The sequence below is a fragment of the Lentzea tibetensis genome, from assembly GCF_007845675.1.
GTDB lineage: Bacteria > Actinomycetota > Actinomycetes > Mycobacteriales > Pseudonocardiaceae > Lentzea > Lentzea tibetensis.
Window position 1 is genome coordinate 57672 of sequence record NZ_VOBR01000032.1, and the last position, 54952, is coordinate 112623.

The 54952-nt window shown below is 68.4% G+C and carries 62 protein-coding genes, 1 pseudogene and 1 riboswitch (1 of these 64 running past the window's edge); of the genes and pseudogenes, 26 read left to right on the forward strand and 37 right to left on the reverse strand.

What is annotated here, in order from left to right; genetic code table 11:
- The first annotated feature begins 5 nt into the window (after positions 1-5).
- Positions 6-683: an MBL fold metallo-hydrolase gene (locus tag FKR81_RS35530; RefSeq protein ID WP_146358608.1), complete on the forward strand. Its 678-nt coding sequence runs from the start codon at positions 6-8 to the stop codon at positions 681-683.
- 9 nt (positions 684-692) lie between these two features.
- Here FKR81_RS35530 and FKR81_RS35535 read toward each other — a convergent pair whose 3' ends face one another.
- Genes FKR81_RS35535 through FKR81_RS35545 form a run of 3 tightly spaced genes read right to left on the reverse strand, consistent with a single transcriptional unit; the run spans position 693 to position 4758 of the window.
- Positions 693-2087, reverse strand: coding sequence for a P-loop NTPase (locus FKR81_RS35535; RefSeq protein ID WP_456319427.1), 1395 nt, complete (start codon positions 2085-2087; stop codon positions 693-695).
- Complete coding sequence (locus FKR81_RS35540) at positions 2087-4069, reverse strand: hypothetical protein (RefSeq protein WP_146358610.1); 1983 nt, start codon at positions 4067-4069, stop codon at positions 2087-2089. The genes FKR81_RS35535 and FKR81_RS35540 overlap by 1 nt, the downstream gene beginning before the upstream one ends.
- A 2-nt stretch (positions 4070-4071) precedes the next feature.
- Positions 4072-4758 (reverse strand): hypothetical protein, encoded by a 687-nt coding sequence (locus FKR81_RS35545; RefSeq protein WP_146358611.1) that lies wholly within the window; start codon positions 4756-4758, stop codon positions 4072-4074.
- 402 nt (positions 4759-5160) lie between these two features.
- On the opposite strand from FKR81_RS35545, the gene FKR81_RS35550 reads away from it, so the two are divergent.
- A complete protein-coding gene (locus FKR81_RS35550) occupies positions 5161-5487 on the forward strand; it encodes a hypothetical protein (protein ID WP_146358612.1) in 327 nt (108 codons plus the stop codon).
- Here FKR81_RS35550 and FKR81_RS35555 read toward each other — a convergent pair whose 3' ends face one another.
- From FKR81_RS35555 to FKR81_RS35565, 3 genes are all read right to left on the reverse strand, one after another.
- On the reverse strand, positions 5488-6387 hold the full coding sequence (locus FKR81_RS35555) for an RCC1 domain-containing protein (RefSeq protein ID WP_186763369.1): 900 nt from the start codon (positions 6385-6387) through the stop codon (positions 5488-5490).
- 66 nt (positions 6388-6453) lie between these two features.
- Complete coding sequence (locus FKR81_RS35560; protein WP_146358614.1) at positions 6454-7050, reverse strand: DUF7711 family protein; 597 nt, start codon at positions 7048-7050, stop codon at positions 6454-6456.
- Positions 7051-7087: 37 nt separating this feature from the next.
- Complete coding sequence (locus FKR81_RS35565) at positions 7088-7450, reverse strand: VOC family protein (protein WP_146358615.1); 363 nt, start codon at positions 7448-7450, stop codon at positions 7088-7090.
- 88 nt (positions 7451-7538) lie between these two features.
- Between FKR81_RS35565 and FKR81_RS35570 the strand changes: the two genes are divergently transcribed.
- From FKR81_RS35570 to FKR81_RS35580, 3 genes are all read left to right on the forward strand, one after another.
- Complete coding sequence (locus FKR81_RS35570) at positions 7539-8030, forward strand: Lrp/AsnC family transcriptional regulator (protein WP_235922045.1); 492 nt, start codon at positions 7539-7541, stop codon at positions 8028-8030.
- An 11-nt stretch (positions 8031-8041) separates the two neighbouring features.
- Positions 8042-9178 carry an amidase gene (locus FKR81_RS35575; RefSeq protein ID WP_328593180.1) on the forward strand — a complete coding sequence of 379 codons (1137 nt, stop codon included), beginning with the start codon at positions 8042-8044 and terminating at the stop codon, positions 9176-9178.
- A 105-nt stretch (positions 9179-9283) separates the two neighbouring features.
- A complete protein-coding gene (locus FKR81_RS35580) occupies positions 9284-9679 on the forward strand; it encodes a DUF1801 domain-containing protein (protein ID WP_146358618.1) in 396 nt (131 codons plus the stop codon).
- A gap of 25 nt (positions 9680-9704) precedes the next feature.
- Here FKR81_RS35580 and metH read toward each other — a convergent pair whose 3' ends face one another.
- From metH to FKR81_RS35595, 3 genes are all read right to left on the reverse strand, one after another.
- Positions 9705-13250 (reverse strand): methionine synthase, encoded by a 3546-nt coding sequence (gene metH / locus FKR81_RS35585; protein WP_146358619.1) that lies wholly within the window; start codon positions 13248-13250, stop codon positions 9705-9707.
- Between the two features lie 13 nt (positions 13251-13263).
- Positions 13264-13345, reverse strand: a riboswitch (S-adenosyl-L-homocysteine riboswitch).
- 18 nt (positions 13346-13363) lie between these two features.
- Complete coding sequence (locus tag FKR81_RS35590; protein ID WP_146358620.1) at positions 13364-16162, reverse strand: AAA domain-containing protein; 2799 nt, start codon at positions 16160-16162, stop codon at positions 13364-13366.
- A gap of 11 nt (positions 16163-16173) precedes the next feature.
- Positions 16174-18411: a PEP/pyruvate-binding domain-containing protein gene (locus FKR81_RS35595; protein WP_146358621.1), complete on the reverse strand. Its 2238-nt coding sequence runs from the start codon at positions 18409-18411 to the stop codon at positions 16174-16176.
- Between the two features lie 163 nt (positions 18412-18574).
- On the opposite strand from FKR81_RS35595, the gene FKR81_RS35600 reads away from it, so the two are divergent.
- Positions 18575-19360 (forward strand): DUF4262 domain-containing protein, encoded by a 786-nt coding sequence (locus FKR81_RS35600; RefSeq protein ID WP_186763370.1) that lies wholly within the window; start codon positions 18575-18577, stop codon positions 19358-19360.
- Positions 19357-19599 (forward strand): annotated as a pseudogene (locus FKR81_RS45880) (DUF6817 domain-containing protein); the annotation flags it as partial. The gene FKR81_RS35600 and the pseudogene FKR81_RS45880, both read left to right, overlap by 4 nt.
- Before the next feature lie 179 nt (positions 19600-19778).
- On the opposite strand, the gene FKR81_RS35610 reads toward FKR81_RS45880, so the two are convergent.
- The 3 genes from FKR81_RS35610 to FKR81_RS35620 form a co-directional block, all read right to left on the reverse strand.
- A complete protein-coding gene (locus FKR81_RS35610; protein WP_146358623.1) occupies positions 19779-20624 on the reverse strand; it encodes a helix-turn-helix transcriptional regulator in 846 nt (281 codons plus the stop codon).
- A 4-nt stretch (positions 20625-20628) separates the two neighbouring features.
- On the reverse strand, positions 20629-21318 hold the full coding sequence (locus tag FKR81_RS35615; RefSeq protein ID WP_146358624.1) for an SDR family NAD(P)-dependent oxidoreductase: 690 nt from the start codon (positions 21316-21318) through the stop codon (positions 20629-20631).
- Positions 21319-21382: 64 nt separating this feature from the next.
- Complete coding sequence (locus FKR81_RS35620; RefSeq protein WP_146358625.1) at positions 21383-21619, reverse strand: hypothetical protein; 237 nt, start codon at positions 21617-21619, stop codon at positions 21383-21385.
- 82 nt (positions 21620-21701) lie between these two features.
- On the opposite strand from FKR81_RS35620, the gene FKR81_RS35625 reads away from it, so the two are divergent.
- Genes FKR81_RS35625 through FKR81_RS35635 form a run of 3 tightly spaced genes read left to right on the forward strand, consistent with a single transcriptional unit; the run spans position 21702 to position 23200 of the window.
- On the forward strand, positions 21702-22583 hold the full coding sequence (locus FKR81_RS35625; RefSeq protein ID WP_146358626.1) for a DUF5753 domain-containing protein: 882 nt from the start codon (positions 21702-21704) through the stop codon (positions 22581-22583).
- Positions 22584-22593: 10 nt separating this feature from the next.
- On the forward strand, positions 22594-22767 hold the full coding sequence (locus tag FKR81_RS35630) for a DUF397 domain-containing protein (protein ID WP_146358627.1): 174 nt from the start codon (positions 22594-22596) through the stop codon (positions 22765-22767).
- Positions 22768-22777: 10 nt separating this feature from the next.
- Complete coding sequence (locus FKR81_RS35635; protein ID WP_146358628.1) at positions 22778-23200, forward strand: PPOX class F420-dependent oxidoreductase; 423 nt, start codon at positions 22778-22780, stop codon at positions 23198-23200.
- On the opposite strand, the gene FKR81_RS35640 is transcribed toward FKR81_RS35635, so the two are convergent.
- The 5 genes from FKR81_RS35640 to FKR81_RS35660 are packed head-to-tail and all read right to left on the reverse strand — an operon-like array spanning position 23191 to position 26009.
- Positions 23191-23817, reverse strand: a complete 627-nt coding sequence (locus FKR81_RS35640) for a class I SAM-dependent methyltransferase (RefSeq protein ID WP_235922047.1) — start codon at positions 23815-23817, stop codon at positions 23191-23193. The two genes, FKR81_RS35635 and FKR81_RS35640, sit on opposite strands and share 10 nt — an antisense overlap.
- On the reverse strand, positions 23798-24496 hold the full coding sequence (locus tag FKR81_RS35645) for a hypothetical protein (protein WP_146358629.1): 699 nt from the start codon (positions 24494-24496) through the stop codon (positions 23798-23800). Before FKR81_RS35645 ends, FKR81_RS35640 begins: the two co-directional genes overlap by 20 nt.
- A 55-nt stretch (positions 24497-24551) precedes the next feature.
- Entirely contained in the window at positions 24552-25025 is a 474-nt protein-coding gene (locus FKR81_RS35650) for a macro domain-containing protein (protein ID WP_146358630.1), read from the reverse strand.
- 43 nt (positions 25026-25068) lie between these two features.
- Positions 25069-25677, reverse strand: coding sequence for a histone deacetylase (locus FKR81_RS35655; protein ID WP_146358631.1), 609 nt, complete (start codon positions 25675-25677; stop codon positions 25069-25071).
- Complete coding sequence (locus FKR81_RS35660) at positions 25674-26009, reverse strand: DUF1905 domain-containing protein (RefSeq protein WP_407936572.1); 336 nt, start codon at positions 26007-26009, stop codon at positions 25674-25676. Before FKR81_RS35660 ends, FKR81_RS35655 begins: the two co-directional genes overlap by 4 nt.
- On the opposite strand from FKR81_RS35660, the gene FKR81_RS35665 reads away from it, so the two are divergent.
- The 4 genes from FKR81_RS35665 to FKR81_RS35680 are packed head-to-tail and all read left to right on the forward strand — an operon-like array spanning position 26008 to position 28611.
- Positions 26008-26901, forward strand: a complete 894-nt coding sequence (locus FKR81_RS35665) for a sigma-70 family RNA polymerase sigma factor (RefSeq protein WP_235922056.1) — start codon at positions 26008-26010, stop codon at positions 26899-26901. The genes FKR81_RS35660 and FKR81_RS35665 overlap by 2 nt on opposite strands.
- A 22-nt stretch (positions 26902-26923) precedes the next feature.
- Positions 26924-27385, forward strand: coding sequence for a GyrI-like domain-containing protein (locus tag FKR81_RS35670; RefSeq protein ID WP_146358634.1), 462 nt, complete (start codon positions 26924-26926; stop codon positions 27383-27385).
- A gap of 16 nt (positions 27386-27401) precedes the next feature.
- Complete coding sequence (locus FKR81_RS35675) at positions 27402-27707, forward strand: ArsR/SmtB family transcription factor (RefSeq protein ID WP_146358635.1); 306 nt, start codon at positions 27402-27404, stop codon at positions 27705-27707.
- A 1-nt stretch (position 27708) separates the two neighbouring features.
- Positions 27709-28611, forward strand: coding sequence for an SRPBCC family protein (locus FKR81_RS35680; protein ID WP_146358636.1), 903 nt, complete (start codon positions 27709-27711; stop codon positions 28609-28611).
- Here FKR81_RS35680 and FKR81_RS35685 read toward each other — a convergent pair.
- Positions 28585-29427, reverse strand: coding sequence for a hypothetical protein (locus FKR81_RS35685; protein WP_146358637.1), 843 nt, complete (start codon positions 29425-29427; stop codon positions 28585-28587). The genes FKR81_RS35680 and FKR81_RS35685 overlap by 27 nt on opposite strands.
- Positions 29428-29498: 71 nt before the next feature.
- On the opposite strand from FKR81_RS35685, the gene FKR81_RS35690 reads away from it, so the two are divergent.
- Positions 29499-30296, forward strand: a complete 798-nt coding sequence (locus FKR81_RS35690) for an NmrA/HSCARG family protein (RefSeq protein WP_146358638.1) — start codon at positions 29499-29501, stop codon at positions 30294-30296.
- Positions 30293-31075, forward strand: a complete 783-nt coding sequence (locus FKR81_RS35695) for a class I SAM-dependent methyltransferase (protein WP_146358639.1) — start codon at positions 30293-30295, stop codon at positions 31073-31075. The genes FKR81_RS35690 and FKR81_RS35695 overlap by 4 nt, the downstream gene beginning before the upstream one ends.
- Positions 31076-31509: 434 nt before the next feature.
- Here FKR81_RS35695 and FKR81_RS35700 read toward each other — a convergent pair whose 3' ends face one another.
- Together FKR81_RS35700 and FKR81_RS35705 are read right to left on the reverse strand one after the other, a co-directional pair.
- On the reverse strand, positions 31510-31728 hold the full coding sequence (locus tag FKR81_RS35700) for a hypothetical protein (RefSeq protein ID WP_235922058.1): 219 nt from the start codon (positions 31726-31728) through the stop codon (positions 31510-31512).
- Positions 31729-31761: 33 nt separating this feature from the next.
- A complete protein-coding gene (locus FKR81_RS35705) occupies positions 31762-32820 on the reverse strand; it encodes a DNA polymerase IV (RefSeq protein WP_146358640.1) in 1059 nt (352 codons plus the stop codon).
- A 9-nt stretch (positions 32821-32829) separates the two neighbouring features.
- Between FKR81_RS35705 and FKR81_RS35710 the strand changes: the two genes are divergently transcribed.
- A complete protein-coding gene (locus FKR81_RS35710) occupies positions 32830-33276 on the forward strand; it encodes an NUDIX domain-containing protein (protein ID WP_146358641.1) in 447 nt (148 codons plus the stop codon).
- Here FKR81_RS35710 and FKR81_RS46100 read toward each other — a convergent pair.
- Positions 33263-34405: an endonuclease gene (locus tag FKR81_RS46100; RefSeq protein WP_146358642.1), complete on the reverse strand. Its 1143-nt coding sequence runs from the start codon at positions 34403-34405 to the stop codon at positions 33263-33265. The genes FKR81_RS35710 and FKR81_RS46100 overlap by 14 nt on opposite strands.
- Before the next feature lie 58 nt (positions 34406-34463).
- On the reverse strand, positions 34464-35375 hold the full coding sequence (locus FKR81_RS35720; RefSeq protein ID WP_146358643.1) for an NADP-dependent oxidoreductase: 912 nt from the start codon (positions 35373-35375) through the stop codon (positions 34464-34466).
- Between the two features lie 91 nt (positions 35376-35466).
- Here FKR81_RS35720 and FKR81_RS35725 point away from each other — a divergent pair, with 91 nt between their 5' ends.
- Positions 35467-35856 carry a winged helix-turn-helix transcriptional regulator gene (locus FKR81_RS35725; protein ID WP_235922060.1) on the forward strand — a complete coding sequence of 130 codons (390 nt, stop codon included), beginning with the start codon at positions 35467-35469 and terminating at the stop codon, positions 35854-35856.
- Here FKR81_RS35725 and FKR81_RS35730 read toward each other — a convergent pair.
- Positions 35820-36356: a DinB family protein gene (locus FKR81_RS35730; RefSeq protein WP_146358644.1), complete on the reverse strand. Its 537-nt coding sequence runs from the start codon at positions 36354-36356 to the stop codon at positions 35820-35822. The two genes, FKR81_RS35725 and FKR81_RS35730, sit on opposite strands and share 37 nt — an antisense overlap.
- Positions 36357-36411: 55 nt before the next feature.
- Here FKR81_RS35730 and FKR81_RS35735 point away from each other — a divergent pair, with 55 nt between their 5' ends.
- Entirely contained in the window at positions 36412-37533 is a 1122-nt protein-coding gene (locus FKR81_RS35735; protein ID WP_235922062.1) for a GNAT family N-acetyltransferase, read from the forward strand.
- On the opposite strand, the gene FKR81_RS35740 is transcribed toward FKR81_RS35735, so the two are convergent.
- Complete coding sequence (locus FKR81_RS35740; RefSeq protein WP_222598511.1) at positions 37530-39602, reverse strand: glycosyl hydrolase family 95 catalytic domain-containing protein; 2073 nt, start codon at positions 39600-39602, stop codon at positions 37530-37532. The genes FKR81_RS35735 and FKR81_RS35740 overlap by 4 nt on opposite strands.
- 268 nt (positions 39603-39870) lie before the next feature.
- On the opposite strand from FKR81_RS35740, the gene FKR81_RS35745 reads away from it, so the two are divergent.
- Positions 39871-40278 (forward strand): hypothetical protein, encoded by a 408-nt coding sequence (locus FKR81_RS35745; protein ID WP_146358647.1) that lies wholly within the window; start codon positions 39871-39873, stop codon positions 40276-40278.
- A gap of 20 nt (positions 40279-40298) precedes the next feature.
- On the opposite strand, the gene FKR81_RS35750 is transcribed toward FKR81_RS35745, so the two are convergent.
- The 3 genes from FKR81_RS35750 to FKR81_RS35760 all read right to left on the reverse strand — a co-directional run bounded on the left by FKR81_RS35750 (position 40299) and on the right by FKR81_RS35760 (position 42245).
- Complete coding sequence (locus FKR81_RS35750) at positions 40299-40835, reverse strand: hypothetical protein (protein WP_146358648.1); 537 nt, start codon at positions 40833-40835, stop codon at positions 40299-40301.
- Between the two features lie 182 nt (positions 40836-41017).
- Positions 41018-41857, reverse strand: coding sequence for a helix-turn-helix domain-containing protein (locus tag FKR81_RS35755; protein WP_186763371.1), 840 nt, complete (start codon positions 41855-41857; stop codon positions 41018-41020).
- A gap of 157 nt (positions 41858-42014) precedes the next feature.
- The gene (locus FKR81_RS35760; protein WP_328593181.1) at positions 42015-42245 is read right to left on the reverse strand and encodes a DUF397 domain-containing protein; all 231 of its coding nucleotides are present in this window, start codon (positions 42243-42245) and stop codon (positions 42015-42017) included.
- Between the two features lie 81 nt (positions 42246-42326).
- On the opposite strand from FKR81_RS35760, the gene FKR81_RS35765 reads away from it, so the two are divergent.
- Positions 42327-43478, forward strand: a complete 1152-nt coding sequence (locus tag FKR81_RS35765; protein WP_146358651.1) for a cysteine desulfurase-like protein — start codon at positions 42327-42329, stop codon at positions 43476-43478.
- Here FKR81_RS35765 and FKR81_RS35770 read toward each other — a convergent pair.
- Both FKR81_RS35770 and FKR81_RS35775 read right to left on the reverse strand, forming a co-directional pair.
- The gene (locus FKR81_RS35770) at positions 43469-43675 is read right to left on the reverse strand and encodes a hypothetical protein (RefSeq protein WP_235922064.1); all 207 of its coding nucleotides are present in this window, start codon (positions 43673-43675) and stop codon (positions 43469-43471) included. The genes FKR81_RS35765 and FKR81_RS35770 overlap by 10 nt on opposite strands.
- On the reverse strand, positions 43672-45225 hold the full coding sequence (locus tag FKR81_RS35775; RefSeq protein WP_146358653.1) for a hypothetical protein: 1554 nt from the start codon (positions 45223-45225) through the stop codon (positions 43672-43674). The genes FKR81_RS35770 and FKR81_RS35775 overlap by 4 nt, the downstream gene beginning before the upstream one ends.
- Before the next feature lie 89 nt (positions 45226-45314).
- Between FKR81_RS35775 and FKR81_RS35780 the strand changes: the two genes are divergently transcribed.
- Positions 45315-45497 carry a hypothetical protein gene (locus FKR81_RS35780; RefSeq protein ID WP_146358671.1) on the forward strand — a complete coding sequence of 61 codons (183 nt, stop codon included), beginning with the start codon at positions 45315-45317 and terminating at the stop codon, positions 45495-45497.
- Complete coding sequence (locus FKR81_RS35785) at positions 45494-46360, forward strand: YihY/virulence factor BrkB family protein (RefSeq protein WP_235922066.1); 867 nt, start codon at positions 45494-45496, stop codon at positions 46358-46360. Before FKR81_RS35780 ends, FKR81_RS35785 begins: the two co-directional genes overlap by 4 nt.
- Here FKR81_RS35785 and FKR81_RS35790 read toward each other — a convergent pair.
- Together FKR81_RS35790 and FKR81_RS35795 are read right to left on the reverse strand one after the other, a co-directional pair.
- The gene (locus FKR81_RS35790; RefSeq protein WP_146358654.1) at positions 46344-46712 is read right to left on the reverse strand and encodes a hypothetical protein; all 369 of its coding nucleotides are present in this window, start codon (positions 46710-46712) and stop codon (positions 46344-46346) included. The genes FKR81_RS35785 and FKR81_RS35790 overlap by 17 nt on opposite strands.
- A 15-nt stretch (positions 46713-46727) precedes the next feature.
- Positions 46728-47552, reverse strand: a complete 825-nt coding sequence (locus tag FKR81_RS35795) for a macrolide 2'-phosphotransferase (protein WP_146358655.1) — start codon at positions 47550-47552, stop codon at positions 46728-46730.
- Between the two features lie 36 nt (positions 47553-47588).
- On the opposite strand from FKR81_RS35795, the gene FKR81_RS35800 reads away from it, so the two are divergent.
- Positions 47589-48341: a GNAT family N-acetyltransferase gene (locus FKR81_RS35800; RefSeq protein WP_146358656.1), complete on the forward strand. Its 753-nt coding sequence runs from the start codon at positions 47589-47591 to the stop codon at positions 48339-48341.
- A 49-nt stretch (positions 48342-48390) separates the two neighbouring features.
- On the opposite strand, the gene FKR81_RS35805 is transcribed toward FKR81_RS35800, so the two are convergent.
- The 4 genes from FKR81_RS35805 to FKR81_RS35815 form a co-directional block, all read right to left on the reverse strand.
- A complete protein-coding gene (locus FKR81_RS35805) occupies positions 48391-48813 on the reverse strand; it encodes an OsmC family protein (RefSeq protein ID WP_146358657.1) in 423 nt (140 codons plus the stop codon).
- A gap of 36 nt (positions 48814-48849) precedes the next feature.
- Positions 48850-49125 carry a hypothetical protein gene (locus tag FKR81_RS35810; protein WP_186763373.1) on the reverse strand — a complete coding sequence of 92 codons (276 nt, stop codon included), beginning with the start codon at positions 49123-49125 and terminating at the stop codon, positions 48850-48852.
- On the reverse strand, positions 49122-49298 hold the full coding sequence (locus FKR81_RS44010; protein WP_186763374.1) for a hypothetical protein: 177 nt from the start codon (positions 49296-49298) through the stop codon (positions 49122-49124). Before FKR81_RS44010 ends, FKR81_RS35810 begins: the two co-directional genes overlap by 4 nt.
- 83 nt (positions 49299-49381) lie before the next feature.
- Positions 49382-50725 carry a helix-turn-helix domain-containing protein gene (locus FKR81_RS35815; RefSeq protein WP_235922079.1) on the reverse strand — a complete coding sequence of 448 codons (1344 nt, stop codon included), beginning with the start codon at positions 50723-50725 and terminating at the stop codon, positions 49382-49384.
- A gap of 163 nt (positions 50726-50888) precedes the next feature.
- Here FKR81_RS35815 and FKR81_RS35820 point away from each other — a divergent pair, with 163 nt between their 5' ends.
- A complete protein-coding gene (locus tag FKR81_RS35820) occupies positions 50889-51659 on the forward strand; it encodes an EI24 domain-containing protein (RefSeq protein ID WP_235922088.1) in 771 nt (256 codons plus the stop codon).
- Here the strand turns inward: FKR81_RS35820 and FKR81_RS35825 are convergent.
- Complete coding sequence (locus tag FKR81_RS35825; RefSeq protein ID WP_146358660.1) at positions 51652-53604, reverse strand: beta-propeller domain-containing protein; 1953 nt, start codon at positions 53602-53604, stop codon at positions 51652-51654. The genes FKR81_RS35820 and FKR81_RS35825 overlap by 8 nt on opposite strands.
- Before the next feature lie 65 nt (positions 53605-53669).
- Entirely contained in the window at positions 53670-54473 is an 804-nt protein-coding gene (locus FKR81_RS35830) for a S1 family peptidase (RefSeq protein ID WP_146358661.1), read from the reverse strand.
- A gap of 163 nt (positions 54474-54636) precedes the next feature.
- On the opposite strand from FKR81_RS35830, the gene FKR81_RS35835 reads away from it, so the two are divergent.
- Positions 54637-54952 carry the 5' portion of an FKBP-type peptidyl-prolyl cis-trans isomerase gene (locus tag FKR81_RS35835; protein WP_146358662.1) on the forward strand. It continues 59 nt past the right edge of the window, so only the first 316 of its 375 coding nucleotides appear in the window; the start codon lies at positions 54637-54639; the stop codon falls past the right edge of the window.

Below are 54952 nucleotides of genomic sequence, written 5' to 3' on the forward strand. Positions count from 1 at the left end.
CCACCGTGGACGTACTCGAGGACTACACCGGTCACGTGGATCCAGGCGGCCCCGCCGCCCGCCGTGTTCTGGACGCGCTGACCATCACGAAGATCTCCGTCGGTCCGATGGACAACAACGCCTACCTGCTCGTTTGCCGTACGACCAACGAGGCGTTGCTCATCGACGCGGCCAACGACCCGGAGCGGATCGGCGATCTGCTCGGCTTCGAGCCGCAGCGCCCGCGACTGCGCACGATCGTGACCACCCACCAGCACGCCGATCACTGGCAGGCGTTGGGCGCGGTGGCCGGAGCACACGGTTCGAACACCGCCGCACACCCGCTCGACGCCCCCGTCCTGCCCGTTCCGCCGGACTTCCTCGTGGAGCACGGCGACACCGTTGACGTGGGCGAAGCCCAGTTGTCGATCATCCACCTGCGCGGGCACACGCCGGGGTCGATCGCGCTGCTCTACCGGGACCCGGCCGGGCACCCGCACCTGTTCACCGGAGATTCACTCTTTCCGGGGGGTGTGGGCAAGACCACGTCGGCCGACAACTTCGCGTCGCTCATCAACGACGTGGAGGACCGGATCTTCGGCACGCTGCCCGACGACACGTGGTTCTACCCCGGTCACGGGGACGACTCGACGCTCGGCAAGGAGCGGTCGAACCTCGCGGAGTGGCGCACCCGCGGCTGGTGACGAATCGAACTAGGTGGGTACGCCCCGGTTGCGCTCAATCAGCCTGCTTAGCCGGGGCTCGTACTCGCGAACAGCTCGATCGAACTGGAAGCTGTCGAGACTGATCTTACGACCGAGTTCAATCACCCCCTTGATAGTACTGACAGAAACAGAGAAGTCGCGCTCAAGCAGGAATTTGTATACAGTCTCCAACCATTCTGTACCGGCTCTAGCCATCACCACAAAACTATGCTCAGAAGAGGTTCCCCGCGTTCGGCAGACATCGTCGAGCGCCTTCAATGCAGCTATCGCGGCTTGACGTTTATCCGAATCGCTCGAATCCTCTGCCGACCTCCTCAAGGTCACGGACGCCCAACCGGTTTCAACTTTATAATCACCTTCACCACCGCACCCACGCGCGGACTGGAAATAGTTTGCAGCAATTCCAAGATGGTTGCGCTGAAGTTCAAACTCACCGCGCTGCAACCAGTAGTGGAAGTCGTAGTCCAAGAATTCTTGCACCGAATCATATATTTCCCTGACCGTGTCATCCGGTAGTCGAAATTCGATCATCAGGGCATGATTGAGAAGACGCACCATAGTTCGCCGATAGGGATTGTTACTGTCATCTATATGCCCCGCATAGCCCGCGTAAAAACGGATCAGCGACTTCATGACTTCACCCAACAATGACGTGCGCTTTTTGAGTACCACTTTGATCACAGTGTCGGCGATCGTCCGCTGCCTGCAGCGGATCATGCCATTGGAGCCCCGTACAACCAAGCGCATATGAATCAGTGAGGCTATAGCGCGTTCCATTCGAGCGCTCGGAGCTCCGGGCGACACGATCTGCAACAGATCCACAGAATCGACGCCACGCCTTTTGAACACCTCGGCTGACTCAAGAACACAAATCGTCGCATAGACCAATGCCTGACCATCATCTAGTTGCTCGAACTCGCTGCGAACCTTATCCTCAAATAATTGCCCTGTCACCACCTGAATCATGGCAACGAGCAGACTATGTTCACACATGCGGCGCAATTCTTCGAGACGCCTGAAAGGCCATCGATGCTGCTTGAGCACACCAAGAAGGCCATGCGTCTTGAGCACCTTGATGAGCGATCTCAGGTCGTCGTCGGATAGAGGGTCATCAGCAGAAACATCGGCCGCCCGAAGGGTGCTGGGCACAAAATCGAGCTTTGTATTGCGTACTGCGGCAACCACCACCGTCTTGCCACCTCTGGTCAACTCCCGCAGTAGAGATGCGGCACGGCTACCGAAGATGTCAACATCATCGACGAATATCGCGTCGAGCTCGAGTTCGAGGGCTTCAGCAAGGATCATCTCCAATGATTTAGTAGCCGATCGATCCACCCAGCCGACGACGCTCCCCTCCTGATGGAGGCGATATGCACATTGCATCAATGTCGTCGTCTTGCTGAGCCAGCGGCTCCGCGCAGGATGACGATGCTTCGACTTTCTCCGCCGAACTTGCGCGTCTCGTCGAGCACACGGTCCGACACCGAGAGCCGGGCAGCGTAATTCCCGGTGATGTCTCCCCACTCGGGCTCACTGCCTTTAAGGAATCCTTTTGACCCCTTAGCCAACTTGTCGATCATGGTCGATACCAGGGACATTCCTGTCGCCGCGTCGCGAACAGCCAGTGACTCGGCTAGCCGTCTTTTGCCCTGCTCAAGTCTCTGGTTGCCCGGCCGAAGCCGCGCATCTGCAAAGGAGGTGGGCGACTCACAGATGTGACGTAATCCGCTGTGGTGGATGCGGGCGCGCTCGGAGGAACCCGCTTCGGGAGCAACGATAAAGCGAGGGTAACTGCCTGAGCCTGACGGGAGGTTCAACGACGATAGGACTCGCCACAATGCGACGCTGTGGGCCGACTCGGCGAAGAACACCACCGGGTGGTAAACGATCTCCGCTCGCAAGCGGTTGAACCACAGCGCTCGCGCCGATGGCGTATCTGCGGCAGGCACGCTGAAGTCAACAGAGATCGAGCTGCCATCGAAGCAGCCGTTCATCGCGGTGACCTCGCAGGCATTTTGCCGGTCTCCCGGCTTCTTCGTCAGCGCGCTCGTCAGTATCACGGGCGTCAGCTTGCCCTCGGCGAGCACTTTGATAGCGCCAGACGCGGAGAAGTCGTAGACCCGCCACCACGGGCTGCTCAGTACCCGGTGAAGGTCGGGATAGAGTGAGTCCACATCACCCCGCAAACCGTTGAGCGTATTCTCCAAGCGGTTGGCGGGCAGGTGGGCCTGCGCTGCGGACCAAATCTCGTCCATACTCGGCTCCGGCTGTGGAACCTGGCCGAACACGTCCACCGCGAGCTGTCTACTGAGCGTGTCAAGGTCGACCACCGCCCCACCTCCGGGGAGGCCGGATACCAAGACAGCGATCATCTGACCGGACTCAACCTGGCGATAGAAGTCCGACAACACCTGCGCAGCGTCGCAATCCTCCACGAGGGCATCAACGGGCGCGGGCGCAATAGCCAAGGAATTGTGAAAGGAAAGCGACGACAGCGGGATGGCAGACTTTCCAGCCCGTTTAGCCGAGTCCTGCACCACCGGTACACCCTTGTGATCGAAGCCGATCTTCATGCAAACAGGCTTTTTAGGATCAGCTACAAACCAGCCTCTCCGTTTAGGCGATGGTTCGAGCCTCGCATTCCCACCTGAGATCAGTAGAGTCGACGACCGGGCATCCAACAGCCTCGGAGGAGGAGCTGATAAACCCGAGACAATCAAAGTGAGTGCGTTGGAGTTGGCCCACTCCTTCCAAGACTCGCCAACAGCGTGCTGCAGTTGTTCGCCGGCCAGCACGACGTGGTCGAGGCTTAGTTCCGGGCCAACTCCGCGGAAGATCGAGTTGACCACCACGAGCCCGATCTGATGGTTTCCCGTCTTGACCGTGAGCGACCCTTCTCCCGGTAACACTCCCTGGTGCCAGTCCGGCAACTCCGCGACGACTGGTCGTTGCCACGCGAGGTAGTCGGGGAAAATCTTGTGCTCGAGAGCCTCGATGACATCTTCCTGTTCTCCGGCCCACACACCCTGATCTACCTCGTGCCATCTTCGCACGAGAGTATCGACGAGCATGTGGCGTGACGGAATCGAGCGCATGTCTCCTAGCCCAGGCACTGGCACTACAAGCGGAAAGTCGGCGGCCCCAGCATCAAGACACCCCTCCTGGACGGCGTCTATCAACTGGTTGCCAGCGATGTAAATGCTGGAGTCAGGGGTACTCCCACCGATGAGAACAACCAGGTCGAGTTCACCACCTACCTGACGAGCACTTTCGACAGAACGAGCAGTGAACCTCTGTAGCTCCTCGCACCACCCCTCATCCACCTTGTCGATGACAAGCGGCAGGACGTGCACAACCGGATCCACTTCTATTCACCTTCTAAGCTGACAGCTAGGATTTCACCCTTCGGAATGTGCAGCGCAAACTTCTCGGCTGCGCACCCAGACTGGGTCAACTCGATCTCCACAAATTGAGTGACGAGAGATTCCTTGTTGATGTCGCCCACCAGTCTCTCGGTCAACAACGGACACAGCTTTTGCAACTCCACTACGTACTTCGCACTGACGAGCACATCACCGCGACCAGTCCGGCCAGATGAGCTAAATAGAAACAGCGCGAAGGTAAGCATCGTCAGTAAGACGGCGCCTACAACTGCAATATTCGCCCACTTCTGCCGGCTATCGATCTGCTCAGCCTCGTTTTGCGCCTTCTTGAGGACCAGATTAATTAGGTCGAGACGGTTCTTTACATGGCTGGTATCTGTCCAGGCGCGCACTGGGACCGCTACCGCTCTCAAGTAGAGGATGCCCGCGCATAGCCACAACACAACCGCAGCGAGACCTGCTACACGGATAAGTGGCGGCCTTTCCGCCAATGCGGTGAAGGTGAACGCTGCCACAAGGCCACCCGAAAAAACTGTGATGGTCGACTGCGCAGCCTGCGCTCGCACGCGAGCAGCACTACTCGAGCGCACACGATCGGAGTAATACGCCTCACTAGCAGGTCCGATCACCGCATCGATGAGGAGTTCTTGTTCAGAGTTCTCCGACGTCACCCGAACACCACCTTCGAACCAAGGTCTACCCAGATCAACCAACCAGGCGAATCTGAAGCGGTGGCGTTCCGGGAGCTGGCGCACGCTAAATCGACCGCGAAGGCATATGCGTTACACGGTTATGAATTCGAGACCATCTTGAGGAGAGTTCGGCACGGTTTCACATCGCCGCCCAAGCTAGGTTTGACGCAGGGTGGGCAATCGGTCACGCACTGGGTATCACATGAAGACCTGACTGTATTCAAGCGACTCTGTACGCAACCGCCCATGAACCACTCTCCCGCATTTGCTGATCCACACCGAGGCCTCAAGGTCAAAACCGTCGACCCACTGACAATCGAGCTCGCACAGGCCAGCTGCAGGACTTGACCTCCAGCGCGGTGGAGACCGCACGATCGGGTCATGTCGACGAACCTGGTGTTACGCGCGGACCAACAGTCGCTCTGGCTGTGCTTCGAGCCGTGGGCGACGGAGTACACCGCCCTGCCCGGCACAACGATCGTCATCCGCTTCCACAACGAGACACCGGTCGAGGTGGCCCACCACCGCGACGGGATGACGTTCTTCACCCTCGGCCGGCACCCGGACCTCTACGCCGAGGACGGCACACCGGTGGAGATCTACAGCGAGTACCTGCCCGAGACGCCGAAAGGGGTCCCGATCAGCGGGTTCCGGTTCATCATGGAGGCGGTCCCGCCCGTCAGGAGCGAGCCGGACCGCCTGAACTAGCTACTTGAGAACGGCGTTGAAGTACCCGCCCGCGGAAATGGCCGTCACGCCGGACTTCGCGGTGACCGGTACGTCGCTCTGCCCGGAGTGGTTGTGCCACCAGGCGATGACCTCGCCGTTGTCCTTGAGCGCCAGGCTGTGTTGCGAGCCCGCGCTCACCGCGACCACGTGGTCGTCGACCTCGATGGGCATGTCGAGCTGGTGGTAGGCGTTGTTGCCCCAGCCGATGACCCGCCCGTTCTTGACGGCGACCGTGAACGACGCGCCCGCCGACACGGACGTGACGCCGGACTTCGCTTCCTCCGGGACGTCGCACTCACCGAAGTTGTTCGGCCCCCAGCACAGCACCTCGCCGTCCTTCAGCGCCACGCTGAAGTACATGCCGGCGGAGATCGCGTCCACACCCGACTGCGCCTCGAGCGGAACCTTGAGCTCGCCGTGGTTCCCCATGCCCCACGCGATGACCTTGCCGTCGGTGTCGAGCGCGAGGTTGTGCAGGTAGCCCGCGGCGACGTGGGTGATGCCGGACTGCGTCTCGGGCGGCGGCGCCAGCACCTGGCCGGGCCCGGTGTACCGGCCCCACGACCAGACCTTGCCGTTCTTGATCGCGAGGCTCTGGTGGTTGCCCGCGGCGACCTCGGTGACGCCGCCGCGGCGCAGGTCGATCGGCACGAACGCCTTGTCCTCGGACGAGTCGCCCCAGTGGATCGGCACGCCGTTCTTGAGCGCCAGACCGTGTGCGAGGCCCGCGGAGACCATGGTGACGCCGTCCGCCGTGGTGGCGGGCGGCGTGGACTGACCGTAGTAGTTGCTGCCCCACGCGACGACCTGTCCGGTCGCCGGGGCAGCGGACGCTCCTGTAGCTGTCGAGGCCGCAGTCGCGATCAGAGCGATGCTCAATGCCAGTAATCGCATTCGGGCGATCTTGGCGGTGCCGCGCGGATCCTGTCAAAGATTTTCCAGGATTCAACCTTTATTGGTAGTTGCTACCACGTCCAGCAGGTCGAGGTACCCGGTGGTGGTGCGCCAGAGCGCGTCGGAGTACGGGGTGAGCTTGCCGGGGCTCCAGCGGTGGTCGGTGTAGGCCTGGTTCTCCCGGCGCAGCGCGGCGAGGCTCACCGCGAACTCGTCCTCGACGCGCTTGTGCAGCTCCTCGGGTGACGGCGCGGCCTGGCGGACCAGTTCACCCGCGCCGTCGGACAGCGCGACCAGCGCTTCCTCGGCGATGCCGTCGGCCGCGCTCCAGACCAGCGCGGGGCGTTCGATGCGGTGGTTCCACACCGGTGCGCCCGCCGACCGCCAGAACGGCGTGATCGGGTTGCGCGACAAGCGGGTGGCGTTCGCCCAGTGCTCCGCGCCGACGGGCTCGGTGAGCCACGGCACCTCGTCGACCGGCAGGTCGGTCACCAGCGCGACCTCGATGCCGTCGAGGTCGCGCGGAACGTCGAGCAGGTCGCCGACGGCCCACAGTTCGACCACCTGGAAGCGGAAGAACGAACCGTCCAGCCCGGCGCACTTCTCCGTGAGCTCCGTCAGGTGGTGCACCGCGCGTGTCCATTTCACGTGCCCATTCTGGGACCGCGAGCAGCCACGACGTTCGTCAGGGGTCGACCCTGGCGCGGCACAGGCAGAACTCGTTGCCCTCCGGATCCGCGAGCACGTGCCAGCTGACGTCGCCCTGGCCGACGTCGACGGGCACGGCGCCGAGCGCCCGCAACCGCGTCAGCTCGGCTTCCTGGTCGCGGTCGGTGGGGTTGATGTCCAGGTGCAGCCGGTTCTTCACCACCTTCCCGGCGTCCGGCACGACCCGAAAGTCGATCTCGAACGGGCCTGCCGACGGCCCGATGGTGACCCCGTAACCACCGCGTTTGGTGATCGGCCAGCCGAGCACCTGGGCCCAGAACGCCGCCAGCAACTCCGGGTCGGCGCAGTCGATGGGAAGCGAGACGATGCGACTTGCCATGCGAGTTTCCTCTCTCCGAATGTTCTGGTGTCATGCTTGTAGGAGCAGAGAGCGAAGTACATGGCCATCTGAAGGTAGGAGCATCGAGTTGCCTGCAGAACAACGACAGAACGGCACTTCCGCCTTCAGCGGTGCGAACGCGCTGCTCGACGAGGTCAACCGGCGGCTGCTCAGCGAGTTGCACGCCGATCCGCGCATCACGATGTCCGCGCTCGCCCGCCGCGTGGGCATGAGCGCACCGGCGGTCACCGAACGGGTCCAACGGCTCGAACGGGCAGGCGTCATCACCGGCTACCGGATGGAGGTCGATCCCGTCGCGCTCGGCCTGCCGGTGACCGCGTTCGCCAGGGTCCGCCCGGCCCCCGGACAGCTGCCCAAGATCGCGGAGCTCGCCGCGGCACTCCCCCAGGTCAGCGAATGTCACCGCATCACGGGTGAGGACTGCTTCCTGATCAAGGTGCACGCGGCGGCCGTCGACAAGCTCGAAGAGGTGCTCGACCGGTTCCTCATGTACGGGCAGACCACCACGTCCATCGTGGTCGCCACCCCGGTGCCGCCCCGGCCGCTGCCGGTGGGCTGACGGGCACCACCTTGCGCATTCGGGCGGGAGTCCGCGATCTGAACGCGGTGGACATCGCCGCGACGGTCAACAGCGGCGCCACGACAGCGGTCGAGGTAACGCGAAAAGCGTTGGAGCGCCTGCAGAAGGTCGAACCGGAGCTGCGCGCGTTCCACCACGTCGACCGCGAAAGCGCGCTGCACCAAGCGAATGAGATCGACCGCCGGATCGCCCGAGGCGAGCACCTGCCACTGGCCGGAGTGCCGATCGGGGTCAAGCAGGGCGAACGAAAGCTCCAGCGCGAACGACTCGTGCGAGCGGGATGCGTCCCGCTCGGCACGACAACGGTGCCCGGCCCGTCGACGCCGTGGCAGACCTGGGGACGCAACGACCAGGGCCCCACCCGCAACCCCTGGTGCCCCGACCGCACACCCGGCGGTTCCTCGGCTGGCTCGGCGGCAGCGGTCGCGGCGGGCGTGGTGCCGCTCGCGACGGGTGTCGACGGCGCGGGATCGCTGCGCATCCCGGCCGCGTGGTGCGGAGTCCTCGGACTGAAGGTGACCGCTGGCGCACTGCCCGATCGGGCGGAGAACGACCTCGCCGCGGCAGGCCCGCTGGCTCGGCACCCGGACGACGCGGCCCGCTACCTGGAGGTCGTGCTCGGCCGCGACCTCGGTGAGCCGACGAGCAGCCCCAAGGCCGTCTGGTCCGCGGACCTCGGCTTCGCGGACACCGACCCGGTACAAGCGGCCACAGCGAGAGCCCGTGCGCGAGCACTGGCGCCAGAAGACACGGATTTCAGCCTGCTCGACCCGGAACCGGCGTGGTTCGCCGCACGCGCCCACGAGCCGACGACCGTGCGCGACGAGAACAACCGGCGCCTGGCCGAGCTCTTCGCGGACGCGGACCTGCTCCTCACGCCGACGACGCCCTGCCCGCCGCACGGCCACGAAGGGCCGGGGCAGCGGATGAGCACGAGCCTGACGTGGGCGTTCAACCTCAGCGGCCACCCCGCGATCAGCATCCCGGCGGGGTTCGACGAGCACGGCTGCCCGGTCGGCCTGCAGGTGGTGGCGAGGCACGGCCGCGAGACCGACCTGCTGGCCGCCGCTCGAGCCGTTTCGGCTGTTCCACCCCCATGCGACCGAGTACCCGCCATACGGTCGTGATCGCCTTCAACATGCACGTGGTCGCCGCCGCCGGGGTGATGTCGAGATCCGGTGGCCGGCTTCTACGTACCGGTGCAGAGTGAACCGAGCCGTGGAGGACCAGCCATGACGTACACCGCCGACCCGCGCGTAGACGCCTACATCGACGCGCTCCCGCAGTGGCAGCAGGCCATCTGCCGGGAGGTCCGCGACCTGGTCCACGCCGCAGACCCCGAGGTCGAGGAGACCATCAAGTTCACGAACCGCCCGTACTTCGTGCTCCAGGGCAACATCTGCGCCCTGCTCGCGGCGAAGACCCACGTCAACGTGTTCCTGTACGACGGCGCGATCATCCCCGACCCCGAGGGCATCATCACCGCGGGCCACGACAACAAGACGGCGCGCACGGTGGCGTTCAGGCAGGGCGAGACGATCAACGCCGGCGCCCTCCAGGCCATGTTCCAGCACATCATCGCGAACAACCGCGCGGGCGGCTGGCGCAAGCTCAAGGAGAAGAGCTAGCCACGGTCTGGAGGGCCCGCCGCGATCAGCTCGGCTCGTAGGCCAGGTTCGGCCGCAGCCAGCGCTCGACCTCGTCCAGCGGCATCCCGCGCCGCTCGGCGTAGTCGGTGACCTGGTCGCGGCCGATCCGCCCCACGGTGAAGTACCGCGAAGCCGGATGCGCGAAGATCAGCCCGCTCACGCTCGCGGCGGGTGTCATCGCGAAGGACGTCGTCAGCGCCATGCCCAGCCGTTCGGCGTCCAGCAGGTCGAACAGCTCCCGCTTCTCGCTGTGGTCGGGCGACGCCGGGTAGCCGAGCGCGGGGCGGATGCCGCGGAACCGTTCCGCGTGCAGGTCTGCCAGGTCGGGCGTCGCGCCGGGCTCGAACCACGCCCGCCGCGCCTCCAGGTGGATGTACTCGGCGAACGCCTCGGCGAGCCGGTCGGCCAGTGCCTTCACCATGATCGACCGGTACGGGTCGTTGTCGGCGTCGTAAGCAGCCGCAAGCGTTTCCGCGCCGTGGATCGCGACGGCGAAGCCGCCCAGGAAGTCGTCGGCCGGCGCGATGTAGTCCGACAGGCAGCGGTTCGGGCGCTCCAGCGGCTTCGACGTCTGCTGGCGCAGCATCGGCAACCGCCTGCCGTCCACGATGATGTCGTCGCCTTCGGAGTGCGCGGGCCAGAAGCCGTACGCGCCGACGGCCGACAGCGACGGCATGATCTGGTCGAACAACGTCTGCGCGTCGTCGAACAGCTCGCGCGCGGCGGGCTGCTGCAGGATCGCCGGGTACTTGCCCTTCAGCTCCCACGCCAGGAAGAAGAACTGCCAGTCGATCATCGCGCGCAGCTCGGCCAGGTCCGGGTGCAGCACGCGCACTCCGGTGAAGTCCGGCGTCGGCAGGGCGTCGAACGAGACGACCTCGCGGTTCGCGCGCGCGGCTTCCACGGCGAGCAACGGCCGTTGCTGACGTGAGGAGTGCTGCTCCCGCAACGTCTCCTGCTCGACGCGGTTGCGCGAGTCGAGGTCCGGGCCGCGGGTGGGATCCAGCAGATCGGACACCACGCCGACGACGCGGGACGCGTCCAGCACGTGCACGATCGACCCGTCGTAGGCCGGAGCGATGCGGACGGCGGTGTGCTGGCGCGACGTCGTGGCGCCACCGATCAGCAGCGGCAGCTTCAGGCCGCGCCGCTGCATCTCCCCCGCCACCGACACCATCTCGTCCAGCGACGGCGTGATCAGGCCGGAAAGCCCCACGGCGTCAGCACCTTCGGCGACCGCCGTGTCCAGCACGACGGACGCGGGCACCATCACGCCGAGGTCGATCACCTCGTAGTTGTTGCAGCCCAGTACAACGCCGACGATGTTCTTGCCGATGTCGTGCACGTCGCCCTTGACGGTCGCGAGCACGACCTTGCCGTTGCGGTGCCCCTCGGCCTTCGACATGTACTGCTCGAGGTGCGCCACCGCGCGCTTCATCACGCGGGCGCTCTTCACCACCTGCGGCAGGAACATCTTGCCCGCGCCGAACAGGTCGCCGACGATCTTCATGCCGTCCATCAGCGGACCCTCGATCACGTCGAGCGGGCGCGCCATCTCCAGCCGCGCCTCCTCGGCGTCGGCCTCGATGAAGTCCACGATGCCGTGCACCAGTGCGTGTGCGAGCCGCGACGAGACGTCCCCCTCGCGCCACGAGAGGTCGATCTCGCGCTTCTTGCCGCGGCCGCTGACCCTCGACGCGAACTCGACGAGACGCTCGGTCGCGTCCGGGCGGCGGTCGAACAGCACGTCCTCGACGAGCTCCAGCAGGTCTGCGGGGATGTCCTGGTAGACCGCGAGCTGGCCGGCGTTGACGATGCCCATGTCCAGGCCCGCGCGCACCGCGTACAGCAGGAACGCGGAGTGCATCGCCTCGCGGACGATGTCGTTGCCGCGGAAGGAGAACGACAGGTTCGAGATGCCGCCGCTGATCCGCACGCCGGGACATCGCTGCTTGATCAGCGGGATCGCGTCGATGAACGCCTTGGCGTACCCGTTGTGCTCGTCGATGCCGGTGGCGACGGCGAGCACGTTGGGGTCGAAGATGATGTCCTCGGCGGGGAATCCCGCCTGCGAGGTGAGCAGGTCGTAGGCGCGCGCGCAGATCTCGACCTTGCGCTCGCAGGTGTCGGCCTGGCCCTTCTCGTCGAACGCCATCACGACGACGCCAGCGCCGTACGAGCGGATGCGCCGCGCCTGCTCCAGGAACGGCTCCGGCCCCTCCTTGAGGCTGATCGAGTTGACGACTCCCTTGCCCTGCACGCACTTCAGCCCGGCCTCGAGCACGCTCCACCGGGAGCTGTCGACCATGATCGGGATGCGCGCGATCTCGGGCTCGGTCGCGATCAGGTTGAGGAACGTGGTCATCGCCCGCACGCTGTCGAGCAGGTCGGCGTCCATGTTGACGTCCAGCAGGTTCGCGCCGCCGCGCACCTGCTCCAGCGCGACGTCCGCCGCGGTCTGGTAGTCGTCGGACTCGATCAGCCTGCGGAACTTCGCCGAGCCCGTGACGTTCGTGCGCTCGCCGATCATCACGAAGCCGGTGTCCGGGCCGATCTCGAACGGCTCCAGCCCGCTGAACCTGGTGCGCGCCAGCGGTTCTGCCACCACACGAGGCGTGTAGTCCTTGGCGGCCAGCGCGATCTGCTCGATGTGCGCGGGCGTCGTGCCGCAGCAGCCACCGACGATGTTGACCATGCCCTGGCCCGCGAAGTCCGCGAGCAGCTTCGCGGTCTCGTCCGGGGTCTCGTCGTAGCCGCCGAACGCGTTGGGCAGGCCGGCGTTGGGGTGGCAGGCGACGTAGGTGTCGGCCAGCCGCGCGAGGTCGGCGACGTGCGGGCGCATCTCCTCGGCACCCAGCGAGCAGTTCACGCCCACGACCAGCGGCTTCGCGTGCTCGATGGACCGCCAGAACGCCTCGACGGTCTGGCCGGAGAGCGTCCGGCCGCTCAGGTCGACGATCGTCACCGAGATCCACAGCGGCAGCTCGGGTGCCACTTCGCGCGCGGCGGCGATGGCGGCCTTGCAGTTCAGCGTGTCGAAGATCGTCTCGATCAGGAGCAGGTCGACGCCGCCCTCGGCGAGCGCCGAGATCTGCTCCGCGTACGAGTCGAAGACCTGCTCGAACGTCACGGCGCGGTAGGCCGGGTCCTCGACGCGCGGCGACAGCGACAGCGTGACGTTCAGCGGTCCGATGGAGCCCGCGACGAACCGGTCGCCGAACTCGTCGGCGGCCTGCCTGGCGAGCTGCGCGCCGCGCAGGTTCATCTCGCGGACGCGCGACTCGAGGCCGTAGTCGGCCTGGCCGATCGACGTCGCGGTGAACGTGTTCGTCGTGGTGATGTCCGCGCCCGCGGCGAGGTACTGGCGGTGCACGTCGAGGATGACGTCCGGCCGCGTGATGTTCAGCAGGTCCGGATCACCGGCGGTGTCGTGCGTGTGGTCCGGCACGTGGTAGTCGTCCGGGCTGAGCCCGGCGCCCTGCAGCATCGTGCCCCATGCACCGTCCAGCACGGCGATCCGCTGGTCGAGCAGTTCCCGAAGCTTGCGCATCCGTCACCTCCCGTTGTGGGAGGCGCCCTTGCAGCTGGAAAGACCCAGGTCGAGCGTGGCGGACCACCCGGTCCGTTGCAGCGCCTCTCGACCTCGGCCGCCCAGTTTACCGGTCATCTCCCTAGCTGGACAGGGTTCCCACTGCTTGGGAGCTCCTGAGCCAGTTGCACCGCAGCCTTGACGGGATCATGTCCGAACCTGCTGGCGAACGCGTCGTGCACCAGCCAACCCGCTCCGCGCAACGCCCGCCACCTGGCCAGATGCGCACGCGAGCCGTCCACGTGCGGCCTGGTCTCCAGCGCGACGGCCGCCTCGCGCTCGCCCACGACCAGGTCGACGCGCCACTGCCCGACCGGGTAACCCGTCCGCACGGTGAGGCCCGCGGTGGTCAGTTCGGCGGCAAGCCGTGTGGTCCACTCGTCCGACGGTTCGGTGCCCGCGGTCTCGGTCGGTGGGACGGCCGCGTGCCGCAGGTACTCACCCACCAGCCCAGGCGGCTCCGTCGCCGAGGTGATCACGTGCACCAGCCTGCGGGCGCGCGTGGTGAGCACGGCCAGCAGGTTGCGGTCGTTGGCGAAGCGCCACACGTTCGGCCGGTCCGCGTCGGCCAGCGCGAGGCTGATCACGACCTCGTCGAACTCCGAGCCCTGCACGCCGTGCACGGTGCCGACGCGCACGCCACCGGTCGTGATCTCGTCGAGGCTGAGCTGGTCGAGCAGCGCCTCCTCCAGCGCGTCGGCCTGCGCGCGGAACGGCGTGACCACGCCGATCGAGCGCACGCCGCTGGAGATGCGCTTCTTCAGGTGGGCGAGCACGGCATCGACCTCGACCGCGTTGACGCCCTTCTTGTCGCGGCTGCCCTCGACGCGCTCGGTGTCGATGCAGTCGACGTCCGCGATCGACGGGTGCGTGGTGAGCAGCGCGATCCTGCCCTCGTAGAACCGGGTCGCGGCGAAGCCGATCAGGTGCGGCGCGCAGCGGTGGTGCTCGGTCAGCCAGTGCACGCCCGCGGTCGTCGCCGCGGCGTCGAAGAGGCTCACCTTCGGCACGTCCAGGCGGTCGGAAAGCGCTTGCGTGCCTTCGGCTTTCAGCGCGTCGCGCACGGCGTCGTCGCTGACGAACGACACGTGCCGCAGCTGCCGCGGGTCACCACCGATCACGGCGCGTTTGCCGCGCAGCAGCGCGGGCGCGGCCAGCGGCTGGTCGACGTGGCTCGCCTCGTCGATGATCACGAGGTCGAACATGCCGGGCACCGGGGGCAGGATGTCCTCGACGTCCGCCAGCGTGCCCACCCACAGCGGCAGCGCCTCCAGCAGGTCCTCGGGTTTGATGTCCGCGAGCGCGCGGCGGCGGGCGGCGCGGCCGGACCGCAGCGCCGTCGCGAGTGCCGCGACCGCCCGGCGCGGACCCGCACCACGCCTGCTCACCGCGAGCGTCCTCAGCCACGCGGCCGTCTCCCGGTGGCTGCCGGCGTCCTCCTCGGCCAGCAGGTCTCTGAGCTCCGTGAGCTTCGTCCCGTCGTTGGCCGCGATCCGGACGTGCGCGGCGGACTGCTCAGCCGCCTTGATCGCGGCTTCGAGGTCCTCGCGGCTGACGTCCTTGCCCGCGTCGGTGAGTGAGCGCGCTCGGGAGAGCGCCCAGCGGGTCCGCAGGTTCGCGAGCAGGCCGGTGCGCGTGCACAGCAGCTCGTGCAGCCGCTCGAAGTCCGTGTCGGCGCCGAACGCACCCGGCGCCACCTCGCGGTGCGCGGGCATCAGCGTCTGCTGCTTGCGCGCCTGTTCGGCGAGCTCCTCGTCGCGCAGTGCCTTCCCCGCGGCGCGTTCGACCCTGGTGACCGCGGCGTTCGCCGCCGTCCGCACGCGGTCGAGCTCGTCCAGCTCGCCGCGCTTGGTCGTCGCGCTGAGCCCGTCGCTGAGCTCCCGCGCCATCTCCTGCCGCAGCTCGGAGTCACCGAACAGGATCGGCACCGGTCCGCCCGCCTTGCGCAGCGCGGCGCCGAGCACGTCCGCCGCGTTGCGGGTGCGGCTCGCCAGCAGCACCGAACGTCCGGCGGCGACGGCGTCCAGCGCGAGCGCGGCGAGGGTGTGCGTCTTGCCGCTGCCGGGAGGCCCACCGACCACGGTGATCTTCGCCGCGCGCGCCGTCCGCACCGCGGCCTGCTGGCTGGGGCTCAGCGGCAGCGCCGCGTTGAGCTCGGCGTCGTCCTCCTCGACGGGCTCCAGCGTGTCGTACAGCGCTCCCAGCGCGGTCTTGTCGATGTGCTGCTTCGTCGCCCAGGTGTACAGGGCTGCTCCGTGCTCCGTGCTGACCACGGGCTCACCCGCGTGCACGCCGCAGCCCATCACGGCGACCAGCCGGTCACCGAAGATCAGGCTCCTCGGGTCCATCTCCTCCACGACGGGCACGTCCCCGAACCCGGAGGCGTGCAGCACCCTGCTGACCCACTCGCGGGTGGACGACAGCGATGCCTCCAGCTCGGCGGACTTCGCCCAGTCCTCCAGCAGCGGGAACATCGCGACGTCACCGGCGACGTGGTAGGCGTAGCTCCGCCCGCCCGCGTGGTGCAGCCGGATCGGCCGCGAGACCAGCGGCAGGCACACCCGCCGCCGCTGCCCGCCGATCTGCGCAGGCCCGGCGAGGAACGCGAAACCCAGCCGCAGCAACCGGTCTTCCTGGTGCAGCGCGTCGAAGCTCGCCAGCCGGTCGACGGCGTCCCGCTGGCCGGGCCGCGCCGTCCACGGCACGGGCGTCCACCGCGGCAGCTCCTGCGACAGCGTCAACGCGCGCCACGACGGCTCGTGTTCGCCGAGCCACACGAGCCCCGCGGTCTTGGTGAGGTCGAGCTGGACGCGCTGCGGTTGCTCGGACGCGCTCAGGCGCGCCAGCGTCCGCAGAACCCCGGAAACTGTCACGGCAGTGGATCCTAGGTGAGGATCGTGACCGTTCCACGCGATCCGTCAACCCGAACCCGATCGCCGGTGGACAGCCTGCTCGTGGCGTTGCCGCAACCCACAACGGCCGGTATGCCCAGCTCCCGCGCGACGATCGCCGCGTGGCTCAGCGGTGCGCCGACGTCCGTGACGACCGCCGCCGCCCGCGGGAACAGCGGCGTCCAGCCGACGTTGGTCACCGCGGTCACCAGGATCTCACCCGGTTCCAACCCTTCGTCCACTGTGGACAGAACACGGACCGTGCCCTCGACGACGCCGGACATGCCGGGGAAACCCTTGATGACGTCGCTTTCCGGTTGCTGCTCCGCGGACTCGTCGTAGAAGTCCTTCCGGCTCGCGGGATCGTTCGCCCAGGCCTCGGGATCGAATCGGCCGCGGATGAAAGTCGGGTAGACCGGCAGCGCCTGGTACCGCTCGTACGCGGCTTTCCGGGACCTGGTGTCAGGCTTGCGGTTGGTTGTGAGGAAGTCGACCAGCTCGTCGATCGTGAGGAAGAACAGGTCGTCGTTGTTCGTCAGCTCCATCGCCCTGCGAACGAAGTCGCGGAACACCCAGAACGTGCGGACCATCTCGGACCGCGCGCCTTCCCTGGCCCTGGCCGTCTCCGCCGCCTTGTCGAGCTGCTTGGCGATCTTGTCAGCCTTGCCGGGATGCGCTGCCTTCAGCCGCTGCCAGGCTTCGTCGCGCGTCTTGCCCTGCCGTCGCAGCAGTTCTTCGGGGTCCGCGGCGAGCTGACGGTCGACCCACCGCGGGTCCTCGCCTGGTCGCGGCGCGGACACCTCGAACTCGTCCGGACCGCGATGTCCCCAGGTGCGCAGGAACGCGTCCCGGTCCAGCTCACCGCGCCGCAGCTCGGCGAGCCCGATCAGCGGGCCGAGGCTGGCCAGCTCACCGAGTCCGGTGAGCAGCGTGATCGCGTCCTCTTCGCCGACCAGCTCCTTCAGCTGGTCCGCGACCTTGGGGTGCGCGACCGTCCGGGCGCCTGCGTCCAACGTCCTGGCCGTGGTGAGGAGCAGGTCCTCCACGTCGGACCGCCAGAGCTGCTCCAGTTGGCCCTCGCTCGTCGCCTCTTTGATCTTCTTTCGCAGCGCGTCGCACTTCTTCGGCGTCTCGGCGAGCATGTCGTCGAGGTGCCTGCGGTAGGCGATGGCCTGCTTGGCGAGCGGCGGCGCGGACTTCAGCAGCGACGTGATGACGCTGACCTTGCTCACCGGCAGCTTCGGCGGCGTGATCTGCTCGGGAACCCGGCCGAGCAGCTCGGTGTTGCTGGTCCCGAGCGAGGACGACACGGTGAGGTTGAGGTAGAAGCGTCCGCCGATGTTGCCGGTGACCGGGAACCCGCCGATCTTCACCTGCTGCGACAACACCCTGACCAGCGACCACGTCATCGGTGTCATGACGCTCGGCACGGCTTCGCCGAGGTTGACGCTGGTCCACAGGAAGTCACCCAGGGTGGTGTCGTTCCACCGCTCCTGGAAGTTCGTGATGGGCCTGGCCTGGACGATCTGGAACCGTCCGTTGTGGAGGGTCCACTCGATGTCCATGTGCGTCCCGTGGAGACGCTCGATGCGCTCGCCCAGCTCGGCGAGCTCAGCCGTTCGCGCTCGGGTGAGCACCGGCCTGTCGTTGACCTGACGACGGACTTCCTCGCCGTTCCTGACGACGTAGACGTCCGGGGTCACGTGTCCGCTGACCAGGCTCTCGCCGAGCCCCCACCCGGCGTTGACCACCGTCTCGCCGGTGGCTCCGGTGTCCGGGTTGGCGGTGAACACGACACCCGCCGCGTCGGCCGGGACCATCTCCTGCACCACGACCGCCATGTGCGCGTCGTCGATGCCGTTGCGCTCGCGGTACTCGACGGCCCGCTCGGTGTGCAGCGAAGCCCAGCAGCGCTTGACCGCTGCCACGACCTCGTCCGCGCCGGTGACGTTCAGGTAGCTGTCGTGCTGGCCCGCGAAGCTCAGGTCGGGGAGGTCTTCCGCCGTTGCCGACGAGCGGACGGCCACCGGGCCGCCCTGGTAGGCGTCTCTGATCGCGTGCTCCACCGCTGCCGGGTTCGTCTCGCGGTCGCGGTAGGCGTGCGTGGTGATGTGGAAGCCGGGTGGGACCGGGAGGCCCGCTCGCGTGAGCTTGGCCAGCGACGCGCCCTTGCCCCCTGCGGTGGCCAGGTCGGCTTCTTCGGCGTCGAGCGGTAGTACGTACTCCCCCATGCGGTCAGCCTAATGGCGGTTCCGCGGACCTTCCCTCACCTTTTGGTGGTTGTTCCACCTCGGCCCGTTCAAGGGACGCGAACGTGGTCAACGCCATGGCCGAAGTCGCAGCGCAACCGCCCAGACCCTGACTAAGGTCCGAACTGTGCCGCCCTGTACGTGCGTGATCTGCGAAGACCTGCCCCCTGGCCGGGACGCCGCCATCGTGGGCCACATCCGCGAGCACGGCTGGAGCGTTCTGCGCGTCGGTGGCGGCGAGTTCGAGTTCGCGTACACGGTCGGCCTGTGGCACACGTTCCGCAGGCCCGAGATCGTGATGTTCGGGCTCGACGGGCAGCACATGCAGCAGTGGCTCAACGCGTCCGTCGAGGTGGGACAGCCCGCCGACGACGAACCGTTCCGCGGCGTGATCGACGGCTTCGAGACGCGGTTTCGCCCGGTTCACCCGGACTGGCACGACCCGCTGTTCGGCACGCTCTACCGCGTCTACCACCAGGAAGTGCCTGTGCGGCAACTGGTCTGGCCGGACAAGAACGGCCAGTGGCCGTGGGAGGCCGAGAGCAGGCGCCAGGCCAGGGCGTGGCTGCCGGTCGCCGAGCACCCCGCCGACGGCTGGCGGCTCGTCGGCGAGCTCGAACCGGGTTTTCCGTTCCCGGTCGGGCCGGACAGCTGGGCGCTCACCACCGCGGCGATCGTCGACGGGACCAGGAAACCGTTGTGGGTCCTGCACGACGAGGGCGTGTTCGACGTGCTGGACGAGCGCCGCTACGAGGCGGACGACCTGCGGCTCGCCTACCTCGGCGAGATCGTCCGGCAGCACCCGCACCTCGAGGACTGCGCGAGCGTCCCGGACGGGCACACCGCGACCCGGCAGGACAGGTGGACCACCGCGCCCGCGGGCGACCTGGATCGGCACCGCAGCAAGAAGGCATGGGAGACCACGACATGACGGCATGGCTCGAAGCCCACGGCGCCAAGGACATCGACCACCCCGGCGGCACGCTCCACGCGCACCTGGTCCGCATCCGCGACCGGCTGAAGGAACTGGGCTGCGCCGAGCACGTCCAGCAAGCGGGTCTCCTGCACGCCGTCTACGGCACCGCCGGGTTCGACGTGAAGCTGGCGGAGCGCGACGAGATCCGCGACCTGGTCGGCGAAACCGCGGAGACCCTCATCTACCGCTACTGCGCGTGCGACCGCGACGTGACGTGGCCGGAGCTGGCGACGACCCGCGTCCTCACGAACCGGTTCACCGGTGGCACCGAACTGCTCGGCGAAGCCGACACCAGGGACCTCATCGACCTCAGCATCGTCAACGAGCTGGACGTGTACGAGCACTCGCAGGAGATCGCCGACAAGTACGGCGACTACTTCGTCGAGCTGTTCCGGTCCTGGGCTCCGGCGGCGTCGCCGAGCGTCATCGAGGAAGCGGACAGGGTCCTCAGCAACCGCAGGGCGTCGGCCGACGGCGAACCCGGCTCGGGCGTGTAGGTCACCAGCACCGCGCCGTCCGGCAGGGTCATCGTCTCGGTCGCCACCTCCAGCTCGCCGAGCATCGGGTGGCTGACGCGCTTGAACCCCGGTGCCTTGCGCCGCACCGGGTGCTCGGCCCACCAGCGCCGGAAGTCGGCGCTCTTGATGGACAGCTCACCCACGAGCGCCATCAGCGCGGGGTCGTCCGGGTGGTGCCCGGCGTCCAGCCGCAGGTACGCGACGTTCTCGCGAGCGCACTCCTCCCACGGCGAGAACAGGCTGCGCGCCAACGGGTCCAGGAACATGAAGCGCATCAGGTTGCCGTGCGCCAGCGCGTCCGGCAGCAACGCGCCCGCCAGGCTGTTCCACGCCAGCAGGTCCATCCGCCTGCCGAGCACGAACGCGGGCACGTTCTCCAGCGAGTCCAGCAGCCAGCGCAACGCCGGGCGCACCTTCACCTGCGGCACCGGTCCGCGGGCGGGGTGAGCGAGCCGCGTCAGGTGCGCGCGCTCGTCCGCGTCCAGGCCCAGCACCCGGCCGAGCGCGTCGAGTATCGACGGTGACGCGTTCGTCGCGCGGCCCTGTTCGAGGCGCGTGTAGTAGTCCGCGCTGATACCCGCCAGCTGGGCGAGCTCCTCGCGCCGCAGGCCGGGCACCCTGCGACGGGCGCCGGGCAGGCCGAAGTCCGCCGGGTTCAGCTTGGCCCTGCGTGCGCGGAGGAACTCACCCAGTTCGGTCATCACTTCATACTGCCGGAACGGCGCCGAGCATTCCGCCGTCGACGACGAGATCCTGCGCGGTCACGTAGGAAGCACCTGGTGACAGCAGGAAAGCCACGACCGCCGCGACCTCCTCAGGCGTGCCCAGCCGCCGCACCGGAACCTGCGCGCGCAACGCCTCGGCGAACTCCTCGGTCGGCACGTTGGCGCGGAACATGTCCGTCACGATGAAGCCCGGACTGACCGAGTTCACCCGGACCGGCGCCAGCTCTGCCGCCAGCGTGCGCGCCATGCCCGCCACCGCGGCCTTGCTCGCCGCGTACAGCGGCGCGATCGCCATCCCCCGGTGCCCCAGCCACGACGCGTTCAGCACGATCGAGGCATCGGACTCCAGCAGCGGCACCGCTTTCCGCACGGTGTGGTAGACGCCGAACACGTTCGTCTCGAACACGGCGCCGTCGAAGACACCGGCGTTCGCGAACACCCCGGCCAGCTTGCCGGGCACCTGCGCCATCAGGTTGTCGAGGTCATCTTCCCGCGCCACGTCCGTAGGCACGGTCAGCACGCGGTCGCCCGCGTCGAGCGTCTTGGCGGCGGACGACAGGCGTTCCGCGTCGCGTCCGGCGAGCACGACGCGGTCGCCGTTGTCGAGCAGAAGGCGGGCGGTGGCCAGTCCCATGCCGCTGCCGCCACCGGTGATCAGCACTGTTCTCATGGCACTGAGCCTGCAAGAACTCCGTGCGCGCAACCAGATCCGGCGAAACCCGGGTCTGGCAGTCCTACCCTTCCTCGAGCAGGTTCGCGCGCTCCGCCAGGTAGAGGTTGCCGAGATCGAGGAGGAACTGGCCGAGCTCGGCGTAGCGCTCGGCACGTTCGTGCGCCGGGATCAGCCCGCACGTGCCGAGCATGTGCCTGGCGAGCGCCGGCCCCAGCTCGGGAACGTCCTTGCGGACCTCTTGGGACAGTCGCTGCAGCGACAGTCGCAACAGGTCGTCGGTCAGCACGTCACCGGCCACGGCTGCAACACCTTCCGCTCGGAGTCATGCACTCAATGCTGGAACACGGAAGCCTTCCAAACAGACGCCTGTTCGGGTTGTCTTGGGCCCGAACGATGGAGCGGAGGTGAAGCCACGCCCTAGCTTTTCCACCATGCCAAGGCGAATCTCCACGGTGCGCGGACGGGAGTTCGGTGACGGTGTCCGCGCGACTCTGGCGGCGGCCGGGTTGACCTCGCGCGCCGCCTGCCAGTTGCTGGACTGGGACGAGGCCAAGCTCTCCGACCTCGTGAACGGCAAGGGCGGCTCGACCGAGCTCGAACTCGGTTTCCTGCTGGGCATCTGCCGAACTCCCCCACTGGAGCGCGACCACCTGGTCACGATCTTCCGCGAACTGAACGTGCGAGGGTGGTGGCAACAGCACGGCGCCAGCCTCCCGATCATGCCGCGCACGTTCATCGAGCACCTCAACGCCGCGACCGAGTTCATCAGCTGGTCGCCACTGCTGGTGCCAGGACTCCTGCAGATCCCGGACTACATGCGCGCCATCACCCTCGCGAGCGCAACCGCGCCTGCTGCGGAGGTCGAAGATCGAGTGGCCGCGCGTCTGGCCATGCAAGAGGTGTTCAGGCGACAGCTCAAGTGCACCTTCTACGTCCATGAGTTCGCCCTCCGCCTCCCGGCTGGCGGCGCGCAACTGATGTCCGCACAGCTGCATCACCTGCTCCGGCTGTCGGTGCGGCCGTACATCACCATCCGAATGATGCCCACCGAGGTCGGCGCACACGCCGGGCTGGCGGGACCGTTCATCACGATGAAGTTCGACAAGATCGAGCCAGTGGTGTTCCTGGAGAGCGAGAACTCCAGCCTGTTCATCGAGGAGTCGAACTCCGTCGACGGCTACAAGAAGGTCTTGGCGTCACTCGATCGGACCGCCTTGGATGCGGAACAATCGCGAAGGAGGATCACCGAGCTCGCGACCTGAGGAGGCGCCGATGACCACCTGGCGCAAGAGCAGCTACAGCGCGAACGCCATGGACTGCGTCGAGGTCGGCCACGGCGTCGGCATCCGCGACAGCAAGGCCCCGACCAGCCACATTCCAGTCGAAGCGCAGGCGTGGCGTTCGTTCCTCACCGCTCTCAAGGCGAACCTGATCGGCGAGGCGTAACTTCGGCGGCATGACCGCCATCCCCGACAGCGCCCGCGAACTGTTGGAGTCCAACAGGCTCGCCCACCTGGTCACCCTCGAGCCCAACGGCAACCCGCAGGTGACGATCGTCTGGGTCGGCCTCGACGGCGACGAGATCGTCGCGTGCCACCTCGCGGAGCAGCGCAAGATCCGCAACATGCGCAACGACAGCCGCGTCGCGCTGTCCATCGAGACCGACAAGCTCAACGAGTACGGGCTGCACGAGTACCTCGTCGTGTACGGCACGGCCACGATCACCGAGGGTGGTGCGCCCGAGATGCTGCAGGAGCTCGCGCACACCTACCTCGGCCCGGACGTGAAGTTCCCGCCGATGGACAACCCGCCGCCCGGTTTCATCACCCACATCAAGGTCAACCGGATCAGCGGAGTCGGTCCCTGGGCTCAGTCGTAGTACGAGTGCACCGCGGGCTGTCCGGTGTAGTTCGGGCCGGCCTGGTCGTCCGCGCCGAGGTAGGTGAACGGCAGCCGCGGCCGGCCGGGCCCGGTGAAACGGACCCGGTGCCGCCGCCCGTCGTAGCTGAACCCGGCTTCGCGCAACGCTTTCGTCAGTCTGCGTCCGGCGGCGAGCCCGTCGCCCAGCCGGATGCTCACCGCCTCGAAGTTCGCCACGAGCAGCCCGCCGGGCGCGAGCCACGACGCCGCGCGTTCGAGCAGACCGAGCTTGTCGCCGACGTAGTGCACGCCGTGCACGCACGTCACGAGGTCGACCGGCCCGTCGAGCTCCCACGTGTCCACCGACGCCGTCACGAAGCGGACACCGGGCGGTGGCGCCGAGTGGAAGTGGCCGACGAGGTCGACACCGGTCACGTTCTCCACGCGACCGGCGGCCTCCAGCAACGCCTTGCCCGAGCCGCAGCACAGGTCGACCCAACTGCGTCCGGCCGACGCGAGCACGTCGATGCCCAGCTCGCGCTGATAGCTGCTGAGCCCGCGTTCGCGGTTCATCGCGCAGTTGGCGACAACCGAAGAGCCGGCCAGGGTTTCGTCGTCAACGAGCCGCGGGTGCACGCTCTCCAACGTAGTCGCGCCGCAGCATCGACACGCCGATCGGCACGAACACCAGACACGCCGCCACACCACCGTGCAGCACGGTCAGCAGGTCGCTTTCCTTGAGCACCCCCATGAACACCCATGCGTACGACACCAGCAACGCACACCGCACCAGCCCGAGCACACCGGCCCGGTAGGCACCGATGGCGAGCAGCACCCCACCCACGATCGAACCCGCCGACGCGGAAACCGGGACGCGCCACAGCCCGTAGGACAGCTCCACGTAGTTGCCCATGACGATGTCCGTCGCGCGCGACAGCCCGAGCGTGTCGACGAGCCGGAACGCCGTCAGGTCGACGCCCGAGAAGTACCACCGCGCGAACAGGCCGGCCACGAACGCCGTCCCGCCCAGCCCGGCGAGCCACGGCGACCGGACCGCGACCATCCGCGCGAACGCCACGACCGCGGGGAACATCAGGACCACACCGGCGGCGAACAACGCGTACCCGGCCGTCACCAGGCCGGGGTTGTGCGCGTACGCCGCGAGTTGTTCAGGCGCCGCAAAGGGTTGCTGCGAGTACGCGGCACGTTGCTCCGGCGAGAAGCCCGCCGTCTCGACGCCGAGGTGCCGCACCACCAGTCCCGCCAGCCACACCAACGGTCCCACGACCAATGCGCCACCGATGACCCTGTTCATGGTGATCGACGCTAGGCGCGTGCGACGCATCCCGGATCGGACCTGGGGCCGAACCTCAGTGGTCGTACACGGTCGTGGGCACGGAACGGGCCAGCAGGGTGTCCGCGATGAGCGGCTCGACGAGCTCCCACCGTCCACCCGCGAGACCGCACCCGATGCGCGGCATGTGCACGCTCGCCTCCAGCCGCACGGCGTGGTCGGCGAGCACACCCAAACACCGCGCGAGCGCGTCGTAGCGGATCGGCGGGCCTTTGCTGCCGGTCCTCATGCCGTGCTGCCCGACCATGTTCGCCACCCACGTGTCCGGCCGGACCTGCACGAGCTGCGTACCGCCGAGCCCGAAGTGGTTGTGCGCGCGCTCGCGGTGCCAGTCGCGGTAGGCGCGTTCCGGCTCAGGCCACCGCTTCGACACGGCGACCACGAAACCTTTGCCCCAGCCGCCGAGGTCGTTGCAGACGTGCGCGATGATCTTCGGCCCCTTGGCCTGCGGACTCGTCGCATCTCCCTTGATCACTCGTAGTGCCCCCATTCCGCAGATGCTGCCAGCACCGCGGACGGAGCGTCCACGCATTTCACAGCACCTCCGCCAGCTCGTCCGCCGTCCACGCACCGGCAGCACCGGGCAGCCAGGCGAGGTGGTCCGCCGCCTCTCGCGCGCTCCACCCGTGCGCCGCCATCAGCCCGCGCCCGAGCATGCGCAGGTACGGCAGGGAGGGCGCGACGAGCGGTTCGTCGCCGAACGACCAGGGCGCGGTGAAGGTGAGCATCGGGCAGGAGTCGTCGCCGAGGCGCACCAACGTCTCATAGCGCCCCTCCCCCAGCCGAGCCCGCCCGGTCTCCAGCACCTCGCCCAGATCGAGGTCGACACCGGGCTCGCGGTACATCTCCTGCGCGCACACGTCGGAGAACTGCGCCGCGGTGACCAGGTATGCGCGCCCGTGCATGACGCCGGGTAAGCCGGGGTCGTAGAAAGCGCGCCCACCGCCCCACACCGGCGACGTGGTCGCGAAGTAGACCCCGCCGGGCGCCGAGCAGCCTCGGGCCGCCCGCGGCGGAGTGGGGTCACGGCACCCCGGATAGCGCCGGTTCCCGCCCTCCGGAACACCTCCCTCGAGGTAGCAGGCGAACCGGTCCGCGTGCATGTTCGACCCGTAGCTCACGTACCAGACGAGATCGGTCACACCACCACCTCGACGGACACGGTCGCGACGTCACCGGCCTCGAGCTTCTCGGCCGTCCGCACCGCGCGTTTGACGGGCAGCACGTAACGACCGCTCGCCTTGTCCGGAAAGATCGAGGTCGCCCAGGCGGTGCCGCCCACCGACACCCGCACGCGCACGGACCCGAACCCGCGCGGCGGACCGGCCAGCTCGCGAATCTCCTCGGACGCGCCCTCGGGCAGACTCACGAACGTCCAGGCGTCATGGCGGCGCGCGTCCCATATCCACAGCTCAGCGTCGAAGTTGAAGACCACACGGCCAGCATCACATGCGACACCGACAATTCCCGGCATGGACGACAGGTATCGGGCCGAACTGACGGGCTACTGCTACCGCATGCTCGGCAGCGGCTTCGAGGCCGAGGACGCGGTGCAGGAGACCCTCGTCCGAGGCTGGCACACCTTCGACGGCACCAAGGGCACCGAACGCGCCTGGCTGTACAAGATCGCCACGAACGTCTGCGTCGACATGCTCCGCAGCGCGCAGCGCCGGGCGGTCGCGATGGACCTGACGCCCCCGAGCAGCGGCGGTGACATCGGCGAACCGCTGCCGGAAACCGCGTGGGTGCAACCGATCCCGGACCCGGCGGACACCGCGGTCGACCGGGAGACGATCCGGCTCGCGTTCGTCGCGGCGCTCCAGCACCTCGCGCCGAAGCAACGCGCGGTGCTGATCCTGCGCGACGTGCTGTGCTGGAAGGCCGACGAGGTCGCCGAGCTGCTGGACACGACGACGGCATCGGTGAACAGCGCGCTGCAACGCGCGCGAGCGACGATGAAGGCGCCGAAACCGCTGGGGCCGTTGAAGGAGTCCGACCGGGACCTGTTCGCGCGGTACGTGAGCGCGTTCGAGCGGTACGACGTGGAGACGCTCGTGTCGCTGCTGCACGAGGACGCGACGATGACGATGCCGCCGTTCGCGTACTGGCTGCGCGGCCGCGAGACCATCCGCGCGGCGCTGCTCATGTCGCCGAACAGGGCCTGCGAGAACGCCCAGGTCGTCCTGACCGCGGCCAACGGCTGCCCGGCGTTCGGGCAGTACCAGGACGGCGAGCCGTTCGCGCTGGTCGTCGTCGAGATCTCGGACGGCCTGATCACCGGCACGTCGACCTACCTCGGCGTGCACCTGTTCCCGTTGTTCGAGTTGCCGATGAGTTTGGGGTCGTCGTCTCGTAGTAATGGGTGAAGCCACTCCGAGGGAGGACCTGATGAAGATCGAGACGCGTCCCGAGCAGCCGTACGTCGCCGTCCGGGGCACGGTCACGATGACCACGTTCAGCAAGATCGCGGACCGGCTGCCGGAACTGTTCGGCCTGCTCAACGCGCGTGGTGTGCCCATCGCGGGCGCGCCGTTCTTCCGCTACCTGGTGATCGACATGGAAGGTGACATCGAGGTCGAGGCGGGCATCCCGATCACCGAACCGATCGAGGTCGACGGCGACCTGTTCTGCTCCACCCTGCCCGCGGGCCAGTACGCGACGGAGACCCACCACGGCCACCCGGACGGGCTGGTCGCGGTGTGGGACGAGCTGCTGTCGCAGGACCTGGACTTCGACGTCAGCGGCCGGGTGTGGGGCTGCCGGACCGAGTCCTACTTCACCCACCCGATGGTCGAGCCGGACCTGAACAACTGGGACACCGAGGTGGCGGTTCGCCTTAATATGCCGTAGCGGCTATATTGCCAATATGGCATCTACGTTCGCGGTGCTGGCCGACCCGAGCCGGCGGGAGATCCTCGACCTGCTGCGCTCGGGCGAACGGCCGGTGAACGACCTGGTCTCTCGACTGGCGCTGACCCAGCCGACGGTGTCGAAGCACCTCAAGCTGCTGCGCGAGGCCGGGCTCGTCGAGGTGCGGGTCGACGCGCAACGCCGGTGGTACCGGCTGAACCCGCGCCCGCTCGCGGAGATCGACACGTGGCTCGCGCCGTACCGGCGGATGTGGGAGGCCAGCTTCGACGCACTCGAACGACACCTCGAGGAGATGGACTGAAGTGGACGCGGAACTCCTGACCGTCGACGGCAAACCCGTGCTCCGGTTCGAGCGGCGCCTGGCGCATCCGCCCGCGAAGGTGTGGCGCGCGATCACCGATCCGGGCGAGCTGAAGCACTGGTTCCCGGCCGCGGTGTCGATCGAGGGCACCCGCATGACGTTCACGTTCCCCGACGAGGCCCCGGTCGACGACGTCAGCTCCGGCGAGGTGCTGACGTTCGACGAGCCGCGCGTGTTCGCGTTTCGCTGGAACCACGACGTGCTGCGGTTCGAGATCGTGCCGGACGGCGACGGCTGCCGGTTGCTGATGACGCAGGTGCTCGGCGACGGCGGGCTCTCGGCGGGCCGCAACGCGATCGGCTGGGACGTCTGCCTGGACACGCTCGTCGCTCGACTCTCCGATGTGGAGTTCACCCCGCCGTCCGACTGGCTCGGGCCGATGGAGGCGTACGTCGAGAAGTTCGGTCTCGGCGAGGGCGCTGTGACTCCTGAGGGCGTGCGCTTCGAACGCGACCTCGTGTGGAAGCCCGTCGCGGACATGTGGGCGCTGCTCGTGGAGGACTCCGCTGTCGTGGTCGGCGGTGAGCCGCCTGTGCGCGCCACCAACGGGTACGTGCGGCCGGGTGCCGTGACGGTCGCCGACGCGCCGCACGTGCTGGAGTACGAGTGGCTGCACTCGGACGTCGTCGCGGGACGCGTGCGGTGGGAGTTCCGGCAGGACCCGGCCTCTGGGACCTCGGTGACGTTGACGCAGTCCGTGCGGGACAAGGAGTTGTTGCCGACGATGCTCGCCGTCTGGCAGGTGCAGCTGGAGCTGTTCTTCGCGGCGTCGTTCGGCGAGGTCCGCTGCCCGTGGCCGGCCGAACGCACCGAGGAGCTACGCGCCCGGTACGCCCAGCGCTAGCCGGTCAACACCGACACCGCTGATCAGCATGCGCTCCTTGCGGTCGGCGAGCAGGTGACGCGACCAGTCGACGAACCCGCCGTCACCGACCTCGACGCCGTCGCGGAACACCTTGAAGCACAGACCTTCGTAGTACCCGGTCTGCCTGGTCGGGTCCTCGACGACGTCCGGAAGGTCGAGCGCCCAGCGGAACCGCGGGTCGAAGCAGGTGACCCGGAACTCGGCGGGCGCGCACACCTGCGCCAGGAACCGCATGTGCGCCACGAGGTTCGCGCGCTCGAACTCCCTGTTCCCCGTGTCGCGCCCGGCTGACACCCGACCGAACAGCGTGAAGTGCGCGAACCTGGCCGCGCCGTCGACCACCTGCGCGCGCACCACGCGTTGCACCGAAGCGAGCTCGACGAGGTCCTGACCGGCACGCCTGCGGACGGCCGCCTCCAGCGCGAGCGCGTTGGTCGGGTCGGCGGCGACCTCCGTGCCGCGGATGGTCGACACCACGTTGTTCTGGTCCACAGTGGACATCACGGAGTGCGTGCCGAGCGGGACGACCGGTGCCAGCTGCAGCAGTTCCACGTCGTCGGGCAGCGCGTCCAGCAAGGCGTTCTCGGCGCGTCTGATGTCGCGGAACGGCACCTGCGCGGGCGTGACGAAGCGGTCGGTGCGGTAGCGGCGCAGCACGTCCGGTGCGGTCAGGTTGTTCGCGCGCTTGCGCATGACGGCCAGCAGCAACGTCGCCAGGTCGGCACCCGGCAACGCGGCCAGCCGATCGAGCGTCTCGTCCCCGACCTCGCGCAACACCCTGTCCAGCGCACCCATGCACCCCATTGTCACGACACCCGCCACCGAGTTTGAGGTAGTTTTGTAGAAAACTATCTGGGGGCAGACGAATGAAGACGATCGTGGTCACCGGCGCGACCGGCAAGCAGGGCGGCGCGACGGCTCGGCATCTGGTCGCGCGCGGCTGGCAGGTCCGGGCGCTGACCCGCAACCCGTCCGCGCAGGTCACGGGCGCGGAGACGGTTGTCGCCGACCTGGATGATCCCGGCTCACTCGACCGAGCGATGGCGGGCGCGTACGGCGTGTTCAGCGTCCAGCCCGCGCCGCACGACCCGCGCGCGCCGCAGGGCTACGACACCTCCGTCGAGACGCGGTGGGGCAAGAACGTGGCCGACGCGGCTTCGAGGGCAGGCGTGGAGCACCTCGTGTACGCCTCGCTGATGGCCTCCACGTCGCAGACGGGGGTTCCGTCGTTCGACAGCAAGTGGGAGGTCGAGGAGCACATCCGCTCGCTCGGCCAGCCCTCGACGGTGCTGCGGCCGGGGACGTTCATGGACGGCCTGCACTCGCCCGGGATGACGAAGCTGACGCACCTGCTCGACCCGGACACCCGCTACCAGCTGATCGCGGTCGACGACATCGGCGCGATCGCCGCATCCGTCTTCGCTTCACCCGATCTGGTGGGCACGTCGCTCGCGCTGGCGGGTGACGAACTGACGCCGCGCGAGATCGCGGCGGCCATGGGCGTCGAGTACGAACAGTTCCAGGTGGACGATCCAGCACTCGCGAAGGTGTTCGCGCATCGCGAGGAACCACGCGCGGACATCGCACTGCTGCGGCGGATTCATCCTGGTCTCCTCACCTTCGCGGCGTTTTTGTCAGGGGTGCGCGGTAGCTTCGAGTCATGAGGGGAAGCACGACCGCAGAGGTGCACGGCCCGCGCTGGGGAGCGCGGGCCGAGGCGAGGGCTGAGCTGTACGCGCACATGTCGATGCCGGTGTGGGAGTTGGTCGCGCGAACCGTGCGTGCCGGTTCCGCGGTGCTCGACATCGGTTGCGGCAGCGGGGAGTTCTGCCGATTAGCCGCCGCGCGCGGTGCTGCGGTCAGCGGTCTCGACGCGGCCGAGGCCATGGTCGCCATCGCGCGCCGCGTCGTGCCCGGCGACTTCCGCGTGGGCGCGATGGAGTCGTTGCCGTGGGAGGACGAGACCTTCGACCTGGTGACCGGTTTCAACGCCTTCCACATGGCAGCGGACTTCGGCGTCGCCTTAGCCGAGGCGCGTCGTGTCACGCGCGTGGGTGGCACGGTCGTGCTGAGCAACTGGACCGAGGTGCACCGCAACGACGTGCTGGTGCTCGGAAAGGCCGTGCGCCCGCTGCAACCGCCGGAGTGGGCGCCTCGCCCGTCACCTCCGGTGGGCGAGCCCGGCGTGCTCGAGTCGCTTGCGGTGGAAGCCGGTCTGACCGTGGACTCGACGGGCGAGATCGACGTGCCGTGGGAGGCGCCGGATCGGCGGACTCTGGTGCGCGCGCTGCTCACCGCCGGTTCGTACTACCTGGCCATCGAGCACTCGGGCGAAGCCGCGGTCGCGGAGACACTGGCGGAAGCCTCCGAACCGTTCCGCCGCCCGGACGGCTCGTACCGCTTCGAGAACAGCTACCGGTACGTGGTCACCACCAGGCGATGACCCCGTGTCGGAGCCGGGCGCCCGGCTCCGACGTCTCCAGCGACCAGGCGCGAGGCGCGGGCCGCAATCGCGGCACTGCACGACGAGGCGGAACGAGCGGAGGACACCGACTGGCCCCAGATACTCGCGCTGCACCGGTTGCTGGAGAAGTTCGGCGACAACCCGGTGGTGACGCTCAACCACGCGGTCGCGGAAGCGATGGCGCACAGGCCCGGCGCGGGCCTGAAGATGTTGGTACCACTGGCGGATCGGCTGCCGGAGCATCACCGAGTGGACGCGGTCAGAGCGCATCCTGCCGGCGATGACGGGCGATCACGAAGCGGCACGCGGATGCACGGCGGCAGGCGCAACTCACCCGCACACGCCGGGCGTCCCGGTGCAGCGGTGCTTCAGGTCTCGCGCGGCGACCCGCTAGGGATCGCGGCCGGTGTTCTTCACGCGGCTTCGAGCAGCGCGCGGCCGGTCTCGGTCAAGCTGGCGACACCGGGGTCGGAACTGATCAGTCCGGCTTCTGTCAGTCGTGGTCCGACGAACTGGTCGCAGCACCCCATTCCGTCGACGAGCAGGAAGCGACCGGAGAGCTGGCAACGACCGGCGGCGACGGCGCGGAGAACGGCGCGGTCACGGTGGCTGATGGCGGTGATGGTGCTCATGACCTTCTCCTCAGGCGGTAAGAGAACTTCTACTTACCGATACGTCGAAGAAGGCTCCGGCGGTTCGACATCCGTCACAAACTCCGCTCGAACTCCGAGCAGCCGAACCGGCCTCGTGTGCTCGAAACGATCGACGACGGCGAGTGCGGCGCGCTCGATAACGGCACCGTCCTGTGTCGGTTCAGACAGCGTCATGCTGCGGGTTTGCGTGAAGAACGGCGCGAAGCGGACCTTCACGCCGACCCTCGCGCAGAGCCTTCCTTCGGCCAGAACTTCCTCAGAAACCCGTCTGGCCAGCAGGACAACTTGTTCGTCGATGTCGGACCGGGAAGTGAGGTTCTCCTGGAACGTGGTCTCGTGGCTGCGCGAGCGGGGCACGTAGGGCGTCGCGGTCACGGTGGTGTCGCCCGCACCCAGTGCGAGCGAACGGAAATAGGGCCCCATCCGCGGTCCGAACCGGGCGGCCAGGTCCGGCTCGGGGGCTCGCGCGAGATCGGCGACGGTCGCGATGCCCATGTCGGCCAGCTTGGCGGACGTCCGGCTGCCGATCCCCCACAGCGCCCGCGTGGGCAGCGTCGCCATCACCGGCACCCAGTTGGCGATCGTGAGCCGGAAGATCCCGGCCGGCTTGGCGAAGCCGGTCGCGAGCTTGGCGCGCAGCTTGTTGTCGCCGATGCCGACGGACGAGTCGAGTCCGGTCTCGTCGAGCACCGCCTGCCGCAGCTGCGCGGCCAGCGACTCGGGGTCGTCGACGTGGGCTCCGACGAACGCCTCGTCCCAGCCGATGACCTCGACGACGACCGGGAACTCGCGCAGCACCGCCATCACCCGAGAGGAGGCCTCTTCGTAGACGGCGTTGTCGGCGGGCAGGAACACGGCGTCCGGGCAGCGCTTCAACGCCGTGCGCAGCGGCATGCCCGAGTGCACGCCGAACGCGCGCGCCTCGTAGGACGCGGTCGCGACGACGGCGCGCGCGGTGGGGTCGCCGTTGCCGCCGACGACCACGGGCAGGCCGCGCAGCTCCGGCCGTCGACCGACCTCGACCGCGGCGATGAACTGGTCCAGGTCGAAGTGCAAGACCCAGTCCGACATGCTGTGAGTATGCGACGCAGCGCCGGAATACTCCTGTTCAGGAGAAACCCCGAGGTCCAGATCCTGCTGGGGCACATGGGCGGGCCGTTCTGGGCGCGCAAGGACGACGGCGCGTGGACGATCCCGAAGGGCGAGTACACCGACGAGGAGACGGCGGAGCAGGCCGCGCGGCGGGAGTTCGAGGAGGAGCTGGGCCTGCCGGTGCCCGCAGGCGAGCTCGTGGACCTCGGCGAGGTCAAGCAGTCCGGCAAGGTCGTGACGGTGTGGGCGCTCGAAGGCGACATCGACCTGGAGAAGGTCGTGCTCGGCACGTTCGACATGGAGTGGCCCAAGGGCTCCGGGAAGATCAAGACCTTCCCGGAGCTCGACCGGGTCGCCTGGTTCGGGCTGGAAGACGCGCGCGCGAAGGTGGTCTCCGCGCAGCGCGCCTTCCTGGACAGGATCAGCCCCAGATAGAGGCAGCCCACTCCGGGTGGTCGATGAACGGGTTCCGGTTGTGCTGGTAGCTGTCGAAGATCACCTTGTTGCGGCGCTGCTCGAACGCGTCCGGCGGGTCCGCGCTGTTCCACTGGAGCAGCAGGGACAGCCTGCCCATGTACGGGGCGGAGCCGTTGTTGACGTTGTTGTTCAGCTCCAGGTCCGCGAACCCGTCGCCGCCCTCGTAGCGCACGGCCATGTAGAAGAGCATGCGCGCGACGTCGCCCTTGACGGCAGCACGCGGCTCCCAGGAGTCGGCGTCGGTTTTGTTGCCGGGCGCCTCGGCCGCGACGGAACCGCCGAGGTCGAAGTCCTTGTTGCCGCGGTTGGCGTTGACCGAGACATCCTCGGGACGCAGGTGGTGGATGTCGGTGCCCGGCCCGGTCGCGGTGCCGAAGTCGCCGTGCGACTTGGCCCAGACGTGCTCGCGGTTCCAGTCGTTCGCGTTGCCGCCGTTGGTGGACTTGCTCTGCGAGCGGCCGCTGTACAGCAGGATGACGTTGGCCTGGTTGCTCGGGTCCTGGTCGGTGTCCTTGAGCGCGTCCCACACCTGGTCGTAGCTCAGCTTCGCGTTGGTGCTGATGATCTGGTGCAGCGCGTCGCGCAGCTGGTCACCGGACTTGCCGATGGCCGGGGCGTAGTAGTCGTCGGTCGGTGGCGTGGTGGTCGTGGTGGTGGTCGTCGTCGTGGTCGGTGGCGGCGTGCCGACCTTGGCGAACGCCGTGGTCGACGTCAGGCCCGCGTGCGAGAAGTACGCCGAGCGCGAGCCGGTGACGTCGAGCTGCTTCCCCAGCAGGGCGGGGTTGGTCTGCAGCCCGTACGCCGCGCGGAAGCTCGACGCGATCTGGACGTAGATCATCTTCGACGTGTTCGTCTCGCTCGCCGTGTCGGCCAGCGCGAGCGCGTAGTCGTTGGGGAAGTTCGACCGCACGACGGTGTTCGTCGCGGTCGGTTGCCCGACGACGTAGCCGCGAACGGTCGCGGAAGCGCCGGTCTGCGGGCTGATCGCCTGGGCAACGGTGAGCGGTGTGGCCGCCGTCGCGGTCGACCCGAGTAGGCCGACCGCGACGAGCAGACCGAGGACAAGCGGCAGGGGTGTCCATCGCATGATTCACACGATCGGGTGACATCCCATGTTTGTCGATCACTTCCTCGTGAACTTCAGGTCACGGCACCAGGATGATCTTTCCGCTGGTCCGCCCGGACGCGATGAGCTCGTGCGCCTTGACGACGTCCGCGAGCGGCAGCACCTGCTCGACGTGCACCTTCAGTCCGACGACCTGCGCGAGGTCGACCGCCGACGGGCGGACGGACACGACGTGGAACCGGATGCCCAGCTCAGCGGCCCTTTCCTCGGTGAGGCCGGGGTTGCCGCCGATCGCGGTGACCAGCACTCCACCGGGCTTGAGCACCTTGGCCGACCGCTCCGCGTACTCGCCGCCGACGAGGTCGAACACGACGTCCACCGGGTCGACGTCACCGAAGTCCTGCGTCCGGTAGTCGATCAGCTCATCGGCACCGAGGCCGCGCACGAAGTCGTGCTTGGCCGCGCTGGCCGTGCCGATGACGTGGGCGCCGCGCGCCTTCGCGACCTGCACCGCCAGGTGCCCGACGCCTCCCGCCGCGGCGTGGATCAGCACCCGCTGACCGGCTTCGAGCCCGGCCAGGCCGACCAGCGCCTGCCACGAGGTGAGCCCGACGCACGGCAGTCCGGCCGCTTCCTCGACGCTCAGCGAGGCGGGCCTCTTGATCAGCTCGTCGGCCTTGGCGACGGTGTACTCCGCGTAAGCGTTGCCGGCCTCGGGGAAGCTGATGAGTCCGAGCACCTCGTCACCGGGCGCGAACTCGGTGACCCCGGCGCCGACCTCCTCGACGGTGCCCGCGACGTCCCAGCCGAGCGTGAACGGCGGCTCGCCGAGCAGCGGGAACCATCCGGCGCGGACGGCGACGTCGACCGGGTTCACCCCCGCTGCCCCGACCTTGATGAGCACTTGCCCGGCCTGCGGCCTCGGCTTGTCGACGTCCGCTACCTGCAGCACAGCCGCGTCGCCGACGGTGTTCTGGGTGATGACTCGCACGATGATCTCCTCCTGTTGTTCCTTCAGGAGCCATCCTGCGGTGAGCGCTGCATATTGGAAAGTAGGCACTTTCAGGGTATATAGGTACCTTGTGGATACCACCCTGAGCAAGGTCGACTGCTACCTGCGCACCTGCCCGTCGCGGACGGTGCTCGAGGCCATCGCCAACAAGTGGGCGGCGCTGCTCGTCGACACGCTGCGACACGGCACGCTGCGGTTCGGCGAGCTGCGCCGCCGTCTCGACGGCATCACCCAGAAGAGCCTCACGCAGGGCCTGCGCACGCTGGAACGCGACGGCATGGTGGTGCGGACCGTCTACCCGACCGTCCCGCCGCGCGTCGAGTACTCGCTCAGCCCGCTCGGGCACAGCGTCGCGGACCTGATGTCGGGCATCCGCAGCTGGTCCGAGGAGCACCTGCTGGAGATCCTCGACGCCCGCGACGCCTACGACAACCGGCCGGAGCCCGCACCCGTGAGCTGATCCGCGCGCAGGTACAGGTCGCGCAGCAACGAGACCTCGGCCAGGTGGTGGATCGCCTCGCGGTTGATGTGCAGCACCAGCGTCGCGAAGGGGTACTCGGCGTACGGTCCCTCGGCCTCACCGCACGGCCGGTCCAGGTCCGCGGTGCGCACGCCGTCGATCCACGTCTGGTACGCGTCGTCGAGCTGCTTCAACGCCTCGTCGGCGCTCTTCGCGTACGGCCAGGTGAGGTAGTCGGCGGGCGGGCCACCGAAGTGCGAGGCGCTGCGGGCGCCGAACACGCCCACGATGACGTGCGCCATCCGCCACGCGATCGTGGTGAACGGCGCGGGCTCCGGTTGCGGGTACTCCCAGTCGATCCCGCCGTCGCGGTGGACGTTCCACGCGCCTGGAACGGGTTGCCAGAAGTACTCGTCGTCGGTCATGCCCTCCAGCCGCGCCCGCAGCTGGTGCTGCCAGTGCCAGTCGAGCTGGTCCACGAGTTCCTTGTGCCAGTCCATGCCTCCGACCGTAAATCCGATTGCGGACAACCACCGTCCTGGAAACACTGCCGTGGTGGAGATTCGCACCGCGCGCCCGTCCGACCTCGACCAGATCGCCGCGCTGCTGACGGCCCGCGGTGAACCCGAGGACGCAGCCGACCATCGCCTCGTCGTCGAGGATCCGGACGCGGGCTGGGAGGCGTGTGCGGTCGCGGTGGACGGCGACCGCGTGGTGTCGACCGCGACCCTGCTGGACGAGACCGTCGTGCTCGGCGGCGTCGAGATCCCCACCGGGCAGGTGGAACTGGTGGCGACGGATGTCGAGTACGAGGGACGCGGCCTGGTGCGCGCGTTGATGGACTGGGCGCACCAGCGCTCCGCCGACCGCGGTCACCTGCTCCAGGTGATGATCGGCATTCCCTACTTCTACCGGCAGTTCGGCTACTCGTACTCGACGCCGATGCCGTTGCCGCGTCCGGTGCAGTCGGTTCCGACCGGCGAGGACCTGGTGCGGGAGGCCCGGCTCTCCGACATCCCGGATCTGGTGCGGTTGCAGGACATCGCGCAGTCGGGCGTCGAGCTGCGCGTGCCGCGGTCGGCGGCGTGCTGGCGATGGGTCATCGCGCAGCCGGGGTCCTCGCTGCACGTCGCGACCCGCGCCGATCAGGTCGTGGGGTGCGCCCGCATGGCCGAGGACACCATGCACGAGTTCGTCGCGCTCGACTCGGACGCCGCGATGTCGTTGCTGAGCCTGGCGCCCGCGACCGTCGACGCGCGGCCCGGCCTGGCGCTGGACGCGTTCCTCGGGCCGCCTTCCGGTCAGCTGCAGGAGTTCTACTTCCGCATCCCGTCGGCCGCGGCCCTGCTGGAACACCTGCGGCCGTTGCTGGCTCGCCGGCTGGCCGGGTTCGACGACACCGACGTGCTGGTGTCGTTCTTCCGGTCGCACGTGCGTTTCGCTTGGCAGGACGGCGAAGTCGGCCCCGTGCGGCCGGGCGGCACGCTGCAGGGGCCGTACTCCCAGGGCGGGGCGGGCGTGGCGCCGGACCTGCTGGCGCCGCTGCTGTTCGGGCCGCACGGCATGGCGGGCCTGAGGCAGCGTCACTCGGACTGCTACCCAGGCCCGCACGCCGAGCTGATGGAGGCGCTCTTCCCGCCTGTCACCAGCGACCTGCTGCTCTGGTACCTCCCCTAGGGCATGCCCCAGTAGCGCTTGGTGTTGGCGCCCGCCGGTTCGATGACGAGGTCGGGGTTCGCGCCCTTCGTGGAGATCACGACGTCCTGGTTGCGCGCCAACGGGATGGTGAGCGTGCCGTCGGCGTTCTGCTGGAAGCTCACCTGGTTGCCGCTCGGCAGCTCCCTGACCTCGACCGGGCCGGGCAGGTTGCCGGGGTGCAGCCGCAGCGGCTCGCCCGCCTCGCTCTTCACCCGCACGAACACCGTCTTGCCCGCCTTGCGCACCGCGGAGATCCGGAACGCACCTTCGGTCTTGACGTTGTGCAGCGTCACGCTCGCCCACGCCGCCGGTGCGGCCGGGAAGATCCGCACGATGCCGCCCCAGCTCTGCACCAGCATGTCGTGCATCGTCTGCGCGCCGGACAGCGGCGTCTCGATGACCGGCCCGGACTCCTTGTACATCGTGTTGGGCTGGACGTACTTGTCCAGCAGCGTGACCAGCTGCCCGCGCGCCTTGTCACCGTCGCCGAGCAGCGCGTACATCGAGCCGGACCCGGTGAACGTGTAGCCCTGCTGCGCGCCGGTGAAACTGAGCCAGTGCTTGACGGACTTGGTGAGCGCGTCGCGGTGCGCGGCGTTCGTCGTCACGTCGTGCTCGTACAGCGGGTAGAACCACAGCAGGTGCGAGTAGTGCCGGTGCGACTTGTTGAACTTGACGTCCGCGCCGATCCAGTACCCGGACGTGCTGTCCTGCGGCGGTTTCGTGAGGTTGTCGAGCACGTCGCGCCACTTGGGGACGAGCGGGTCGTTGAGGTTCAGCCGCTGGTTGGCCTGGATGAGTGCCGTGCAGCCCCAGTGCAGCAGCGCGAGGTCGTAGTTGCAGTCCTTTGAGGACGCGTACTCCGGCGAGAACGTCTTCGGCAGGTGGTAGACGCCCTTCGAGTCCTTGGTGAGGAAGTGCAGGTGGTAGTTGACCGCCTTGCGCAGCAACGGGAAGACGAAGTTCCGCAGCGCGTCGTCGTCCATGCTGTGCCGGTAGCCGAGCCACGCGTTGTGCAACGCCCACAGCAGGTTCCCGCACTCCGGGTCACCGTCCGCACCCGGTTGCGCGACCCCGCCCTTGAGGTCTTCCTGGGTGGTGCGGGCGATGCCCATCGAGTCACTTCGGTACTGGCTCGGCACGTTCGCGACCAGCGCGTCGCGGGACCTGTCGAGCGAGTAGCTCAGCGAGTCCAGCTCCTGGTGGTTGGTGGCGTTGAGGATCCAGTACTCCAGCTGCACGTTGAGGTTCCACCACGTGCCGGGCCACGGCGTCGGCTCCAGCCACGGCCCGCACGTGCCGAGCACCGGCCGGTCCCTGCGCGTGGCGCTGGCCAGCTTGTACAGCTGGATCCAGTAGAAGCTCTCCAGCCTGGTGTCCGCCACCGACACGAAACTCTTGGGGTAGAAGGAGTTCCACCACCGGACGTGCTCGTTCCTCAGCTGGGCGTTGCTCGTGGCCGCGGCGAGCGTCTGCGTGGCCTTGGCGTTGGCCGTCTTGTCCGGGAACGTGTGCGCGACCGTGGCGTACATCGTGTCGCCGTTGATCTGCCACTTGGTGACGGTCTGCCCACCCGCCGCGAGGTCCTGCGTGCACGTGGTGCCGCTGACCTTCGGGTCGGGGTTGGTCTTCAACCCGCTCGGCGCGGGCTTGAAGTCGAGTCGCGGGCTGCGCGCCTTCGACGGCGTGAACGTCCAGGCGACCTTCTCGTTGCCCGACTTGACGGTCGCGGTCACCACGAGCACGTCCTGCTCCGCGTGGACGTACGCGCTGATGTTCAGCACGCCGCTGGCCGTGGTGACGGTGCCGGTGAGCTCGGCGTTGTGCAGGCTGAGGCGCAGGTCGACGTCCGTGACGTTGCCGGTGGTGTTGAGCGTCAGGTGCCCGATGGGCAGCCGCGCGTTGCCGAAGTTCGTGCCGCCCGTCCCCTGGTGATCGCGGACTCTGGTGTCACCGAGCTTGAACGCGAGCTTGTTGCTGATCCGGTAGACCGCCGCACCCAGACCGCCGTTGCCGAGGAACGGCCCCTGGTAGAAGGTCGTCGGCACGCTGGCCCAGACGGGGTCGAGTCCTCCGAGGTATGTCCCCCAGTTGACACGATCGTCAACGCCTATGGCTGCAGCGTGCGCCTGCCCGGTCGCGGTCAGGGCGATTGCGCCTGCGGCGGTTCCTGCGAACAGCGTGCGGCGGGAAAAGGGTGTGCTCGGCATCGACCGCTCCTCTCACGGAGTCGGCGGCGGCACTCCAGTCATCGGATGTGTAGTCCCTTCGCGCGTTCCATGTCAATAAACCGAGCGCTCGGTCTCTGGACGACCCGTGGCCGGGGTGCTGGCAGTCGTCGATCACCTGACTGAGCCACTCGACACTCCTGATGGCCGGGCCGCGGTGGTCGTGCGCAACGAGTTGACGATTCAGGACGGGTTGGCCTCATTGATTCAGCGGGCGGCTGCGGCTGGGCTCGTTGATGTCTCTGTCGCGCCGTTGACCGCGGCCAGTTGGATTCAGGGGCTGGTCGACGGGTTGTTCGGGCGGACCAGCCTGGATCCGTCGTTCGATCCGCGGGAACAGGTTCCGGTCATGAAACTGATCCTGACCCGGTTTCTCCGGCCCTGGGTGAGCACCCAGCCGCGTCAGCCACCGATTGAATCTTTTCCACACCTCGGACCAGCCACTGCTGGTTGCAAATCGCCCGCATTTCACTTATTGCGCGCAATTGCCAGTTAGCGGGCCGCCATCAGGCAGGCTCAGGCGAGCACCCAGCCGCGGTAAACATTGCCGTTGCCGACGTCTCTGCGACGGATGGGCGTGAACCGCAAAGCGGACTCGGGGAAGTACTGCAGCACGACCGACCGGTAGATGTCGTCGGAGATCACGAGCAGCAGCGGCGAGCCCATGTGGACGTCGAACCGCTTGACCTCTCTGGACTCCAGCAGCCGGAACGCCGAGTCGAGTGCCTCGCCGAACGGGCCCCAGCCGTCGTCGTGCACCTCGCCCGCGTGCAGCACCGCCCGCAGGCGCAGCGGTGAGCGCAGCTCGCCCTCGACCTGGCCGGCCAGGAGCTCGCGGAGTTTCGGGATGAGGCTGCCGAGCACGAGGCTCTTGGGCACCTCGTCGAGCGGGCGGATCAGCGCGAGGATGCCGTCTCCCCGGTCGACCAGCGGGTCGCAGTAGTGCGGCTTGATGCCGCACGACTCGAACGCGTCGCCGACCACGCGGTACATCAGCCCGCGGCCGATCTCCTTCTCTCCGTTGGTCCACTTGGTGGACCCGATGGCGTCCACTGAGAAGATCGTTCTGTAGCCCTGCCACTTACCGCGCGAAGGGCTACGACTGGGTTCAATGATGTTCGTGGCCATGTCCCCTCCCTCGCCACGTGCAGCAGATAGCAATCTGCCACATGGCACTAGGGTAACAGGCACAGTGCCCCCAGCCATAGATGAAGTTGGCTTTCGCTACCTGGCGTTCAGCCAGGCAACTTCCCCAGGAGGCGATCGATGAGCACGAGCGAGTCCTCCGGCGACAGCGCGACCTTCTCCAGCTCGGCGAAGATGGCGACGTAGTCCTTGGTCTCCTCGTTGCTCTCTTCGATCAAGCGGTCCTGGTAGGGCAGCTCGACGACCATCGCGTAGTCGTCCTCCTGCTCGCTCAGCTGGAAGATCTCGAACGACGAGGCGAGCCCGCGGTGCACGCCCGCGGTGAACGGCACGACCTGAATGCTGACGTTCGGCTTGCCCGCGAGCTCCTTGAGGTGCAACAACTGCCCGCGCATCACCCACTCGTCGCCGATCAGCCGGTGCAACACCGACTCGTCGACGATGAAGTACGTCTCAACGTTGTTCTCGACCATGACGACGCGCTGCCGCTCCGAACGCACCGCCGCGCCGCGCTCGATCACTTCCGGCGAGTTGCCGTAGGACTTCAGCAGTGCGCGCATGTACTCGGGCGACTGCAGCAGACCGGGCACGAGCATCTGCTGGAACTGCCGGATCCGGATCGCCGACGACTCCAGCCCCAGGAACGTGAGGAACTTGGCGCTGTAAACGTCCTTGAACCGGTGCCACCACGCCGGCTGCTTGCTGCCGCGAGCCAGCTCGAGAAGGTCGTCGACCCGCTGGTCGTCCGTCACCTTGTAGTGGAAGAGCAACGCCTTGAGGTCGGTGATCGAAATGCCGACCGGGCCGTTCTCGATCCTGATCACCTTCGACGAGGACCACTCCAGCGCGTCTGCCACGTCTTTCTGGGTCTGCCCCAGGTCCTCGCGCAGGGTTTTCAACTCCGCGCGCAAACGCCGGAGCTGACTCACTGGGGTGCCTCCCCGCGGCATGGGATCTCCTCGTCGTCCGACAGCAAGCGTCCTGCCACATGGCAAGTTGCTCAGACCCTATCGCCTACCGGCAATTTATCACGCAGCGGGTGGCCATGTGGCTCGAACGCAACGGTCCCGGCGTTGTATAGGGAAATCATCGAGCCTTGCTGGAGGCGATGAACGACGCCCAAGCGGACCATTCGAACGTGAGGCGCCCACCGTCTCTGACCTTTGAGTCGCGGACGAACACGACCTCGCCCGTCGTGGCCAGTTCGACGCAGGCACCTTGCTCGTTGCCGCTGGCTGAGCTCTTCACCCAACGGAGGCCGGCGGGTTCTTCTTGCGCACTGTTCCGTTGGGCCACGTGTACTCCCCGTTGTCTCACAAGCGGTCCAGACAACTGAGAGTATGTGGATACTTAATTGGGCGACTACCACCGATCGACTCAACTGCCAGTATCAGCCACGTGGACTATGACGTTGCAGCTGTACGCAGTCACTTTCCAGCGCTGAACGAAGGCGCGAGCCACTTCGACGGCCCCGGAGGATCGCAAACGCCCGACGTGGTCGCCGAGGCCGTGACCAGCGCGTTGACGGCGGCGATCGCCAACCGCGGCTCCATCACACGGGCGGAGCAGCGGGCCGAGGAGATCGTCGCGACCGCCCGCCGCACGATGGCGGGATTCCTCAACGCGGAAACGGTCGTCTTCGGGCGGAGCATGACCCAGTTGACGTACGACTTCGCGAGAACGCTGGCCAGAAATTGGACAGCGCAAGACGAAGTGATCGTCACCAGGCTCGACCACGACGCCAACATCCGGCCGTGGGTCCAGGCGGCCGAGGCGGTGGGAGCGACAGTCCGCTGGGCCGCGTTCGACAAGGACACCGCCGAACTGCACACGAAGGACATAACGGACCTGCTGACCGACCGAACCAGACTGGTGGCGGTCACCGGGGCGTCGAACCTCCTGGGCACCAAACCGGACATCGAGGCCATCACGCGGAAAGCGCACGAAGCCAACGCCCTGGTGTACGTGGACGGCGTGCACCTCACCCCGCACGCAAAAGTGGATGTGGAAGCTATGGGCGCCGACTTCTACGCCTGCTCGCCCTACAAGTTCCTGGGCCCGCACCTGGGTGTGCTGGCGGCCAAAGCCGAAACGCTGGAGCAGCTGCACCCCGACAAGCTCCTGCCGTCGACCAACGAGGTGCCGGAACGGTTCGAGCTCGGCACGTTGCCGTACGAGCTGCTGGCCGGCACGACGGCGGCGGTCGACTTCCTCGAAAGCCTCGGCATGGACGCGCTCGAAGCGCACGAGAACGCGTTGAGGGACCGACTGGAAGCCGGGCTGAGGGAAATCCCCGACATCAAGATCTACGGATCACCAGAACGGGACCGCACCCCCACCGTGCTCTTCACCGCGGAAGGCGAAGAGCCGCAGGAGGTGTACCGCAGGCTGGCCGCGCACAACGTCAACGCACCTGCCAGCCACTTCTACGCCATCGAGGCCTCGCGGTGGCTCGGCCTCGGCGACAAGGGCGGGGTCAGAGCAGGTATCGCGCCGTACACGAACGAGTCCGATGTGGACCGACTGCTGGAGGCGCTGGCTCAGCGCTGATTGCGCGGGTGGTTGCGGGCGGTGCGTTCGTTGCCGCGCTTGTAGTTTCCCGTCCAGCGGGCCATCACGAGCTGCGGGTCGGTCTCGACCTCGGCGAGGAACTCGGCCGCCCGCATGCCGCGCAGCGTGGTGGCTGCGCGGCCGTGGTGGAGGATCACCACGGTGCCGTCGCGGGAGGTGTACGAGAAACCGCTCACAGGAACCAGCCTACGACGAGGTACGCGAGCACGGCGATCGGTACCGGGCCGAGCGTGCGCGTGACCGCGGCGGAACCGTCCGCGATCAGCGCACGCGCGCGCAGGCCCATCAGCTCCGACCCCAGCCCCGGCAAGGAAGGCACGGTCACCAGGTCACCGGAAGGCCCGTAGGCCAGCACGAGGCGGTCACCCGCCAGCCGGACGCCGTGCAGCTGCGGCCACGGCACTCGGTACACGTACAAACCCACGCGCAGCACCAGAACCGTGTGCTCCAGGCGCATCTGGGGCTGCAGACGCATCCACGCGCCCGCGAGGCAAAGCGCGCCAACGGGTACCGCGTAGAACCAGAACAGCACGGCCAGTCCCAGCAGGAGCAGGCCTTCGGTGAGGCCCCAGCGGATCACGCGCGGCACGGTGCCCGGTGAGCCCGCGGACACCGGCGTGCCGGGCAGCGAGTGGTCCAGTGCGCGGCGGAACGGTCGCAGCACGGACGAGAGCAGGACCTCGTCGCCGAGCAGCAGGACCACCCGGCCGCCGTGGCACAGCTCCCCCGCCACCGTCACCACGGGCAGGTCCGGCTCGGGTGGTGGTGGTTCCTCGCCGCGCCACACGCGGCCGAAGTGAGCGGCGTCGGTGAACCGCGGTGGCGCGGACGGCACGTCGGCGTCGACGCGGAGCAGCGCGAAGGCGCCGCCGGACGACGACAGCAGAACTCGGTGCGCCCCAACGGATTCCACGGCCAGCGGAAGCGAGGGCAGCGGCCGCGACCACAGCGAGCGGCGGTGCCACGTGCGCACCACGAGCAGGAAAACGGCCAGGCACAAGGCGGAACCGAGGGTGAGGCGCCACGTCGCGTCCTCCGGTTCGGCGACCAGGCGCACCCACGTGTCATCGGCGAGCAGCGGCACGCGGTCGCCGACGTGGTACTGGTCTGCCACCGCCGCAACGGGAACGCGCTGGCGGTCGGGCAGTTCCACGGTCAGACCGGTCGGGCGTACCTCGACGATCTGGCCCTCGACCCGCGTGGCGGCCAGCACGTGCGACTCGATCGACGCCGCGGCCGCGTCGTAGGACAGGAACGCCCACGCGGCGGCGGCGAAGCACAGCAGCGCCATCAACGGCGACACGCCCCACGGCAGGTCACCGGACAAGCGCACCGCGGAACCGCCGGCGATCTGCCGTTGCGTCGCACGGGACCGCAGGATCCACAAGGCCACCACCGCGCAGCAGAAACCGTGCAGCCCGAAGGCCACCTGCGCCACCGGCAGGTCGTCGAACAACAGGTCCAGCACCGCGAAACCCACACCCGCGAGGCACCCCGTCACCGGCATCCAGAACAGCAGGACGGGCGTCGCGAGCAGCAGCACGAGTGCCATCGCGAACACCGTGTCCGGCGAGCACGGGACGTCCGGGGTGCAGGTGACGGTGGACGACGACACCGCGACGATCACGGCCGCCAGCCAGCCCGCGACGAGCACGACGCGGGTGACCCACCAGGGCACCGCGGCGGCCACCCAGCGCGAGACGTCCATCGCCGGATCATGCCGCACGGGGGCACCACAGTGGACCCGATTGCTCCGAACGGCCCGGTTGCGCCGGGCGCCAGCGGGTATCCGACCAGCGACAACAGGAGGTTCACATGATGGCCATCGTTGCCGCGGTCGTGTTCGGGCTAGCGCTGATCCTCGACCTCGCAGGCGCGTCGCTCGGCCCGATCGGTACGGGCACGCTCGTGACGCTCGGACTGCTGCTCGTCGCGCTGCACCTCGCCGGGATCGGCGCGGCCAGGCGTTCCCTCAACTGGCGCCGTGCCCGCAGGTGACTGAGGCGGACCGCCCCACCGAGCTGCCGAGGCGGACTTGGTGGGGCGTCCTCCGGCGGACCGTCAAGGGGTTCAACGACGACCACCTGACGGACTGGGCGGCTGCGCTCACTTACTACGGCGTGCTGTCGGTGTTCCCCGGCATCATCGTGCTCACGTCGGTGCTGGGCCTGCTCGGCGACTCCGCGACGCGCGAGCTGGTGAAGTACGTCGACCAGGTCGCGCCGGGCGAAGCCGGGCAGCTGATCAAGACCGCCATCGAGGACCTGCAGCAGAGCCAGCACCTGGCCGGGCCGCTCGCGATACTGGGGCTGGTGCTCGCGCTGTGGACCGCATCCGGCTACCTCGGCGCGTTCGTCCGCGCCTGCAACGCCTTGTACGACGTCGAGGAGAAAAGGCCGTTCTGGAAGACCATTCCGCTGCAGGTGGTGCTCACGCTCGGCATGGTCGCGGTGCTGGCGCTGACGATCGGCGCGCTCGTGGTCACCGGCGGGGTCGCGGACGCCGTTGGCAGCGCCATCGGGCTCGGTGACACCGTCGTCACGGCGTGGGACATCGCCAAGTGGCCGGTGATCGCGCTGCTGGTGACCCTCGCGATCGCCGTGCTCTACTGGCTCGCACCGGACGTCGAGCAGCCGAAGTTCCGCTGGATCACGCCGGGCAGCGTGCTCGCGATCCTGCTGTGGGCGATCGCGACGGCCGGGTTCGCCGTCTACGTCGCGAACTTCGCCACGTACAACAAGACCTACGGTTCGCTCGGCGGTGTCATCGTCTTCCTGGTGTGGCTGTGGATCTCGAACATCGCCGTGCTGCTGGGTGCCGAGTTCGACAGCGAGCTGCGCAAAGCTAGCCCAGTCGCTTGATCTCCTCCGGCAGCTCGCTGTCCGCGACGCGGTGCCAGGCGCCCTGGGCGTCGGGTTCGACGCGCTGGTGCGTCGAACCCGGTACCAGGAGCCACAACTGGTCGCGGTCCGACAGCCACAGCACGCCGACGCCGTCGTTGCGCTCGGACGTCCAGTACTCCAGCGAGTCGCGGTACAGCTCGTCGCCCGCCGGGTTGGTGATCAGCAGGACGGTCTTGCCGCTGACGCTCTCCGTGTGCGCCACGTAGTTGCCGGACGGCGAGGTCCTCGGCACGCCGGGGCGCACGAACCGGTCCTCCTGGCTGCCGCAGGCGACCAGTGCGAGCAGCAGGACCGCGACGATGGCACGCATGACGGACATTCTGTCCTAGGCCATCGCGCGGAGCTGTTCCCGCGCGGCCGCCACGTGACGTTCCTGGCCCGAGTCGATGCCGTACAGGCCGCTGTCCACCGGGCCCATCCGCACCCGTTCCTCGACGTGCGCGCGCATGCCGGGCCACACCTGACCACCGTGCCGTTCGTAGGACGCGATCAGCTCGTCCAGCGCTGAGGGCCCGAACGCCTTGCGCAGCCTGCGGAAGTCGGCCGCCGGGTCGCCGACCAGCGCGTCGCTCCAGTCCAGCAGACCGACGACGCGGCCGTCCGCGACCAGGGTGTGCGACGGGATCACGTCGGCGTGCGCGAGCACGGACCGCGGCGGCCACGTGCTGTCGTCGGCCAGCCAGCGCTGCCAGTGCTCCCACAACGCGGTGGAGATGCCGAGCTCAGCGCGCGCCCGGTGCACCTTGCGAGCGATCGTCTCGCGGATGGCGGCGGCCGACCGGATCTCCAGCCCGGTCGCGGCCACCTCGTCGACCGGCACCGCGTGCAGTGCGGCCAGGAAGCGGCCGACGTCGTCGAAGTAGCGTTGCGGCAACGGATCGGCGGCCGCGCCGGGTAGCCGCTCGTACGCGACGAAGTCAGGAGTGCGCACGGTCCAGCGCGGCACCGCGACGGGCAGCCGGTCCGCGATCAGGTCGAGCAGAGCGCCCTCGACGGGCACCCGCGCCGCCACCGAAGGACGCCTCGGTGCTCGCAACACCCATTTCACGTCGTCCGGTGCGGAAGCGTGCAACACGAGGAAGTCGCCGCCCGACTCGTCGAACTCCCCCGGCTCCAGCCCGATCTCCTCGGCCGAGCGCCAAATTCCGATGCGTCACCCGCCCCAACCTACGTACCGTGATCGCCCGTGTGGGAGACCCTGGAAGAGTTCTACGACGCCGTTCCGCGCCACAGCGCCCGAGTCGAGGAACACGGTTCGCTCGTGCTCTTCGTCCAGGCGCACGAGGGCGGCTGGCCGCTCTACGCGCGACCGAGGTTCCCCGGCGGTGAGCCGACGGTCGACGACGTCGCCGAGATGCGTGCACGCCAACGCGAACTGGGCGTGCCCGAGGCGTTCGAGTGGGTGCACGAGACCACGCCGGGCCTCCTGGAGGCAGCCGAGCAGGCCGGGCTGAGCGTGCTGCGCGCCCCGTTGCTCGTGCTCGACCCGCACCTGCTGCCACCGGCCGACGACGAGCGGGTGCGGGTGCTCGACGAGGCGCCCGAGGTGCTCGGCGTGGTGGGACGACTGGCGTTCTCGGTGCCGGGCACCGAGAAGGGCGAGCTGGGCACCGCCGAGCGCGACGCGGAGCTGACCGGCGCCGCACCCGAGCCGAGCATGAACCGGCACGCTGCCGCTGAGCTGCCCGGACACGGCGTCGTGGCGGTGGGGACGGCGCAGCGCGCCGGTGACGTCGTGGAGATCGCGGGCGTCGGCACGCTGCCGGCGGCACGCAGGCAGGGGCTCGGCGGCGCGATCACGGCCGCGCTCGCCCACGACGCGCTCGACCGCGGCGCGAAGATCGTGTTCGTGTCCGCGGGCAGCGAGACGATCGCCCAGGTCTACGAGCGCGTCGGCTTCCGGCGCGTCGGCACCGCCTGCATCGCCGAACCCGGCTGAAACGCCGTCAGGGCCACCCCGACGGACCGGGGGTGGCCCTGACGGACAGCTAGTCGAGAGTGGTCTCGATCTTGATCTCGGCGGTCAGGGTGCGGTGCACCGGGCAGCGACCGGCGATGCGGAGCAGGTCGGCGCGCTGCTCGTCGGTGAGGTCGCCGGTGAGCGTGATCCGCACCCGGATCCGGGTGACGTACCCGGACTTGGTGTCGCAGTCCGCGCAGTCCTCGGCGTGGATCCGGTCGTGCTCGAGCGCGACGCCGACCTCGTCGAGCGGGTAGCCGCGCTTGCGCGCGTACAGCCGCAACGTCATGGACGTGCACGTCCCGAGCGCGGCCAGCAGCAGGTCGTACGGCGTCGGCCCCAGGTCGTCGCCACCGCAGGAAGCCGGCTCGTCGGCCACGAAGTCGTACCCGCTCGCGGAGACCGAGGTCGTGAAGATCCTCGGCCCCGCTCCTGTCACCTGGACTGTCATGCCACCAGGTAAGGCGGCCGGAACGGCCGCGGCAAGTCAGAGGGGCCAGTCACTCTGGTGCAGCTCACCACTTCGGGGCATCGGGACGCGGAAGAGGCAGCCCACGCAGGGCATGCCGGACGGTTGGGTGAGCAGCTCGGCCTCACCCCGGTGGATCAGTTCGCCGCAGTACGCCGTCAGCGCGAGCGGCGGCCTGCCGTCGTCGGGCATCGGGACGAGGTGGCAGGTGCGCTGGGTCTCCCCGACCACGCCGGCCCGCTTGCGGACCAGGAGCACCGGCAGGCGCGCCTCTGTACGTTCCTGCGTGCTCATGAGTTCACCTCGGCGTCGTCCACCACGCACACGACGGCGTGCGGGGTCGCGTAGAACTGCAGCCGGTACGGCCCGCAGCTCTGCTGGGCCACGGCGGCGCAGAACTCCTCCGGCGCCCCCTGAGTCGATTCAGGAAGTCCGGTTCGCGGCGTGCGGTCGGCTAGGTCGATCACACCTAGATCGTGAGGTGCGGGCCGGAAAACTGGGAGGGTTCCATACGAATTGCGGGTTGCGTATGCGGAATCCGCATACTTCGCTAGCGCATGTGGGTGACAGCCTCCGTGAGCTCTGCAATTTGCACAGACTGAGCGTAGGGCTCGAGCCTTTTCAGCTCGTTGACGATCAGCAATGAACCCGTCGCGCGGTAGAGATCGAGCGCCGCGAAACCGAGCCCCGCGGCGATTTCCGAGTCACCGCGAGCGGCGTGCGCGTAGGCCAGCTTGGCCGTGTGGACGCCCTGCTCCCACTGACAGATCTGGCCCCAGCGCTGCTGCACGTCCTCGTACTCCCGGATCGCCTGGCGGTAGCCCTCCAGGTCGATCCAGCACGAGGCGCGTTGCATCGCGACGTGGTGCTCGGTGTAGCAGTAGCCGATCCAGTACTGGTCCGACGGCGGCCGCTCGGCGCGCAGCACCAGCTGCGTCGACAGCTCCAGCCGGTTCATGCACAGGTCGCTGCCCGCGCGCGCCAGTCCGCGTGCCTCCTGCTTGAGCGCCATCGAGCGGACCACCTCGCTCGCGCCGGTCTCGCGCTGCGCGGCGCGCGCCAGCCCGATGACGCGGTCGTCGTCGCCGTCGACCTCGGCCAGCTGGCTCATCCGCACGTAGCAGTACGCGACGACGTCGCGGTCGTCCGCGGCCTGGCCCTGTTCGAGCGCGCGGCTCGTCCACTGGCACGCGCCGCGCATGTCGCCGATCTCCTCGTGCAGCCAGCCGTAGAACTCGGCGTACATCGCGCCGACGCCCAGCAGCTTGCGGCGCAGGTCGCCGCGCGCGGACCGGCGGAGCACGTCGATGAAGTCGTACATCGACCGCACGGCGGGCATGAGAGCGCCGGTGCCGCGGAAGTTGTGCGCGTCGTTGACGATGCGGCGCAGCACCAGCAGCTGGGTGATCGCGTCGTCGGACACGCTGCCGCCGGGCGTGGCGGCGCCGAACACGGCCGAGGCGCACAACGCCATCAGCGCCTTGCCCTCCATGCCGACGACGAGATCCTTCGCGACGGTGTCCAGCCCGGCGAACTCGGGCACGCCGCTGGTGAGCCTGCGCGCCTCACCGGAGCGGATCGGGATCGTGCGGTCGGTGAGGCCCAGCAGGTGCGCGGGGATGCCGAGCAGCCGCTGCAACGTCCTGAGCACGCGCATGTCGTAGGCGATGTTGCTGCCCGACTCGAGCCGGGAGATCGCGGACTGGGAGAAGCCGGCGAGCGTGCCCAGCTCGTCCTGCCGCAGGCCGTGCGCCTTGCGGGCGATCGCGACGACCGCTCCCGGCGACTCGGCGGCGACCGCGTCGCGGATCTCTCTCGACTCCCAGATGGCCGGCGGCAGCATGGGCAGCGGACCGTCGGGGACCACGACGGCGTTCTTCGCTGGTGTGCTCAACTCGCTCCGCCTCCCGTTTCGGCGAGCAGGGGTTGCACCCGATCATGCCTGTCCGAACGACCTGTGTGCACTCCGCCCACTCCCTAGGGTGGTTCACCGCAGGCCGAACCGGAAGAAGCCAACGGTTGGATTGCCGGACACGGTGCGTGGTTATGCTCCTGCGGTGATCAAGGTACTGCGGGACTTCGGATCCGGCTCGCGCCTGCTGCTGCGCGGCTTCCAGCTCGTGTTCAGCTCTCCCCGCAGGGTCCTGGTCGGCATGCTCCCCGCGCTGCTCACGGCCGTGCTGATGATCGGCGGCATCGTGCTGCTGGCGTCGAACATCAACGAGCTCTCGGCGTGGGCGACGGGCTTCGCGTCCGACTGGTCGGAGGGTCTGCGCGTCGCCGTGCAGGTCGCCGTCGGCGTGTCGTTCGTCGTGGCGGCGCTCGGGTTGAGCGTGCTGCTGTTCACCGCGGTCAGCCTCATCATCGGCGGCCCGTTCTACGAGTACATCGCCGAGCAGGTCGAGGACGAGCTCGGCGGCGTGCCCGAGGCCGAGCAGGCCGGGTGGTGGCGCTGCTTCGTCATCGGCATCCGCGACGCGGTGCTGCTCATCGGTCTGTCCCTGCTCTTCACGATTCCCCTCTTCTTCATGGGGTTCATCCCGTTCATCGGGCAGACCGTCATCCCGGTGATCGCGGTGAGCGTCAACGCCTACCTCCTCAGCATCGAGCTCACGGGCGTCCCGTTCATCCGGCGCGGCCGTTCGCTCAAGGACCGCCGCCGCGCGCTGGCCAGTCGCCGCGCGGTGGTGCTGGGGTTCGCCGTGCCCACCTACCTGCTGTGCCTGATCCCGCTGGCGGCGCTGGTCGTGATCCCGGCGGCGATGGCAGGCGGCACGGTTCTCGCGCACCGCCTGCTCTCGCCACAGGCTCAGCCTCGGGTCAGCTGAACGGGATCCACGCCTGCTCGGCCAGCCCGTCCATCGCGTTGGCGCTGGCACCGATCGACGACACGGTCCACAGCTGGTCGCCGATGACGATCGCGCGCCGCGCGCCGTTGTCGAAGCCGGACGCCCGCTGCTGCAGCGTGCCGACCTCGGTGAACGCGCCGTCGCGCACGCGCAGCACCAGCGAGCCGGACACCGGCCCCGACGTGCTGGCGCGGTCGAACGACATGATCGGGATGACGAGCATCCCGTTGGCGGGCCAGTAGAGGAACGCGTGCGGGTCGAACTCGGCCTCGGAGTTGGAGTTCGGCAGGTGGTGCTGCGCGAGCCTGCGCGGTGCGGCCAGGTTGCTGACGTCGAACAGCGACACCTGAGTGCCGGTCGCGCGGCCCTGGTCGGTCGCCTCCTGGCCGATGCCGATGAGCTTGCCGCCGCCGATCGGGTGCAGGTAGGCGGAGTAGCCGGTGATCTTCAGCTCGCCGACGGTCTTCGGCTGCTTCGGATCCTTGAGATCGAGCGTGTAGAGCGGGTCGGTCTGCCGGAACGTGACGACGTAGCCGATGTCCCCGGCGAACCGGACGCCGCGGATGCGTTCGCCCTTGCCGAGTCCGTCGACGCGGCCGGTCTCGGCGAGGGTGTTGCCCTGCCGGGCGAGCACGGTGACGCTGCTCTGCGTCAGTGCCTGTTGCGACGACTGCGGCTGGTCAGCGCGCCAGCAGCAGGTGAACTCGTTGCCGGTGGTCGTCGCGACGCGCAGGTGACCGTCGTGCTCGGACAGCGCGTACTGGTTGAGCAGCGTGCCCTTCACCTCGCCGGACGCCACGTGCACGGGCGGTCCCGGCTTGCTGGTGTCGAACTGGTGGATCGCGGTGACCGCGGGCGTCGGCACGATGTTCGGCCGCTGCGGCATGATCTGCCGCGCCAGCCGGTGGTCGTCCGCGACGTACAGGTTCTTGCCGGAGCCGTAGACGGTGTCGCCGTCCGCGACGATCGAGACGGGCTGGCCGGTGCCCAGCTCGCGCGGCAGGTCGAAGGACAGCACGGTGAGCATCGACGTCGCCGTGTGGATGACCGGGTGGCTGACCTTCGCGCAGTCGACGAGGGTGCCGCTGGACTTCTTGCCCTCGAGCTCCAGCTCGTAGCGCGGCAGCCACGTGTCGATCGGCGCCGAGCCGAGGATCTCGCGGTTCTTCCGGATCGCGCCCAGCTCGTCGATGGTGCCGTCCGGGTAGATGAACGGGATCCGCGGCGTGGAGCGGATGACGACGCGCGCGGTGCCGTCGGTCTGCCGGGCGTCGACGTAGACGCCCTCGGTCTTCAGCGTGCCCATGATCCGCGGCGGGCCCGCGAGGTCGACGAGCATCAGCTGCGTGCCGTCGAAGAACTGCTGCCCGTCCGGCGGAACGGGCTTCGCGATGCCCGGCCGGTCGTAGATGTAGCCGCCGGAGCTGACGACCAGCGCGCGGTCGCCGTGCATCAGCAGCTGGGTGGCCTGCGCGGGGAAGTCGAGCGTGCCGGTGACCTTCTTCGACTTCACGTCGATGACGCGCAGCTTGCCGTCGGTGATCGAGACGATCCGCTGGCCGTCGGTCTTCACCAGGTCCGGCTCGTCGACGCCCTGCTCGTGGGTGTTGGTCGACGAGTGCTCCTGCGGTGCCTGCATGGGCGGCGTGGCCGCCTTGCCCGCCGAGTCGGCCGCCGACACCCTGGCGTCCGCCTCGGCGGTCATGTACGGGGCGCCGCCGAAGCCGTACGCGGTGACGTGGGGCAGCGCGGCGCGGCGGAGCTCGGTGAGGGCGGCGTCGCACGAGTCGAACGCGATGAGGCGCACCGGGCCGGTGTCCGCGATCGGCTGCGGCGGAGCCTGTTCATCGCCAAAGGGGTTCGCGGCGGTGACGCCGACGACGATGGCCAGGGCGGTTCCGGCCAGTACCCATCTTCCGGTCATGTCACCAGGACGGACGGATCACCCGAAAGGGTTGCGCGGGCGTCCGAAGACGCCCGCGCGGTCACTCAGGAGTTGATCTGCTGCTGGATCGCGGTCGCGTAGGTCGAGACGCGTGAGTACACGCCGGGGTAACCGGCGTCCGCGCAACCCTCGCCCCACGAGGTGATGCCGATCAGCTTGCCGCCCGCGACGAGCGGGCCGCCGGAGTCACCCTGACAGGTGTCCGTGCCGCCCTGCGAGTAGCCCGCGCACACCATGTGCGTGGCGTTGAAGTCCGTGCCGTACGCCGTCTTGCAGGTGGAGTTGCTGGTCAGCGGCACCGTTGCCGTGAGCAGGTAGCGGCTGGCCGAACCACCGGACGAGGTGGTGCCCCAGCCGAGGATGCGGGAGCTGGTGCCCGCCGCGTACAGGGCGCTGTCCGCCGAGGTGGCGAACGGGATCGTGCGCTGCGACAGGTTGCGGTCCAGCGTGAGCACCGAGACGTCGTTGCCGATCGTCACGTCCTGGTAGCTCGGGTGGATCCAGATCTTCGTGACCTTCGCGACGGTGCCCGCGGTGGAGTTCTTGTCGTCCCGGCCCGCGACGACGCGCACGGCCGACGGCGAGTCGCCCTCGGTGCAGTGCGCGGCCGTGACGACCTTGTTGGGAGCGACCAGCGTGCCGCCGCAGTACTGGAATCCGCTGGAGGTCGCGAGGTAGACGACCCACGGGTAGGTGGACGTGCTCGCGCGCGTGCCACCGACGATCTGGGTGCCGACCTCACCGTCGGGCTGATCAGCTGAGGCCACGCTGACGCTCGCCGCTGGTAGCACCATCGCCACCAGCAGCACGCCGAGCCATGACCGCAGGCGGTGCAGGGTTTCCGCCATGATCATTCTCCTTCAGTTGTGCGCCCCCGTCAGGAAGGGGGCCTTCATAGATCAACAGACCGTGGGTGCGGCAACAAGAGCCAGTAGACGTAGGCCAATCGGCCGCTCCCGCGTCGGCATGATTGACTCGCGCGGAGCAATTCCGACTCGAGGAGGACATCGCATGGCCGCGCAGAAGCCCGAGATCGCCCCGATCGACGGGCCGCCGCCCGCCGAGCTGGTCGTCACGGACATCACCGTTGGTGACGGCGCCACGGCCGAGCCCGGCCAGCACGTCACGGTCCACTACGTCGGTGTGTCGCACTCCACCGGCGAGCAGTTCGACGCGTCGTGGGACCGCCGCGAGCCGTTCGACTTCCCGCTCGGTGGCGGCCGCGTCATCGCGGGCTGGGACCAGGGCGTCGCGGGCATGAAGGTCGGCGGCCGCCGTCAGCTCGTCATCCCGCCGCACCTGGGCTACGGCGCGCACGGCGCCGGTG

Bases quoted from the DNA above. Each gene is read 5' to 3' on its own strand.
- FKR81_RS35825 (WP_146358660.1), bottom strand. From the start codon at position 53,604: ATGACCGGAAGATGGGTACTGGCCGGAACCGCCCTGGCCATCGTCGTC.
- FKR81_RS35830 (WP_146358661.1), bottom strand. From the start codon at position 54,473: ATGGCGGAAACCCTGCACCGCCTGCGGTCATGGCTCGGCGTGCTGCTG.
- FKR81_RS35610 (WP_146358623.1), bottom strand. From the start codon at position 20,624: ATGACCGAACTGGGTGAGTTCCTCCGCGCACGCAGGGCCAAGCTGAAC.
- FKR81_RS35710 (WP_146358641.1), top strand. From the start codon at position 32,830: ATGCGACGCAGCGCCGGAATACTCCTGTTCAGGAGAAACCCCGAGGTC.
- FKR81_RS35685 (WP_146358637.1), bottom strand. From the start codon at position 29,427: ATGGGTGCGCTGGACAGGGTGTTGCGCGAGGTCGGGGACGAGACGCTC.
- metH (WP_146358619.1), bottom strand. From the start codon at position 13,250: ATGCGCAAGCTTCGGGAACTGCTCGACCAGCGGATCGCCGTGCTGGAC.
- FKR81_RS35660 (WP_407936572.1), bottom strand. From the start codon at position 26,009: ATGCCGGGAATTGTCGGTGTCGCATGTGATGCTGGCCGTGTGGTCTTC.
- FKR81_RS35705 (WP_146358640.1), bottom strand. From the start codon at position 32,820: ATGTCGGACTGGGTCTTGCACTTCGACCTGGACCAGTTCATCGCCGCG.
- FKR81_RS35730 (WP_146358644.1), bottom strand. From the start codon at position 36,356: ATGGACTGGCACAAGGAACTCGTGGACCAGCTCGACTGGCACTGGCAG.
- FKR81_RS35550 (WP_146358612.1), top strand. From the start codon at position 5,161: ATGTCGACGAACCTGGTGTTACGCGCGGACCAACAGTCGCTCTGGCTG.
- FKR81_RS35615 (WP_146358624.1), bottom strand. From the start codon at position 21,318: ATGAGAACAGTGCTGATCACCGGTGGCGGCAGCGGCATGGGACTGGCC.
- FKR81_RS35630 (WP_146358627.1), top strand. From the start codon at position 22,594: ATGACCACCTGGCGCAAGAGCAGCTACAGCGCGAACGCCATGGACTGC.
- FKR81_RS35565 (WP_146358615.1), bottom strand. From the start codon at position 7,450: ATGGCAAGTCGCATCGTCTCGCTTCCCATCGACTGCGCCGACCCGGAG.
- FKR81_RS35535 (WP_456319427.1), bottom strand. From the start codon at position 2,087: ATGCAATGTGCATATCGCCTCCATCAGGAGGGGAGCGTCGTCGGCTGG.
- FKR81_RS35810 (WP_186763373.1), bottom strand. From the start codon at position 49,125: ATGAGCACGCAGGAACGTACAGAGGCGCGCCTGCCGGTGCTCCTGGTC.
- FKR81_RS35580 (WP_146358618.1), top strand. From the start codon at position 9,284: ATGACGTACACCGCCGACCCGCGCGTAGACGCCTACATCGACGCGCTC.
- FKR81_RS35675 (WP_146358635.1), top strand. From the start codon at position 27,402: ATGGCATCTACGTTCGCGGTGCTGGCCGACCCGAGCCGGCGGGAGATC.
- FKR81_RS35670 (WP_146358634.1), top strand. From the start codon at position 26,924: ATGAAGATCGAGACGCGTCCCGAGCAGCCGTACGTCGCCGTCCGGGGC.
- FKR81_RS35695 (WP_146358639.1), top strand. From the start codon at position 30,293: ATGAGGGGAAGCACGACCGCAGAGGTGCACGGCCCGCGCTGGGGAGCG.
- FKR81_RS35645 (WP_146358629.1), bottom strand. From the start codon at position 24,496: ATGAACAGGGTCATCGGTGGCGCATTGGTCGTGGGACCGTTGGTGTGG.
- FKR81_RS35635 (WP_146358628.1), top strand. From the start codon at position 22,778: ATGACCGCCATCCCCGACAGCGCCCGCGAACTGTTGGAGTCCAACAGG.
- FKR81_RS35780 (WP_146358671.1), top strand. From the start codon at position 45,315: ATGATGGCCATCGTTGCCGCGGTCGTGTTCGGGCTAGCGCTGATCCTC.
- FKR81_RS35650 (WP_146358630.1), bottom strand. From the start codon at position 25,025: ATGGGGGCACTACGAGTGATCAAGGGAGATGCGACGAGTCCGCAGGCC.
- FKR81_RS46100 (WP_146358642.1), bottom strand. From the start codon at position 34,405: ATGCGATGGACACCCCTGCCGCTTGTCCTCGGTCTGCTCGTCGCGGTC.
- FKR81_RS35700 (WP_235922058.1), bottom strand. From the start codon at position 31,728: ATGAGCACCATCACCGCCATCAGCCACCGTGACCGCGCCGTTCTCCGC.
- FKR81_RS35665 (WP_235922056.1), top strand. From the start codon at position 26,008: ATGGACGACAGGTATCGGGCCGAACTGACGGGCTACTGCTACCGCATG.
- FKR81_RS35595 (WP_146358621.1), bottom strand. From the start codon at position 18,411: ATGGGGGAGTACGTACTACCGCTCGACGCCGAAGAAGCCGACCTGGCC.
- FKR81_RS35790 (WP_146358654.1), bottom strand. From the start codon at position 46,712: ATGCGTGCCATCGTCGCGGTCCTGCTGCTCGCACTGGTCGCCTGCGGC.
- FKR81_RS35805 (WP_146358657.1), bottom strand. From the start codon at position 48,813: ATGACAGTCCAGGTGACAGGAGCGGGGCCGAGGATCTTCACGACCTCG.
- FKR81_RS35690 (WP_146358638.1), top strand. From the start codon at position 29,499: ATGAAGACGATCGTGGTCACCGGCGCGACCGGCAAGCAGGGCGGCGCG.